Annotated in this window: 59 protein-coding genes, 2 tRNA genes and 1 pseudogene (2 of these 62 running past the window's edge); 46 read left to right on the forward strand and 16 right to left on the reverse strand. The window is 47.6% G+C overall.

Translation table 11 applies throughout. The features are described from left to right. The 3 genes in view from mnmE to rsmG are tightly spaced (at most 23 nt apart) and all read left to right on the forward strand, a layout consistent with a single transcriptional unit that may run on beyond the window. A protein-coding gene (gene mnmE, locus BW944_RS11215; protein WP_076559714.1) for a tRNA uridine-5-carboxymethylaminomethyl(34) synthesis GTPase MnmE crosses the window boundary here: on the forward strand, window positions 1-757 show its 3' portion. The gene continues 620 nt to the left of window position 1, outside the view; only the last 757 of its 1,377 coding nucleotides appear in the window; its start codon lies beyond the left edge, outside the window; the stop codon is at window positions 755-757. A gap of 23 nt (window positions 758-780) precedes the next feature. Continuing rightward, complete coding sequence (mnmG, locus tag BW944_RS11220) at window positions 781-2,667, forward strand: tRNA uridine-5-carboxymethylaminomethyl(34) synthesis enzyme MnmG (protein ID WP_076559715.1); 1,887 nt, start codon at window positions 781-783, stop codon at window positions 2,665-2,667. Window positions 2,668-2,684: 17 nt separating this feature from the next. Beyond that, the gene (gene rsmG, locus BW944_RS11225) at window positions 2,685-3,401 is read left to right on the forward strand and encodes a 16S rRNA (guanine(527)-N(7))-methyltransferase RsmG (protein WP_076559718.1); all 717 of its coding nucleotides are present in this window, start codon (window positions 2,685-2,687) and stop codon (window positions 3,399-3,401) included. Window positions 3,402-3,460: 59 nt separating this feature from the next. Here rsmG and BW944_RS11230 read toward each other — a convergent pair whose 3' ends face one another. The 3 genes from BW944_RS11230 to BW944_RS11240 form a co-directional block, all read right to left on the reverse strand. Beyond that, window positions 3,461-4,594 (reverse strand): zinc-dependent alcohol dehydrogenase, encoded by a 1,134-nt coding sequence (locus BW944_RS11230; RefSeq protein WP_076559719.1) that lies wholly within the window; start codon window positions 4,592-4,594, stop codon window positions 3,461-3,463. Between the two features lie 96 nt (window positions 4,595-4,690). Then, window positions 4,691-5,512: an endonuclease VIII gene (gene nei / locus BW944_RS11235; protein ID WP_076559721.1), complete on the reverse strand. Its 822-nt coding sequence runs from the start codon at window positions 5,510-5,512 to the stop codon at window positions 4,691-4,693. 255 nt (window positions 5,513-5,767) lie between these two features. Beyond that, on the reverse strand, window positions 5,768-6,637 hold the full coding sequence (locus BW944_RS11240) for an SDR family oxidoreductase (RefSeq protein WP_076559724.1): 870 nt from the start codon (window positions 6,635-6,637) through the stop codon (window positions 5,768-5,770). 161 nt (window positions 6,638-6,798) lie between these two features. Here BW944_RS11240 and BW944_RS11245 point away from each other — a divergent pair, with 161 nt between their 5' ends. After that, complete coding sequence (locus BW944_RS11245) at window positions 6,799-7,323, forward strand: GNAT family N-acetyltransferase (RefSeq protein WP_076559727.1); 525 nt, start codon at window positions 6,799-6,801, stop codon at window positions 7,321-7,323. Window positions 7,324-7,383: 60 nt separating this feature from the next. Here BW944_RS11245 and BW944_RS11250 read toward each other — a convergent pair whose 3' ends face one another. Continuing rightward, entirely contained in the window at window positions 7,384-7,893 is a 510-nt protein-coding gene (locus BW944_RS11250) for a shikimate kinase (protein WP_076559729.1), read from the reverse strand. Between the two features lie 16 nt (window positions 7,894-7,909). Next, complete coding sequence (gene aroD / locus BW944_RS11255) at window positions 7,910-8,644, reverse strand: type I 3-dehydroquinate dehydratase (RefSeq protein WP_159438250.1); 735 nt, start codon at window positions 8,642-8,644, stop codon at window positions 7,910-7,912. 189 nt (window positions 8,645-8,833) lie between these two features. On the opposite strand from aroD, the gene ddlA reads away from it, so the two are divergent. Continuing rightward, window positions 8,834-9,934 carry a D-alanine--D-alanine ligase gene (gene ddlA, locus BW944_RS11260; RefSeq protein WP_076559734.1) on the forward strand — a complete coding sequence of 367 codons (1,101 nt, stop codon included), beginning with the start codon at window positions 8,834-8,836 and terminating at the stop codon, window positions 9,932-9,934. 370 nt (window positions 9,935-10,304) lie between these two features. Here ddlA and BW944_RS11270 read toward each other — a convergent pair whose 3' ends face one another. Continuing rightward, entirely contained in the window at window positions 10,305-11,354 is a 1,050-nt protein-coding gene (locus BW944_RS11270) for a dipeptidase (protein ID WP_076559739.1), read from the reverse strand. A 191-nt stretch (window positions 11,355-11,545) separates the two neighbouring features. Between BW944_RS11270 and noc the strand changes: the two genes are divergently transcribed. The 4 genes from noc (at window position 11,546) to BW944_RS11290 (ending at window position 14,905) form a co-directional block, all read left to right on the forward strand. Then, window positions 11,546-12,421, forward strand: coding sequence for a nucleoid occlusion protein (gene noc, locus BW944_RS11275; RefSeq protein ID WP_076559741.1), 876 nt, complete (start codon window positions 11,546-11,548; stop codon window positions 12,419-12,421). 95 nt (window positions 12,422-12,516) lie between these two features. Continuing rightward, window positions 12,517-13,290 (forward strand): ParA family protein, encoded by a 774-nt coding sequence (locus BW944_RS11280; RefSeq protein ID WP_076559743.1) that lies wholly within the window; start codon window positions 12,517-12,519, stop codon window positions 13,288-13,290. Next, complete coding sequence (locus BW944_RS11285; protein ID WP_076559745.1) at window positions 13,271-14,107, forward strand: ParB/RepB/Spo0J family partition protein; 837 nt, start codon at window positions 13,271-13,273, stop codon at window positions 14,105-14,107. Before BW944_RS11280 ends, BW944_RS11285 begins: the two co-directional genes overlap by 20 nt. Window positions 14,108-14,197: 90 nt before the next feature. After that, a complete protein-coding gene (locus tag BW944_RS11290) occupies window positions 14,198-14,905 on the forward strand; it encodes a DUF554 domain-containing protein (protein ID WP_076559747.1) in 708 nt (235 codons plus the stop codon). Here the strand turns inward: BW944_RS11290 and yyaC are convergent, their stop codons facing one another. Further along, window positions 14,906-15,526, reverse strand: coding sequence for a spore protease YyaC (yyaC, locus tag BW944_RS11295; protein ID WP_076559749.1), 621 nt, complete (start codon window positions 15,524-15,526; stop codon window positions 14,906-14,908). Between the two features lie 383 nt (window positions 15,527-15,909). Here yyaC and BW944_RS11300 point away from each other — a divergent pair, with 383 nt between their 5' ends. The 8 genes from BW944_RS11300 (at window position 15,910) to BW944_RS11335 (ending at window position 20,777) form a co-directional block, all read left to right on the forward strand. After that, complete coding sequence (locus tag BW944_RS11300; protein WP_076559876.1) at window positions 15,910-16,764, forward strand: mechanosensitive ion channel family protein; 855 nt, start codon at window positions 15,910-15,912, stop codon at window positions 16,762-16,764. After that, on the forward strand, window positions 16,739-16,933 hold the full coding sequence (locus BW944_RS11305; RefSeq protein ID WP_076559752.1) for a DUF951 domain-containing protein: 195 nt from the start codon (window positions 16,739-16,741) through the stop codon (window positions 16,931-16,933). Before BW944_RS11300 ends, BW944_RS11305 begins: the two co-directional genes overlap by 26 nt. 161 nt (window positions 16,934-17,094) lie before the next feature. Then, window positions 17,095-18,192 (forward strand): redox-regulated ATPase YchF, encoded by a 1,098-nt coding sequence (ychF, locus tag BW944_RS11310; RefSeq protein ID WP_076559753.1) that lies wholly within the window; start codon window positions 17,095-17,097, stop codon window positions 18,190-18,192. Window positions 18,193-18,313: 121 nt separating this feature from the next. Next, window positions 18,314-18,604 carry a 30S ribosomal protein S6 gene (rpsF, locus tag BW944_RS11315; protein WP_076559755.1) on the forward strand — a complete coding sequence of 97 codons (291 nt, stop codon included), beginning with the start codon at window positions 18,314-18,316 and terminating at the stop codon, window positions 18,602-18,604. An 11-nt stretch (window positions 18,605-18,615) separates the two neighbouring features. Then, a complete protein-coding gene (ssb, locus tag BW944_RS11320) occupies window positions 18,616-19,098 on the forward strand; it encodes a single-stranded DNA-binding protein (protein WP_076559757.1) in 483 nt (160 codons plus the stop codon). A 48-nt stretch (window positions 19,099-19,146) separates the two neighbouring features. Further along, on the forward strand, window positions 19,147-19,371 hold the full coding sequence (gene rpsR / locus BW944_RS11325) for a 30S ribosomal protein S18 (RefSeq protein WP_076559758.1): 225 nt from the start codon (window positions 19,147-19,149) through the stop codon (window positions 19,369-19,371). Between the two features lie 89 nt (window positions 19,372-19,460). Continuing rightward, entirely contained in the window at window positions 19,461-19,760 is a 300-nt protein-coding gene (locus BW944_RS11330; RefSeq protein ID WP_076559760.1) for a TIGR04104 family putative zinc finger protein, read from the forward strand. Window positions 19,761-20,249: 489 nt separating this feature from the next. Next, window positions 20,250-20,777, forward strand: coding sequence for a YceI family protein (locus BW944_RS11335; protein WP_076559763.1), 528 nt, complete (start codon window positions 20,250-20,252; stop codon window positions 20,775-20,777). A gap of 70 nt (window positions 20,778-20,847) precedes the next feature. Here BW944_RS11335 and BW944_RS11340 read toward each other — a convergent pair whose 3' ends face one another. Then, window positions 20,848-21,468 (reverse strand): YczE/YyaS/YitT family protein, encoded by a 621-nt coding sequence (locus tag BW944_RS11340; protein WP_076559766.1) that lies wholly within the window; start codon window positions 21,466-21,468, stop codon window positions 20,848-20,850. 100 nt (window positions 21,469-21,568) lie between these two features. On the opposite strand from BW944_RS11340, the gene BW944_RS11345 reads away from it, so the two are divergent. The 4 genes from BW944_RS11345 (at window position 21,569) to BW944_RS11360 (ending at window position 25,977) form a co-directional block, all read left to right on the forward strand. Beyond that, window positions 21,569-22,267: a response regulator transcription factor gene (locus BW944_RS11345; protein WP_076559768.1), complete on the forward strand. Its 699-nt coding sequence runs from the start codon at window positions 21,569-21,571 to the stop codon at window positions 22,265-22,267. Then, complete coding sequence (locus tag BW944_RS11350; protein ID WP_076559770.1) at window positions 22,264-23,259, forward strand: sensor histidine kinase; 996 nt, start codon at window positions 22,264-22,266, stop codon at window positions 23,257-23,259. Before BW944_RS11345 ends, BW944_RS11350 begins: the two co-directional genes overlap by 4 nt. A gap of 101 nt (window positions 23,260-23,360) precedes the next feature. Further along, a complete protein-coding gene (locus BW944_RS11355) occupies window positions 23,361-24,128 on the forward strand; it encodes an ABC transporter ATP-binding protein (RefSeq protein ID WP_076559773.1) in 768 nt (255 codons plus the stop codon). Beyond that, on the forward strand, window positions 24,100-25,977 hold the full coding sequence (locus BW944_RS11360) for an ABC transporter permease (protein ID WP_076559776.1): 1,878 nt from the start codon (window positions 24,100-24,102) through the stop codon (window positions 25,975-25,977). The genes BW944_RS11355 and BW944_RS11360 overlap by 29 nt, the downstream gene beginning before the upstream one ends. Before the next feature lie 182 nt (window positions 25,978-26,159). On the opposite strand, the pseudogene BW944_RS11365 reads toward BW944_RS11360, so the two are convergent. The 3 genes and pseudogenes from BW944_RS11365 to BW944_RS11380 form a co-directional block, all read right to left on the reverse strand. Then, a pseudogene (locus tag BW944_RS11365) lies at window positions 26,160-26,824 on the reverse strand (sugar-binding transcriptional regulator). Further along, window positions 26,745-27,023 (reverse strand): sigma factor-like helix-turn-helix DNA-binding protein, encoded by a 279-nt coding sequence (locus tag BW944_RS15465; protein WP_076559784.1) that lies wholly within the window; start codon window positions 27,021-27,023, stop codon window positions 26,745-26,747. Before BW944_RS15465 ends, BW944_RS11365 begins: the two are co-directional and overlap by 80 nt. A gap of 41 nt (window positions 27,024-27,064) precedes the next feature. Next, window positions 27,065-27,979, reverse strand: coding sequence for a dihydrolipoyl dehydrogenase family protein (locus BW944_RS11380; RefSeq protein WP_076559786.1), 915 nt, complete (start codon window positions 27,977-27,979; stop codon window positions 27,065-27,067). An 11-nt stretch (window positions 27,980-27,990) separates the two neighbouring features. Between BW944_RS11380 and BW944_RS11385 the strand changes: the two genes are divergently transcribed. Continuing rightward, entirely contained in the window at window positions 27,991-28,467 is a 477-nt protein-coding gene (locus tag BW944_RS11385) for an SAF domain-containing protein (RefSeq protein WP_327291182.1), read from the forward strand. Between the two features lie 100 nt (window positions 28,468-28,567). On the opposite strand, the gene BW944_RS11390 is transcribed toward BW944_RS11385, so the two are convergent. Further along, the gene (locus BW944_RS11390) at window positions 28,568-30,250 is read right to left on the reverse strand and encodes a peptide ABC transporter substrate-binding protein (protein ID WP_084193729.1); all 1,683 of its coding nucleotides are present in this window, start codon (window positions 30,248-30,250) and stop codon (window positions 28,568-28,570) included. Window positions 30,251-30,477: 227 nt separating this feature from the next. Between BW944_RS11390 and serA the strand changes: the two genes are divergently transcribed. Further along, window positions 30,478-32,061, forward strand: a complete 1,584-nt coding sequence (gene serA, locus BW944_RS11395; RefSeq protein WP_076559791.1) for a phosphoglycerate dehydrogenase — start codon at window positions 30,478-30,480, stop codon at window positions 32,059-32,061. A gap of 706 nt (window positions 32,062-32,767) precedes the next feature. Here the strand turns inward: serA and BW944_RS11400 are convergent. Continuing rightward, the gene (locus BW944_RS11400) at window positions 32,768-33,583 is read right to left on the reverse strand and encodes a histidinol-phosphatase HisJ family protein (RefSeq protein ID WP_076559793.1); all 816 of its coding nucleotides are present in this window, start codon (window positions 33,581-33,583) and stop codon (window positions 32,768-32,770) included. Between the two features lie 128 nt (window positions 33,584-33,711). On the opposite strand from BW944_RS11400, the gene BW944_RS11405 reads away from it, so the two are divergent. The 17 genes from BW944_RS11405 (at window position 33,712) to BW944_RS11485 (ending at window position 52,226) form a co-directional block, all read left to right on the forward strand. Continuing rightward, window positions 33,712-34,683, forward strand: a complete 972-nt coding sequence (locus tag BW944_RS11405; RefSeq protein WP_234983175.1) for a YybS family protein — start codon at window positions 33,712-33,714, stop codon at window positions 34,681-34,683. A gap of 30 nt (window positions 34,684-34,713) precedes the next feature. Beyond that, window positions 34,714-36,687, forward strand: coding sequence for a DHH family phosphoesterase (locus BW944_RS11410; protein ID WP_076559795.1), 1,974 nt, complete (start codon window positions 34,714-34,716; stop codon window positions 36,685-36,687). Next, complete coding sequence (gene rplI, locus BW944_RS11415; RefSeq protein WP_076559797.1) at window positions 36,684-37,130, forward strand: 50S ribosomal protein L9; 447 nt, start codon at window positions 36,684-36,686, stop codon at window positions 37,128-37,130. Before BW944_RS11410 ends, rplI begins: the two co-directional genes overlap by 4 nt. 27 nt (window positions 37,131-37,157) lie before the next feature. Next, complete coding sequence (gene dnaB, locus BW944_RS11420; RefSeq protein WP_076559799.1) at window positions 37,158-38,519, forward strand: replicative DNA helicase; 1,362 nt, start codon at window positions 37,158-37,160, stop codon at window positions 38,517-38,519. 145 nt (window positions 38,520-38,664) lie between these two features. Further along, window positions 38,665-39,957 (forward strand): adenylosuccinate synthase, encoded by a 1,293-nt coding sequence (locus BW944_RS11425; RefSeq protein ID WP_076559801.1) that lies wholly within the window; start codon window positions 38,665-38,667, stop codon window positions 39,955-39,957. 330 nt (window positions 39,958-40,287) lie between these two features. After that, window positions 40,288-40,833 (forward strand): LOG family protein, encoded by a 546-nt coding sequence (locus tag BW944_RS11430; RefSeq protein ID WP_076559802.1) that lies wholly within the window; start codon window positions 40,288-40,290, stop codon window positions 40,831-40,833. A gap of 69 nt (window positions 40,834-40,902) precedes the next feature. After that, a tRNA-Asp gene (locus BW944_RS11435) sits at window positions 40,903-40,979 on the forward strand. Between the two features lie 8 nt (window positions 40,980-40,987). Further along, a tRNA-Phe gene (locus BW944_RS11440) sits at window positions 40,988-41,060 on the forward strand. Window positions 41,061-41,458: 398 nt separating this feature from the next. After that, on the forward strand, window positions 41,459-42,844 hold the full coding sequence (locus tag BW944_RS11445) for a peptidoglycan DD-metalloendopeptidase family protein (RefSeq protein WP_159438252.1): 1,386 nt from the start codon (window positions 41,459-41,461) through the stop codon (window positions 42,842-42,844). Between the two features lie 166 nt (window positions 42,845-43,010). Further along, window positions 43,011-43,715, forward strand: coding sequence for a response regulator YycF (gene yycF, locus BW944_RS11450; RefSeq protein WP_076559806.1), 705 nt, complete (start codon window positions 43,011-43,013; stop codon window positions 43,713-43,715). A 6-nt stretch (window positions 43,716-43,721) separates the two neighbouring features. Continuing rightward, window positions 43,722-45,575 carry a cell wall metabolism sensor histidine kinase WalK gene (gene walK / locus BW944_RS11455; protein ID WP_076559808.1) on the forward strand — a complete coding sequence of 618 codons (1,854 nt, stop codon included), beginning with the start codon at window positions 43,722-43,724 and terminating at the stop codon, window positions 45,573-45,575. Further along, a complete protein-coding gene (locus BW944_RS11460; RefSeq protein ID WP_076559810.1) occupies window positions 45,572-46,909 on the forward strand; it encodes a YycH family regulatory protein in 1,338 nt (445 codons plus the stop codon). The genes walK and BW944_RS11460 overlap by 4 nt, the downstream gene beginning before the upstream one ends. Continuing rightward, entirely contained in the window at window positions 46,909-47,790 is an 882-nt protein-coding gene (locus BW944_RS11465; protein WP_076559813.1) for a two-component system regulatory protein YycI, read from the forward strand. The genes BW944_RS11460 and BW944_RS11465 overlap by 1 nt, the downstream gene beginning before the upstream one ends. Then, window positions 47,791-48,585 (forward strand): MBL fold metallo-hydrolase, encoded by a 795-nt coding sequence (locus BW944_RS11470; protein WP_076559815.1) that lies wholly within the window; start codon window positions 47,791-47,793, stop codon window positions 48,583-48,585. A gap of 57 nt (window positions 48,586-48,642) precedes the next feature. Beyond that, window positions 48,643-49,857 (forward strand): S1C family serine protease, encoded by a 1,215-nt coding sequence (locus BW944_RS11475; RefSeq protein WP_076559817.1) that lies wholly within the window; start codon window positions 48,643-48,645, stop codon window positions 49,855-49,857. A 431-nt stretch (window positions 49,858-50,288) separates the two neighbouring features. Then, a complete protein-coding gene (locus BW944_RS11480) occupies window positions 50,289-51,530 on the forward strand; it encodes a M48 family metallopeptidase (RefSeq protein ID WP_076559819.1) in 1,242 nt (413 codons plus the stop codon). A 72-nt stretch (window positions 51,531-51,602) separates the two neighbouring features. Further along, entirely contained in the window at window positions 51,603-52,226 is a 624-nt protein-coding gene (locus BW944_RS11485; protein WP_076559821.1) for a flavodoxin family protein, read from the forward strand. An 84-nt stretch (window positions 52,227-52,310) separates the two neighbouring features. Here the strand turns inward: BW944_RS11485 and BW944_RS11490 are convergent, their stop codons facing one another. Beyond that, complete coding sequence (locus tag BW944_RS11490; protein ID WP_076559882.1) at window positions 52,311-52,733, reverse strand: organic hydroperoxide resistance protein; 423 nt, start codon at window positions 52,731-52,733, stop codon at window positions 52,311-52,313. Between the two features lie 131 nt (window positions 52,734-52,864). Here BW944_RS11490 and BW944_RS11495 point away from each other — a divergent pair, with 131 nt between their 5' ends. The 3 genes from BW944_RS11495 (at window position 52,865) to BW944_RS11505 (ending at window position 54,640) form a co-directional block, all read left to right on the forward strand. Continuing rightward, window positions 52,865-53,311 (forward strand): MarR family winged helix-turn-helix transcriptional regulator, encoded by a 447-nt coding sequence (locus tag BW944_RS11495; protein ID WP_076559823.1) that lies wholly within the window; start codon window positions 52,865-52,867, stop codon window positions 53,309-53,311. After that, complete coding sequence (rlmH, locus tag BW944_RS11500) at window positions 53,308-53,787, forward strand: 23S rRNA (pseudouridine(1915)-N(3))-methyltransferase RlmH (protein ID WP_076559825.1); 480 nt, start codon at window positions 53,308-53,310, stop codon at window positions 53,785-53,787. The genes BW944_RS11495 and rlmH overlap by 4 nt, the downstream gene beginning before the upstream one ends. Window positions 53,788-53,947: 160 nt before the next feature. After that, the gene (locus BW944_RS11505) at window positions 53,948-54,640 is read left to right on the forward strand and encodes a hypothetical protein (protein WP_076559827.1); all 693 of its coding nucleotides are present in this window, start codon (window positions 53,948-53,950) and stop codon (window positions 54,638-54,640) included. A 227-nt stretch (window positions 54,641-54,867) separates the two neighbouring features. Here the strand turns inward: BW944_RS11505 and BW944_RS11510 are convergent, their stop codons facing one another. Together BW944_RS11510 and BW944_RS11515 are read right to left on the reverse strand one after the other, a co-directional pair. Beyond that, window positions 54,868-55,611: an ABC transporter permease gene (locus tag BW944_RS11510; RefSeq protein ID WP_076559829.1), complete on the reverse strand. Its 744-nt coding sequence runs from the start codon at window positions 55,609-55,611 to the stop codon at window positions 54,868-54,870. 16 nt (window positions 55,612-55,627) lie between these two features. Then, the gene (locus BW944_RS11515) at window positions 55,628-56,539 is read right to left on the reverse strand and encodes an ABC transporter ATP-binding protein (protein ID WP_076559831.1); all 912 of its coding nucleotides are present in this window, start codon (window positions 56,537-56,539) and stop codon (window positions 55,628-55,630) included. Between the two features lie 183 nt (window positions 56,540-56,722). Between BW944_RS11515 and BW944_RS11520 the strand changes: the two genes are divergently transcribed. The 3 genes from BW944_RS11520 to BW944_RS11530 all read left to right on the forward strand — a co-directional run. Then, the gene (locus BW944_RS11520) at window positions 56,723-57,214 is read left to right on the forward strand and encodes a DUF2975 domain-containing protein (RefSeq protein ID WP_076559833.1); all 492 of its coding nucleotides are present in this window, start codon (window positions 56,723-56,725) and stop codon (window positions 57,212-57,214) included. 10 nt (window positions 57,215-57,224) lie between these two features. Beyond that, window positions 57,225-57,449, forward strand: coding sequence for a helix-turn-helix domain-containing protein (locus BW944_RS11525; RefSeq protein ID WP_076559835.1), 225 nt, complete (start codon window positions 57,225-57,227; stop codon window positions 57,447-57,449). A gap of 114 nt (window positions 57,450-57,563) precedes the next feature. Continuing rightward, window positions 57,564-57,671, forward strand: partial view of an isoprenyl transferase gene (locus BW944_RS11530; RefSeq protein ID WP_076559838.1) — the beginning only. It continues 648 nt past the right edge of the window; the window shows 108 of its 756 coding nt (coding positions 1-108); its start codon is at window positions 57,564-57,566; its stop codon lies beyond the right edge, outside the window.

The following is a 57,671-nucleotide window of genomic DNA, read 5'->3' on the forward strand; positions in this document are numbered from 1 at the left end:
CCTCCAGACTGCGAAACAGGGCAAAATACTGAGGGAAGGACTCGGAACGGCGATTATCGGACGCCCGAACGTCGGGAAGTCTTCCCTTATGAATACGCTCGTCCATGAAAACAAAGCGATTGTCACCGAAGTACCGGGGACGACCCGTGACGTCATTGAAGAGTACGTGAATGTAAGAGGTGTTCCTCTTCGTCTTATCGATACAGCAGGAATCCGGGAAACGGAAGATATCGTAGAACGGATCGGTGTAGAGCGCTCGAGACAGGTGCTGACAGAAGCGGATCTCATTCTTCTTGTGTTAAACTATGGAGATGAGCTGACCGAAGAGGATGAAAAGCTTTTTGAAGCGGCTCGGGACATGAATATGATTATACTGTTGAACAAAACCGATCTGGAGCAGAAAATAGATATAGAACGTGTCAAAGAAGTTGCAGGAGACAATCCGGTCATCTCCACCTCCCTCATTCATGAGGAGGGAATAGATCAGCTCGAAGATGCGATTTCTTCTACATTCTTCGAAGGCGAACTGGACAGCGGCGATATGACTTATGTATCGAATGTAAGGCATGTGCAGCTTTTGAAGCAGGCGAAACAGGCGCTTGAAGATGCCCGTGAAGGAATGGAAATGGGTGTACCGATCGATGTCGTCCAGATTGATGTGACGAGAACGTGGGAGCTGCTGGGTGAGATCACCGGTGATACCGTAGGAGAAAGTCTTATTGATGAGTTATTCTCGCAGTTTTGCTTAGGGAAATAAATTAGAAAAAGGGGAGATCCCAGGTGACTTATGATGCAGGTCATTACGACGTTATTGTTATAGGTGCCGGCCATGCAGGTGTTGAAGCAGCTGCTGCTTCGGCGAGGCGTGGTGCGAAGACACTGATGCTCAGTCTGAATCTGGATATGATCGCTTTTATGCCGTGTAACCCTTCCATCGGTGGACCGGCGAAAGGTATTGTAGTACGCGAAGTGGACGCTCTTGGCGGTCTGATGGGGCGTGTCATTGATAAGACCCATATCCAGATGCGTCTGTTGAATACAAGAAAGGGTCCTGCGGTACGTGCGTTACGTGCTCAGGCCGATAAACCTCTGTATCTGAAAGAGATGAAACATCTCCTTGAAAGCCAGGAGAATCTGACACTTCGTCAGGGCATGGTCGAAAAAATCCTTGTAGAGGATGACCAGGTGAAAGGGGTCGTGACAGAAACGAAAGCGGCTTACTACGCGCCGAGTGTCATCGTGACTACGGGTACGTTTATGCGCGGACGCGTGATTATCGGTGATCTGAGCTATGAAAGCGGACCTAACAATCAGCGTCCGAGTGTCTCTTTATCGGAGCACCTGGAAGAGCTCGGTATCGATATGGTCCGTTTCAAAACGGGTACACCGATGCGTGTGAACAGTAATACGATCGATTATTCGAAAACGGAAGAACAACCGGGAGAGATGGAACCACGTTCGTTTTCCTATGAGACGACGGAGTTCATCACCGATCAGATTCCGTGCTGGCTGACGTATACGAACGAAACGACTCATAAATATATCAGTGACAATCTTGAACTATCACCGATGTATTCCGGTATGATCAAAGGGAGCGGCCCTCGATATTGCCCATCCATCGAGGATAAAGTCGTACGTTTCAACGATAAACCGCGTCATCAGATTTTCCTTGAGCCGGAAGGTCGGGATACGGAGGAAGTATATGTCCAGGGTCTTTCGACTTCGCTGCCGGAATACGTCCAGAAACAGATGATGGAGACGGTACCGGGGCTTGAAAACGCGGAAATCATGCGCGCCGGCTATGCGATTGAATATGATTCCGTCGTGCCGACCCAGCTCTGGCCTACCTTAGAGACGAAGCAGCTCAGCGGTCTTTTCACAGCAGGTCAGATCAATGGTACTTCAGGATATGAAGAAGCGGCCGGACAGGGACTTATGGCCGGTATCAACGCCGCTGCCAAAACGCTTGATCTAGAACCGCTTATCCTCGACCGTTCCGAAGGATATATCGGCGTAATGATCGATGATCTGGTGACGAAGGGGACGAAAGAGCCGTATCGACTGCTTACGTCCCGCGCCGAGTTCCGCCTCATGTTGCGCCACGACAACGCCGATCTTCGCCTGACGGAGAAAGGGTACGAGCTTGGTCTCATTTCCAAAGAGCGCTATGACCGCTTCGTGGAGAAACGTCGTAAAATCGAAGAAGAAAAGACCCGTCTTGATAACAAAATCATCAAGGCTACGGAAGATGTCCAGGAAGTCATCGAAGAATCGGGCAGTGCCCGGCTGAAAGACGCGGTACGGGCGAGCGACCTCCTGCGTCGACCGGAAATCGGCTATAGTTATATATATCGTCTGACGCCGTCTGACGTTGCATTGACAGCTGATGAAAAAGAGCAGGTTGAGATTCAGATCAAATATTCCGGCTATATCAAGAAATCGCTGGAGCAAATTGAAAAAATGCAAAACATGGAATCTAAAAAAATTCCGGAAAATATCGATTACGACGCCATTCAGGGGCTGGCCTCGGAAGCAGCAGAGCGCCTGAAAGCCGTTCAGCCTTTGTCTGTAGGACAGGCTTCCCGAGTTTCCGGAGTGAACCCGGCAGATATTTCGATTCTTCTTGTGTATATCGAGCAGGGTAATGTTGCCCGTGTCTCCGGGTAAAGGAAGGGCGTAAGCATATGGATATCGCGATTTTTCAAAGCAAATTGAAAGAACAGGGAATCGAGCTTTCCGATGAACAGCTCGATCAGTTCGAAAAATATTGGGAAATTCTCGTCGAATGGAATGAGAAGATGAATTTGACGGCGATCACAGAGAAAGAAGAAGTGTACGAGAAACATTTCTACGATTCTCTGACGGCCGCTTTCTATCATGACTTCAGCGAGCCGCTTCGTATCTGTGATGTTGGAGCTGGGGCAGGGTTCCCCAGCCTCCCCTTGAAAATCGTCTTCCCTCATTTGAAAGTGACGATTGTGGATTCGCTGAAGAAAAGAATCTCCTTTTTGAACCATCTCGCCAGCGAACTGGGGATGACGGACGTCGCATTTTATCATGACCGTGCCGAGAATTTCGGGAAGAACGGCAAGTTCCGGGAAAAGTACGACCTTGTCCTCGGGCGAGCGGTAGCACGGATGTCGGTGTTGAGTGAACTTTGTCTCCCGCTCGTGAAAAAAGGGGGAACCCTGATGGCGATGAAAGGCCCGAATGTCCAGGAAGAGATGACGACAGCGGAGTCCGCAATTTCCATTCTCGGCGGGGAAACGAAAGATATTCATACGTTCACCCTGCCGGAAGATTCAGCAGAGCGCAATATCGTATTGATTGAGAAAAGGCGTAAGACGCCGAGTAAGTATCCGAGAAAAGCAGGCACTCCGAATAAATCTCCCCTTTCCTGATGGAGAGAGGAAAACAAAAAGCGGTACCCTTATTCATAAGGGCGCCGCTTTTTTTACGTTTACGGTTTCAGAATGACTTTGATGTTGCCATCTTCTTTTTTATCGAAAATGTCATACCCTTTTGCCGCATCCTCTATAGGAAGGCTGTGGGTGATGATATCAGTAGGGTCGAATTCTTTCCGCTCCACCATATCATACAGTTTCGGCATCATGTGAATGACAGGCGCCTGTCCCATGGTGAGGGAGACATTTCGGCTGAAGAAATCGCCGAGAGGGAAAGCATTGGCGTCCGTACCGTAAACTCCGGTGAGCTGGACGACCCCGAATTTCCGTACAGCTTTGGAAGCGGTAAGGATCGGATGGATCGTACCGAACTGATTATCATGATCGGAACCGAATGATTCGCCTTTCGGCACCGTACCGTCCATGCCGACACAGTCGATCACCACGTCTGCTCCGCCTTTGGTGTCTTCATGGAGAAGTGAGCCGATATCCGGGTTGTTCGAGAAATTGTACGTTTCCACGCTATTCGTCTTCTTCGCGTGCTGGAGCCGGTGGTCGACCTGATCGACGGCAATGACGCGTTCCGCTCCTTTAAGACGAGCGAATTTTTGTGCCATCAGGCCGATAGGTCCGCTTCCGAGAATGATGACGGTATCGCCTTTTTTCACACCGCTGTTCTCCACACTCCAATAGGCGGTCGGAATAACATCAGAAAGGAAAAGTACACTTTCATCATCTAGTTCGCTGTTCTCAGGGACTTTGAAGGACGTAAAATCAGCGTAAGGAACGCGCAGATATTCTGCCTGTCCGCCCGGGAAGTTACCGAACATCTCCGTGAAGCCGAAAAGGCCACCCGGTTCGCCGTGAGGGTTGGAGTCATCGCATTGACTTTCCATCTGATTTTTACAGAAAAAGCATTCGCCACAACCGATGTTAAACGGGATGACGACCCTATCCCCTTTTTTCAAGTTCTTGACTTCCGGCCCGACTTCTTCCACGATCCCCATCGGTTCATGCCCGACGACGTAGTCCTTCTCGGGCTTCATTCCTCCTTTGTACAGATGGAGGTCGGATCCGCATATGCCACTCGCTGTTATTTTCACTATCATATCATCCGGTTGTTCGATCGAAGGAGCTGTCACGTCTTTAACCTGCATGGTCTCTTTGCCTTGGAATGTAACTGCTTTCATAGTGATTGGTCACTTCCTTTCAAGGTTTTGATATACAGTTTCCACAAACTGGTATACATAAACGTTACATTGAGAAAATGTGTCTTTGTTGATGAATCAAATGGCCTGACAATGAGGGCAATAATAAAGCCGACGATTGCCAGCGTCTATTTTTTCGATTTTCGTTGTGCACACATGACAGGGCTGGAACGAGCGACGGAACACCCAGTGACGGTACTGATTTCTTTTCTTTCCTTGTGCTTTCATCCGCTCAGCTATTTCGAGGTCTACTGTTATCCCTTTTTTATAGTAGGATTGTTTCATCAGTCCAATCGTTGCCCGCGCCGCTTTATTGATCTGTTCTTCCGTCGAGTCCCGGGGTCTGAGAGAAGGATGGATACCTGCGACGAAGAGGATTTCACTTCTGAGATAATTCCCGAGTCCGGCTACACAGGATTGATCAAGGAGGAGAGACGTCCATTTTCTTCTAAAAAATCGTTCACTTGCAAATCGCTCTGCCAATTCTTCTTCCGTTACTGTTTCTGATAATATATCGGGACCGATTTTACGGATGAAGGGGTGATCCGGTACTTCTTCATCTCTCAGCACCTCGATGTCCGATGCGCTGTACAAGAGGGCGGATTTATTTTCATTGTGTATAGCCAGGCGGAGTTGGCGTTTGGTATCCGGATAATTATATGCATTTCTCACCATCCATTTGCCGTAAAGCTGGTTATGGGAGTAGATCGTATATCCATTATCAAATCTTGTGAGCATCGCTTTTCCTTTCGTGTCCACCCCGGTGACACTAGCCCCTGTAAGAATATCTTCATAGCCCTGCAGGGAATCGAACGCGAAGGAAATATCAATGACTTTTCTTTCTTTCAAAGCTTTCTCCACAGCATCGGCTGCCTTTCGAATTTCTGGTCCTTCCGGCATCGCGTTCTCCTTTCTGAACAATCACCCGGCAGCTATAATATAAGCGGCCCCTCTTTTTCGGAATAAATCATCCGAAGCTCGAGCGGGCCGCTTATATCAGAACTTCAAACCGGGTGGTCCCACTTTTCTTTGTCCAGGTCCACCATCCAGAAGCTCATGTCACAAGTAGAAATCTCATTTTCGGAAAAACCGCCGAAAAGCGAGCTTCCTGCTTGTGCCAAAAGCTTCTAAGCGGGATGGTTCCACTTTTCTTTGTTAACTGGACATGTAGAGGCCGCCGTTGATGTGAATGAACTGGCCGGTGATATAAGTCGAATCGTCGGAGGCGAGCAGTACATAGCTGCCCACGTGCTCCACCGGTTGTCCCGGTCGTCCCATCGGTGTATTAGTACCGAACTGTTCCACTTTTTCTTCCCCGAACGTGGAAGGGATGAGTGGCGTCCAGATCGGTCCCGGAGCGACTCCGTTCACCCGGATGCCTTTGTCTGCCAGCTGCTGGGCCATAGAACGGGTGAAAGCGACGACTGCGCCTTTAGAAGACGTATAGTCGACGAGCTCAGGATTGCCGGTGTAAGGGTTGATCGAGGCTGTATTGATAATGGAACTTCCCTCTTTCATATGAGGAATGGCAGCCTTGGTCAGGTAAAACATGGAAAAGACATTCGTACGGAACGTCTGCTCCAGCTGCTCGGATGAAATATTCAAAAGATCATCGGTCGGGTGCTGTTCCCCGGCATTATTGACGAGAATATCCAGTTTTCCGAACTCGCTCATCGTTTTATCGACGAGATCCTGGCAAAGCCTCTCATCACCGACATCTCCCGGGAGGAGCAGCGCTTTTTGGCCTTCCGCTTTTACAAGTCTCTCCGTTTCCTTGGCATCTTCCTCTTCTTCAAGATAGGAAATGGCGACGTCCGCTCCTTCTTTTGCATAACCGATAGCGACGGAACGGCCGATTCCGCTGTCTCCTCCGGTGATAAGGGCGACTTTTCCTTCGAGTTTATTACCACTCTGGTAATCCTGATCAGCATGAAGAGGTTTCGGATCCATCTGTCCTTCGACTCCGGGCTGATGGGACTGTTGTTGTTTAGGCTGTCCCTGGGTCTGACGGTCATTACGGTTCATATGTGCATCCTCCTAAATAGTATGAGTCTTCATTTCATGACTTCCTTCAAAACGATTCTTTGATACGTATTCCACCTGTAAAAAAAAATCAAACTACCCTTCCAAAATACTTCCAATTGTTTTATGATGGATAGTAATTTTAATGAACAGGGGGAAGAGATATGCATTTGGAGACGAAAAGATTGTTGCTGCGTCCTTATAACATGGAGGATGCGACAGATGTATCAGCTCTTGCTGATGACGAGGAAATAGCAAGAAGGACGTTTGTGCCTCATCCGTATACGGTAGAAGATGCAGAATCTTGGATTTCGACTCACGCAGAATTTCTGGAAGAAGGGTCGGCCTATCCGCTGGCGATGATAGAAAAGGAAAGTGGGAGACTGACGGGAACGATGACGCTCCGTGTGAATACGAAACATAGAAATGGAGAGCTCGCGTATTGGGTAGGGCAGCCGTTCTGGGGGAGAGGATACGCCTCTGAAGCGGCGCAATGCGTTACAGATTTCGGATTCGATTCACTTGAATTGGAGCGTATTTGGGGAAGGGCGCTCTCTGATAATGAAGCGTCTCAGAAAGTGATGACGAAAACAGGGCTTCTGTATGAAGGGGTGCTGCGCCATGAAGTTTTTCATGACGGAGAATTCAAGGATACATATATGTACGGAATGATACGTGCTGATCGCTGAAAACAGAAGACATTCATAAACAAAATCCCGGATGGAGAAAAACTCAGTCCGGGTTTTTGTTTATTTCAGATTTAATTGGTGAATAATCGTCTCTGTAACTTCTTCCTCTGTATAGTCATCCGTAAGAATACGCTCGTGATGAGCTGCGTATACCGACTTTCTTTCTTCGAACAGATCTTTGATTTCTTCTTCGGTTTTATTACGTAGCACAGGCCGGTCTTCCATCAGTTCATCGAGACGTTCTCTCCAGGTTTCCCAGGAAATATCGAGGAACAATACGAGGCATTCCTCCATACAAATATTTTTGATTTCCTGCTGGAGAAAGGCTCCTCCTCCAAGTGAAAGGATCACTCCGGGTTGTTTCGCGTAATAGGTGATGAATTTTTTCTCTTCTTCCCGGAACATGCTTTCTCCGTATGTAGCGAACATGTCGCGAATTTTCATATTATGGTGACGTTCGATTTCTTTGTCGACGTCGATGAATTTCCGGTTCAGCTTTTCACTCAGGAAAGACCCGACCGTTGTTTTTCCGACGCCCATGAATCCGATAAGCGCAATACTTTTCTCCATAGTCTGTGCACCTCACTTACTGATACTTACGCAGATGAGTAATCGTTTTCTCGAGATCTTCGATAGGGATCTGACCCGGTGCGGAAGGGTAGCCGCCGACAGCATATGTGATAAGGGAACCGAAATACCAGCCGAACATCCGGGTGACTGTACCTAGGCCGCCCATCGCTATCGTAATGACCGGAATACCGAGGGTCCGTTCCGCTTCTTCCGTAACACTGAGAAGACGCAGGACATCCTGTTTCGATTCCGGGGTTACGGATAGCTTCGCGTAATCGGCTCCTTTGTCTTTCGCTTCCTGGAGAATAGCCTTCATTTCTTCGGAAGGAGGAGTGGAGTCGAAATCATGGTAAGACAGAATAAGTCCTTTGTTATTCGTTGTTGCAGCTTCTCTGACAAGACGGAGATGTTCTTCCGGTTGTCTGATTTCAAAGTCGATAAGAGCGACGTGGGAATTCGCTGCCACCCGCTCGATCAGCTCGGTTTTGTGGGCATCATCAATATCGAGAGGTTCCCCGCCTTCGCTTTGATCACGGATGGTGAAAAGCAGAGGGATATCCTTTTTTACGTCTCCGATCGTTTCAAGCAGAGCAAGGACCTGGGTGGTATCCGCAAGATTACGGTAGTAATCGGCTCTCCATTCCAGCAGATCCGGTTCTTTTGGTACAATGGCCCGCAACTCTTCTTTCACTTCTTCGATCGACTGACCAATGATAGGGGTGCAAATATTTACGTCATTATTTTTGAGCATCGTGGATCCTCCTTTTGAGAATATGTGTATCATTGTACTCGAAACAGAAATGGAAGGACAAGAAAAAAAGACGAAAAATTACGAATCTTATCAGCGGATGGAAAGAATTACCGAGAATTTTTTGGTCACATAGCGGGAAGAACGTGTATAATTGGAAAAGAATGAACGAACAGATGGAGTGATTAATACATGAGTGAAAAACAGAGAGTAGGAATCGTCTTCGGCGGCAAATCCGCCGAACATGAAGTATCCTTGCAGTCAGCGAAAAATGTTGTCGATGCGATTGATAAAGAAAAATATGAGGTGACCCTGATCGGAATCGACAAGCAGGGGAACTGGCATATAAATGATGTGAGCAATTATCTGGAAAATGAAAATGACCCATCTCACATCCGTCTGCACCATTCGGAAGAAACGGTGGCGCTTGTTCCGGGACGCGAAGAGAAACAGTTTCTGCAGGTATCACAGTCAGAAGCCCTGGAGCAGCTGGACGTGATTTTTCCGATCTTACACGGGACACTCGGAGAGGACGGGAGTATCCAGGGGATGATGAGAATCGCGAATATCCCGTACGTCGGTCCGGATATCCTCGGGTCAGCCGTTTGCATGGATAAAGACGTGGCAAAACGTCTTTTGCGCGAATCAGGGATTGAAGTGGCGAAGTCGCTCACACTCAGAGAACGGAATAAGGGCGACGTCACTTTCGCAAAGGCCGCCCGTACACTGGGTACGCCGTTTTTCATCAAACCTGCAAGTCAGGGGTCTTCTGTCGGTGTCAGTAAAGTGAAGACGGAAGAGGAATTCGATCAGGCGCTTTCGGAAGCTTTTCTTTATGATAAGAAAGTACTTATTGAAGAAAATGTGGACGGTCGTGAGCTTGAATGCGCGGTTCTCGGGAATGAATACCCGAAAGCTTCCCAGGTCGGTGAAATCCTTCCGGCCGGAGACTTCTACTCCTACGAATCGAAGTATATCGATGAAAGTGGAGCCGGGCTGCAGCTACCGGCGGAACTGAAAGAGGAGGAAGAGGAACGGATACGCACCTCTGCGGTTCGTGCTTTCGAAGTCCTGGAATGTGAAGGAATGGCCCGGATCGATTTCTTTCTGACGAAGAAAGGAAAGCTTGTGATTAATGAGGTGAATACTATTCCTGGGTTCACTAAAATCAGTATGTATCCAAAACTTTGGGATATCAGCGGGATCCCTTATCCGAAACTGATCGATGAACTTATCCAGCTCGGCATTCAAAGGCACGAGCGTGATCGTCAGCTGAAGAATACGGTGGAATAATAAAAGATTTCTGGAAAAGATTAAATAGAGCCTGGGACAAAAACTGCTTTTACGTATAAAAATCCGAACAACATTGTTCGGATTTTTATATACCTTCGTTTATGGAATGATTCATAAGAAAAACACGGAGACTCCTATGGGAACAGCACGAGCTGAAGATACAATGGATCAAGCGAATAGATTGATCCATTCAGCTGAAGCCGTGCCCATGGAAAGCGACGTGTTTTTCTTTGAATACTCGTTTTTAGCATTTCTACCATACATTCTGTCCCAGACTCACTGTATCGTAAAGGATTCTCTCGTGTTGTTCTTCAAAATGTTCGGTTATTGATATCCTGATATCCGTTTCTCCCGGACTCTTTTTAGAATTTCAGTCTTTCCACGTGTTTTCCAACACCCGTACCCAGTTTTTCCAGGCGATTTTTTCGAGCTCTTCTTCGGAGAATCCGTCCTGTTCGAGCGCTTCCATCACTTTTTTCGTTCCACTCACATCATGAAGCACATCAGGGATTTTAGCCCCGTCAAAATCCGAACCGAAAGCTACGTGTTCGACACCCACAAAGTCAGTGATATAACGGAAGTGGGCGATGATTTCTTCCATCGAGACGTCTGTTTCCCTTTTCCCATCCGCCCTCAGCATACTCACGGCGAAATTGATGCCGATCACACCACCGGTATCAGCGATTTTCTGGATCTGCTCATCCGTCAGGTTTCTCGACATCGGACAAATGGCATGGACGTTGGAATGAGTGGCTACGATTGGTGCATTAGTGGCATGCGCGACGTTCCAGAATCCTTTTTCGTTCAGGTGGGTCGTATCAATCATGATCCCGAGACTGTTACAGTGCTGGACCAGCTCGAACCCTTTGTCTGTAAGGCCGCCTCCGGTGTCGGGGGTGGAAGGGTAACAAAAGGGCACCCCTTCCCCGAAGTCGTTCGTTCGGCTCCAGACTGGACCGATGGAGCGGAGCCCCGCTTCGTAGAGCACGTAAAGAGCGTCGAATGATAAATCAATCGTTTCAGCGCCTTCGATATGAAAAATTCCCGCCATTTTTCGTTGATCCAAGGAATCCTTCAATTCTTTCACATTGCGGATAACCCTGAATTTATCCGGATTTTCCGTTTCTATACGGAACAGTTGAGCTGCAAGTTTATGAGTGAACACCAAAGCTTCTGCCTGAGTGATGCGATCGGGGAGTGGAAATTTATATCCGTTTTCATTGATGAATTCCCCTTTGTTCGAATCTTTCTCAGGACTTGGGGTATAGGCTGCAAAAAAACCTCCCGCAAATCCGGCTGCTTTCGCCCGGTCGTAATCGATATGGGTATGTTCTAATGAATCATAAAAGGACGTGACTCCGTCCTGTAAATGCAATAATGTATCATTATGGCCGTCAAAAACCGGTATATCTTTTTTCATGATGATCTCCCCCTCCTATATTCTCTTCCCGTCAAAGAATACATTTAACTCATACTTTTCCTTTTAAAATTATGATAAAATAGATGAAGACTCTAAAACATACGCTATTTCATCATACGTCAAAAAGTATGAGGATAAAACGTTTCACGTGAAACAATGTATGTTGGATCGCAAAAAGGTGGTGTCTGATTTTGTTACATCCATTCAGCCGCTTGTTCGGTTTAGGCGATAAACCCGAATCGGAGGACCAGGAAACAGAAGAAACTTATAATCCTGATGAGGTCGTCCACGTTCCGGTTTCTCGTATATACGCGAACCGGTATCAGCCTCGAACGATTTTCAGTGCGGAAAAAATAGGAGAACTGGCCCAGACGATACATACGCATGGGATGATCCAGCCGATCGTTGTACGTCAGTCAGAAGACGGTAACTATGAACTGATCGCCGGTGAACGAAGGTGGCGGGCCGCCCAGTCACTGGAGTGGGAAGTGATCCCGGCGATAGTCAGAAATATGACCGATACACAGACAGCTTCTGTGGCTCTGATCGAGAACCTGCAGAGGGAAGAATTGTCTGTCATCGAAGAGGCAACAGCCTATCAGAAATTGATCGAGATGCATGAGTTGACCCAGGAGGCCCTGGCTCAGCGTCTTGGTAAAAGCCAGTCGACCATTGCCAATAAATTGCGTCTGCTTAAACTGCCGGAATCCGTCCGGCAGGCAGTTCTTGATAAAAAAATCACAGAACGTCATGCCCGGGCTCTGATCATACTGAAAGAGCCGGAAGCGATTGAGTCACTGCTTCAGGAAATTCTTGATGAAGAGTTGAACGTCAAGCAGACGGAAGAGCGGATCGCTCAGATGAAAGAACCGAAAGACACGAAAGAACCAGCCGCGAAGAAGAAGAAACCGAAAATGAAGGGTGTCAGCAAAGACATGAGGATTGCGATGAACACGATCCGTCAGTCTCTGGATATGGTGAAAGACACCGGTTTCGATGTAGAAACGGACGAAGAAGATCACGAGGATTATTACCAGGTGACGATTAAAATCCCTAAGAAAAAGTGATAGCTCTCCGGCTTCCAAGCCCATCTTTCCAAACAGTGAAGATGGGTTTTCGTGAATGGGAGAGGATTCTTTAGAAAACGGCAGGTGGTGAAGAAATGGGAAAGGTCATTTCTATGGCGAATCAAAAAGGCGGCGTCGGCAAAACGACGACTTCGGTGAATCTTAGTGCTGCTCTCGCGCATACGGGATATAAAGTGCTGCTTGTCGATATCGATCCCCAGGGAAACGCCACGAGTGGTGTCGGGGTGGAAAAAGGCGATGTGGATCAATGTATTTATGATGTGCTGATCGAAGATGTGGAGATGCAGGACGTTTGCAGAACGACCAGCACCGAGGGGCTGGATGTCATTCCTGCAACGATTCAGTTGGCCGGGGCAGAAATCGAGCTTGTGCCGACGATCTCCCGGGAAGTCCGTTTAAAAAATGCGCTTGATGAAATTAAGAATAACTATGATTATGTGATTATCGACTGTCCGCCGTCTCTCGGGTTACTTACGATCAATTCCCTGACGGCTTCCGACGCGGTGATGATCCCTGTACAGTGTGAATATTATGCGCTTGAAGGGCTGAGTCAACTTCTGAATACAGTGAGACTCGTACAGAAACATTTGAATAAACAGCTGGTTATTGAAGGGGTATTGCTCACGATGCTCGACGCCCGGACTAATCTAGGGCTACAGGTGACCGAAGAAGTGAAAAAATATTTTCAGGACCGGGTGTATAAATCGATCGTACCGCGTAATGTCCGTCTCGGAGAAGCTCCGAGCCATGGGCAACCGATCGTGACGTATGATCCCCGTTCCCGTGGAGCGGAAGTTTATGTAGAACTCGCAAAGGAAGTGGTGGCCAATGGCGAAAGGGTTAGGTAAAGGGCTGAATGCTTTCTTTTCGGAGGAGAAAGCGACGGAAGAAGAGAACATACAGGAAATAGCGGTGGAACAGTGCCGCCCCAATCCCTATCAGCCGAGAAAAGAGTTTCCGGCAGAGGCGATCGATGAACTGAAAACTTCCATCGAGGAATACGGGATACTGCAACCACTCATCGTAAGAAAAAGTATCAAAGGGTATGAAATTGTTGTGGGAGAACGGCGCTTCCGAGCGGCGAAGAAAGCAGGGCTTGAAACAGTGCCTGCCGTCGTCAGGGAAATGACCGATCAGCAGATGATGGAGCTCGCTCTTTTAGAAAATCTGCAGCGGGAGGACCTGACTCCTCTCGAAGAAGGAGCGGCGTATCGCAACCTCATCAAAGAGCTTGGTATCACGCAGCAGGCACTCGCTGAACGTTTAGGGAAAAGCAGGTCCCACATCGCTAATCTGGTCCGTCTCCTTTCTCTCCCTGCCGAAATTACGCAGAAGGTGAATGACGGAGTGTTATCGATGGGGCATGCCCGGGCTCTTTTAAGCTTGGAAGATGAGAGCAAGCTGCTGCCGGCAGCCACCCGTATCGAAAACGAAGCACTCAACGTCAGACAGACGGAACAGCTGGTGAACCGATTGAATCATCCGGTTAAAGAAGATAAAACGAAAGAGAGCAAAGATATCTTCCTCGAGGAACGGGAAGATGTACTGAAGCAAAGGCTTGGAACGGGAGTAAGGATCAAAAAAGGGAAGAAAAAAGGAAAAATCGAAATCGAATTCACGAATGACGACGATTTAGAAAGGCTTCTTCACTGGTTTGATAAATAAGGAACAGCTGTTGTCGTGCTCTCTTCCGGTAATGCGGGAGAGGGTACGGCATTACTTTTACCGTTCTACATAGAAAAAGGGGAGTACGTTATGGCATTGTTAGGTACGTTAGTCAACGGGGCATGTATTATAGCAGGAACGCTGCTCGGGCTTTTCTTCACAAAAATCCCGGAACGGTTCAAGGAAACAGTGATGAGTGGGGTAGGTCTTGCGGTTATGCTGATCGGATTACAGATGGGCCTTGAAGTGAACAGTATTGTCATTGTTCTGCTGAGTCTCTTATCCGGAGCGCTGATTGGGGAGGCCCTTCATCTCGAGGAGCGGCTCGAGGCTTTCGGAAAATGGATCGAACGCAAGTTTGCGAAGCCGGGAGCGAATTCGGGAATCTCGGAAGGATTCATCACCGCCTCTCTCATATTCGTCATCGGGGCTCTATCGGTTATCGGCGCTCTGGACGGAGGACTCAGAAACGATCATGAAGTTCTGATCACCAAAGGTATCATTGACGGGTTTGTGGCTATCGTCCTTACATCCACCCTAGGTGTCGGTGTGATTTTCTCCGTGATTCCGGTCGTGGTTTATCAAGGGAGCATTGCTCTTTTGGCCACACAAATCAACAGCTGGGTGCCGGAAGATATGTTGGACCTGTTTATCACTGATATGACGGCGACGGGAGGGCTGATGATCGTGGCCATCGGGCTGAACATTCTGAACATCACAAAAATACGTGTCGCGAATCTGTTGCCGGCGCTTTTGATGGTCGGTGTTTTCCTTTATTTTCAACAGCAATTTTTTTGATCAGTCCCTGACGTGTTTCTTCCCACGATTCAAGAGTGAGTTATAGGGGGTGGTGCGTATCCGTTCACTTTTCAGTTTTGCGTCTAACGTGAGCAGAGCGGAAGCTGTGGCGGAAGCGAGAGAAAGGACGGTATGCAGCCTTGTATTCTGGAGTACAGCGAACTCCATGAACCCCTGCACGTTCACGATGCCGTTGATATGCGCCTCTCCGAATTTCGGAAGTTCTTTCTTCAAAGCGGCACCGGGGGAAAGAGGCCCCTTGGCAACGTTCAGAGAGCCGATATGGGAGACCCGGCCCAGGCAGGCATCCACGGCAATGACGAACGGGTGCTCGAATGTGTCGTGTATTTCACTTAGTCGTTCTTCCAGATTTCCGGCATGGAGAGGTTCTTCGATTGTTCCGAGCACATGGAAAGAATGGAGCTCCTGTTCTTCAAGCATCGAGCCGACGAATGGCCCAAACGAGTCACCGGTGGAGCGATCGGTGCCGACACAGGCGATTACCAGCTCGCGATGTTCAGGAATCCACTGGTATAACGCTTCTGAGAAATCATGATAGAATGACGAGTCCCGTATATTGAAATTTTCTTCTTCGACCGGAAAAACTTCGGGAATATTCATGGATCCTCCTCCTTTGATTAAAGCAGGTGCAGGTATAATGGCACACCCAGGGCCAATGGTTCAGGATACTAGGAAAATGAAAGAGAGGGGCGAACTTATTTGCGAAGCTCTCCTTTAGCAGTCGCTGAAGTATGATACTTCCGTTCCTTTGGTCGAGGTCTTCTTCCTTATTGAACATCTACGTGTGTTGTATGGTATATTGAAGCTGCACGTGCACAATTATTTATGTCTATACCCGATTTTCTTATGGTTTAAATAGATTTTTCAGCGTCTTTAGAAGGAGTGTTGTCAGATTGTTACTGAGTGGGAACGGGAACGAAGAGGTTGTGGAGGAAACATGGGGGTTATGGGAAGAGACATGGAATGTATGGAAGGAAGCCTTAATGGGACCGGATCTTTGGATAAGGATCGGGCAAACGGCCCTGCAGATCCTTTTCATAGTCATTTTGGCATTTGTAGTCGTCAAAATAGGAAATAAACTCATCGATCAGTTTTATTCAAGAAGAACGAAAGGCCCATTCCGTATTACCGCACGGCGGGAAACGACCCTGACGAAACTGACGAAGAACACCCTTACGTATGTCGTGTATTTCATGGCGTTCGTCATGATTCTCGAAACATTCTCCATAAATATAGGTGCTCTTCTCGCCGGGGCAGGGATTGCCGGGCTTGCTATCGGTTTCGGTGCACAGAACCTGGTGCGGGATATCATCAGCGGCTTTTTCATTATTTTCGAAGACCAGTTCTCTGTCGGTGATTATATCGGAACGGCCGGAGTAGAAGGGTTTGTGACCGAAATAGGACTCCGGACAAGCAAGGTGAAAAGTTGGGGAGGGGAAATCCATATCATCCCTAACGGAAACATCACCCAGGTGACGAACTACTCCGTCGATAACAGTGCCGCGATCGTTGACGTAAGTGTAGCCTATGAGAGTGATATCGAAGAAGCGGAGCGGGTCATCCTCGAGCTGCTCGGAGAACTTCATGAACGCTATGATACAATCGTGGCTGAGCCGGAACTATTAGGTATAGTGGACCTTGGCGCTTCTGAGGTATCCATGCGTATTTTCGCCGAAACACTCCCGATGGAACATTGGGGTATTGGAAGAATTATAAGGAAAGAAGTGAAATTGCGTCTTGATAAGGAAGGAATCGAAATTCCATTCCCGCGTATCGTCATGTACTCCCGGGAAGAAGCAGGAGGTGTGGAAAATGGAGAAGGACTACAATCTAAATGATGTGGTGGAAATGAAAAAGGCCCATCCATGTGGGGAAAATCGCTGGAAGATTATCAGGATGGGAGCCGATATCCGCGTCAAATGTGAAGGGTGTGGCCATAGCGTGATGATTCCGAGGCGCGAATTCAATAAAAAAATGAAGAAAATTTTAGTGAAAGCGGAAAATTAATTGTTTCAGGTGAACGAAACGTGATTTTCCGTTCACCTGAAACGAACATTTCAACCGGTGGAACAGGAAGAGTTTTTCCTTTTCTATCGGTTGTTATTTTGAAGTGTACTATCTATAATTGGTATGACATATGCGCAAAGTCTCTAAGGAGGAAAACCTAAATGGCACTAACAGCAGGAATCGTAGGTTTGCCGAACGTCGGAAAATCTACGTTATTTAACGCAATTACACAGGCGGGAGCCGTGTCCGCGAACTACCCATTCGCAACCATCGACCCGAACGTGGGGATCGTTGAAGTTCCGGACTATCGGCTGCAGAAATTGACAGAACAGGTGAAGCCGAAAAAAACGACCCCGACCGCTTTTGAATTCACGGATATCGCAGGAATCGTGGAAGGAGCGAGTAAAGGGGAAGGCCTCGGCAACCAGTTCCTTTCCCATATCCGACAAGTAGATGCAATCTGCCACGTCGTTCGTGCGTTTGATGACGATGAAGTCACACACGTATCCGGGCAGGTTGATCCGATTTCAGATATCGAAACGATCAATCTGGAGTTGATATTGGCGGATCTGGAAACGATCACGAAACGACTCGATCGTGTGGAGAAGATGGCGAGACAAAAAGACAAAGATGCACTCGCTGAAAAAGATGTCCTCACCCGTTTGAAGGAAGCGCTCGAAGCCGAACAGGCAGCACGTACCGTAGAGCTCTCCAAAGAAGAGGAGAAGTACAGAAAAGGTCTGCACCTGCTAACTGCGAAACCGATCCTTTACGTAGCGAACGTCGGAGAAGATGAAATCGGAGAACCTGATAACGACAATGTGAAACGGATCCGTGAGTTCGCAGAAAAAGAAGGTGCGGAAGTGATCGTCATCTGCGCTAAAATCGAGTCTGAGGTCGCTGAGCTTGAAGGGGAAGAAAGAGCCGAATTCCTCGAGGATCTTGGTATCGAAGAGGCTGGACTTGATCAGCTCATCAAAGCGACGTACAATCTTCTCGGTCTGGCTACGTACTTCACAGCCGGAGAAGAGGAAGTACGCGCCTGGACGTTCCGCAAAGGTATGACTGCTCCACAGGCTGCAGGTATCATTCATACCGATTTCGAAAAAGGGTTCATCAAAGCGGAAACCGTGTCATACGAAGATCTCATAGAAGGCGGTTCTATGGCAAAAGCCAAAGAGAACGGCAAAGTTCGTTTAGAAGGCAAAGAGTATATCGTCAAAGATGGAGACGTCATTCATTTCCGATTCAATGTGTGATAAGATGGTTGTGAAAAATCAGGATTTATGGTATTATAATTAGCTGTGAGTAATAATATACGATTACTCCTTGCCTTTTGACTGACAAAAGGCCGCTAAGTCCACAAGGAGGTGAACACGGATGAGAAGTTACGAAATCATGTACATCATCCGCCCGGATATCGAGGAGGACGCCAAGACTTCTGTTAAAGAACGTTTTGACGGGATCCTGACAAACAACGGTGCGGAAATTGATGAAACAAAAGAAATCGGAAAACGTCGTCTTTCATATGAAATCAACGACTATCGCGATGGTATCTATGTAACAATCAACTTCAAAGGAACTTCTGAAGCTATCGATGAATTCGATCGCCAGGCTAAGTTCACTGATGACATTATTCGTCATATCGCTGTACGCGAAGACGATAAATAAGGGGTGGTCTGATGTTAAATCGTGTCGTTTTGGTCGGCAGGTTAACGAAGGATCCTGATTTGCGCTATACGCCGAACGGAGTAGCTGTCGCCAACTTTACATTGGCTGTCAATCGTCCGTTCTCCAACAAACAGGGAAGCAATGATGCGGATTTCATTAACTGTGTAGTATGGAGAAGAGCAGCAGAAAATCTGGCGAACTTTATGAGTAAGGGTAGTCAGGTCGGTGTTGACGGACGTCTGCAGACACGGAGCTTCGAAAACAAAGAAGGTAACCGTGTGTTTGTTACAGAAGTTGTGGCAGATAGTGTTCAGTTCCTAGAATCCAAAGGTGGCTCGGGTGGCGGACAAGGTCCGCGCAACGATCAGTCTTCAGGATACCAGGGAAATCAGAACCAACCATCACAAGAGAGTTATGGACAATCGAAAAATGATGACCCGTTCGCAGATGACGGGGAACCCATTGATATATCGGATGACGATTTACCATTCTAAGAGTTCGGTAACTCTTTGAATATTCTAAACGAAAAGGAGTGAACGCATATGGCACGTCGTGGACGTAAACGTAAGAAGGTTTGTTATTTCACAGCAAATGGAATAACTCATATCGATTATAAAGACACTGAATTGCTTAAACGTTTCATCTCTGAGCGTGGGAAGATTCTTCCTCGCCGAGTAACTGGAACGTCTGCGAAGTATCAGCGTAAGTTGACAAAAGCTATCAAACGCTCTCGTCAAATGGCTCTACTTCCTTATTCTACTGAATAGTAGACAGATGAATCCCCGACCTTTTACAAAAGGCCGGGGATTTTTGTATGTAAAACTGGTATTCTTGGAAAAGACAGGGGAGGGATAATATGCCGATTTGTGATCAATGTGGTCATCCGTGGAGCCGGAAAGATGTGTGGAAGAAGCTTTCCATCCAGGCCCGCGGCACGTGTCCGGCGTGCGGAAAAATGCAGTATGTGACAGCCAGTTCAAGAAAACGGGGGAGTAAGTATATGATGATCGTATTTCTTATTCTCATCGCTCAGGCTGTATTCGATATTCCGCTCTGGGGCTCGATTGCCATGCTTTTTGCTTTATTTTTTATACTGATGATTTTTGTCATTCCGAACGTGTATAAACTGACGAGTGAACAGGAACCACTTTATTGAAACGGGGATATAGCATCCTCGTTTTTAATTTAAAAATTGGCTCAGTTTTATCGTTCCTAATTGATTTTTATCTCTACGGGTGGAAGCTTGCCGCGGGCATGACGTCAACTTCCGGAATCTCCCCACGTTCGACTCCGGTTATTTTCCTTCCATGCTTCTCCCGCGGGCGTCTCCACCGTTCGTTCTAAAATCAATAATAGACTTTAACAGAGACGTTCATGCAAAGATATTTGCACCATGATACATGAAAATTTTCGGGTTCTGTTATGATTCGAGTTTGATAGCGTGGATAAAGAGTAAGGCGGCGACTCCGACGGGAACTCGGGTAGCTGAAGACCCCGCAGAGAAACGAGGAGGCTGAAGCGTTGCCCGTGGAAAGCGTCCGCCTGAATATTTATTTTTAGGGTAGACTAAAAATAAAATTATCTTGCATTCGAGATAAAAATGTTTTATAATTATCTCAGATTCGAAATACAGGAGGAATAATAAATGACTACATTGGCACTCGATAAAGTACACAGTTCACTGGATTTTCAGATTAAACACATGATGGTTTCGAAAGCGAAAGGATCTTTCACGAATTTTGATGTCGATTTCAACGGCAGTCTCGAGGACCTTCAGAATGCTTCAATCACTGTTACTATCCCGGTTACATCTATTGATACGGGGAATGAAGACCGTGACAATCACTTGAGAACCGGAGACTTCTTTGAAGCGGAGACGTATCCGAACCTGGTATTCGAGAGCAAGAAGATCGAAAAAGTCTCCGACGATGAATATAAAGTTACTGGCGATTTCACGATCAAAGGTGTTACGAACGAAGAGACGTTCACCGTCGAATACAATGGCACTTCGAAGAGCCCTATGGATGGAAGTATCGTAGCAGGATTTGATGTAGAAGGGAAAGTCGACCGTGAAGCTTACGGCGTAAGTTTCAATGCTCCCCTTGAAACCGGCGGAGTGTTGCTCGGACGTGACGTGAAGTTCACCGGCAACTTTGAATTTACGGTAGAATAAGTAACAGTAAAAATGAAAAAAACAGACTGCCAGGAGCATTTCCGGCAGTCTGTTTTTTGTATAGGATTTTTTAATATTCGGAAGGAAGAAGGGTGCGGTCGAATCGCTGGATACCCGCCATGAAATACTGGATGAAGACACCACTCGTCACCATGATGATGAGTGTACCAACCCCGATCGCCCCATCGAAAAAGACGGCGAGAAGGACGAGTACGACACTAATGGCAGCGCGGGAGATGGTGACGTTCCATCCGGTGAGATCACGGATGACCAGCATCATCCGATCGAAAGGAATCGGAGCGAAATCCGCCTGCAGGTTGATGGAGATACCGAGCGCCGAAATCACCATCCCCAGGAAGAAAACGATGCTCTGGGTCCACACTTCTTCAGGGGCGACGAAGCCGTCGAGCGTGAATACCCAGAAATCGATACCGAGTCCGGTGATCAGAGAAGTGACAATCGCCAGCATTTCAGGCCGTCGCTTTTCGGCGATGGCGTTGAAGATGATCATCGAAATGCCGACGACGATTTCCCAACTGCCGATGGTAAGTCCAAAGGTCCGGTACAACCCTACGAGCAGAGCATCGAACGGGGACGTGCCGAGTCCGCCGAGAACCGTAAGAGCGATGCCGAGCGTAAGGATAAGCAAGCCGGAAAAATAATACCCGGCTCGTTGATAGATTCTTTTCACTCCGCACCCCTCCTTTTTCAATCATCCTGTTACTATACAAAAAATAGGGATTTTTTTCAATGAAAAGGCGTGGTGCTATAATGAAGACAGAGGTGAGAGGATGCAGAAAATAATGATTGTGGAAGATGATCCGAAAATAGCTGAACATTTACATATCTATTTGGAGAAGTACGGATATGAGGTGGCAGAAGCCACGGATTGGGGAGATATCACCGCCGATTTCCAGAGATACCGCCCGGATCTCGTGCTTCTCGATATCAATCTTCCGAAGTACGACGGGTTTTACTGGTGTCGTCAGCTCAGAAACCTGTCGCTCTGTCCGGTGATTTTTCTGTCGGCGCGGACTTCCGGGATGGACCAGGTGATGGCGATTGAAAACGGAGGGGATGATTATATAACGAAACCCTTCGCTCCAGAGGTCGTCGTTGCGAAAGTGAGAGGGCAATTGCGCCGGGCTTACGGGGAATATGCTGTTTCAAAAGAAAGAGTATTCGAGAAAAAAGGAGTCATGCTTTTCCCGGAGCGGATGGAGCTTCATTACGCAGGAGATCACGTTTCTCTTACGAAAAAAGAAGCGGATGTGCTCGAACTTTTATTTGATAGACACCCCCGTGTGGCCGGCCGTGAAGATCTGCTGGAGCGATTATGGGAAGATCAGGCTTTTGTCGATGAGAATACATTGAACGTCAACGTTACGAGAGCGCGTAAGAAGCTGCAGCAGCTTGGAATCGAAAACGCTATTGAAACAGTGAGAGGTGCGGGGTACCGTCTTGTCGTCACATGGGGAGAGGAAGAATGAAACTATTTATCCAAGAACACATGCTTCTCTTTCTCGTGCAGGTGATCCAGTTTTCGGGTATCGCTTTTCTGCTGTATATGGATGGCTATACGAATGTATCCATGCTCCTTTACATCTTCGGACTAGGATTCTTTTTTCTCTTCGTGTACCTCATCTATCAGTATGTGACGAGGAGACGGGTGTATGAACGGTTAGAGAAGCCTCTGAACCATCTCGATGAAGCGATGGAGGATAGTGGTCAGGCACCACTTGCAGAAGCGCTGGATCTGTTTATGAAGCGGCAATACCGGGTGTACCAGCAGTCGCTGATGGAAGCCGAGCGACAAAAGGAAGAGCACCTGATGTTCATGGAGCGCTGGGTCCATCAGATGAAAACGCCGCTCTCGGTCATTGAACTGACCTCCAAAGAAGTGGACGAGCCCGCTTCTTCGAATATCCGGGAAGAAACGGACCGTATGAAGAACGGACTACAGAATGTATTGTATATGGCCCGCATGCGTTCCGTCGAAGATGATTTCAAGGTGGAGCCTGTTGCTCTCGGGGAAGCCGTGCAGGCGGTCGTCGATGAGAACAAGCGTTTTTTCATACGGAATCGTGTCTATCCGAAACTTGAAACGACGAACACCTTCGTCGAAACGGATAAGAAATGGCTCGAATTCATCTTACATCAGCTTATGCAGAACGCGGTGAAATATTCCGCCGGAAAAGCGCAGCAGATCGTCATCAGCAACTACCAGGTAGAGGACCGTTATGTTCTGGAGGTGAAAGATTTCGGCATCGGCATTCCTCCGGAGGATCAGCGGAGAGTGTACGACCCTTTTTTCACAGGAGAACATGGACGAACGTACCGGGAATCCACGGGAATGGGTCTCTACCTCGTTAAGGAGATATCGGACCATTTGAATCATGGGATCGAGATGGAAAGTGTGGTGGGAGAAGGCACTACATTCCGGATCACTTTCTCCGGTGCCCAGTCGTTATTCTCTTCCTGACTTCCTTACATGAATGTAAGGTAGATGAAAGGAAATTCGATCGTTCTCCTATCATGTTCTGACGTATACTTTGGATAGATTTAAAGGAAAGGAAGAGATATATGCTTGAAATTGATAAAGTCAGCAAAGTATACGGAGGCAAAATGGCGCACCGGGCGCTTACGGATGTGTCACTCAAGGTGGAGGACGGGGAATTCGTAGGAATCATGGGGCCCTCCGGCAGCGGGAAAACGACGCTTTTGAACATGATCTCCACTATCGATGAGCCGACGAGCGGGGAAGTAGTGATTAACGGAGAAAACCCTCATAACCTGAAAAAGCAGAAACTCGCTGAATTCCGTCGTCAGGTACTCGGCTTTGTATTTCAGGATTTCAACCTGCTTCCTACTCTCTCGATTGAAGAAAATATCGTGCTTCCTTTGACGCTCGAAGGGGAGAAAGTAAAAGAAATGGAGAAGAAATCTCTCCAGATTGCGAGAAAACTTGGCATTGAAGAGATATTGAATAAACGCATTACAGAAGTATCCGGCGGGCAGGCACAAAGGGCTGCGATTGCCCGGGCGATGATACATGAGCCGAGGCTGCTGCTCGCAGATGAACCGACGGGAAATCTTGATTCGAAGTCCTCCAAAGATGTTATGGAACTGTTGGAGACGATGAATAAAGAAGAAAAAACGACGACGCTTCTCGTCACCCATGACCCTCAGGCAGCCAGTTACTGCGACCGCGTGGTTTTCATCCGGGACGGAAAGTTCTATTCGGAAATACATCGGGGCGAAAAGCGGCAGCCGTTTTTCCAACAGATTATGGACACCCTGGCTTTCTTAGGAGGAGAACACGATGACCTTTCGTCAGTTCGTCATTCGTAATGTCTTCCGCAACAGCCGTCTGTATGCCGCATATTTTCTGAGCAGTATGTTTACAGTAATGGTGTTCTTCACTTTCGCGAACTTCGCTTTCCATCCCGTTTTTTACGAGGGGTCCTTCAACAATAACGCTCTTCTCGGTATGGGTGTGGCAGGGGGGATCATTTATGTATTTTCTTTCTTCTTTGTCATGTACTCGATGAGTGCTTTCCTGCAGTCCCGGAAGAAAGAATTCGGCATCCTTATGATTCACGGCATGTCGAGTCGGCAGATCCGCACCATGGTATTTCTTGAGAATCTTCTGATCGGCGTTCTGGCGACAGTGATGGGGATCTCACTTGGGCTGTTGTTTTCAAAAGCGGTCCTTCTCATAGCGGAAAATGTGCTGATCATCAGTGAGTCTTTATCCTTTTATATGCCCTGGAATGCGATGGGAGTAACGTTCTTTTCCTTCGTAGTGCTGTTCCTCCTCATTTCCCTGTTTGTCGCCTTTTTGCTCCGGACGAAAAAACTGACGGAGCTGATCAAAAGTGATCGGACATCGAAGGGGGAACCGAAAGCTTCCGGACTCCTCGTCTTCCTCTCGGTCTTTCTTTTGGGAGCCGGTTATATCATAGCTCTGTCTGTGGAGGGTCTTCAGGTTACTGCCGTTTTTATACCGGTAGCTATTCTTGTAATGATTGGAACGTACTTTCTGTTTACTCAGTTGAGTGTCTTCCTCATTCATCGGTTGAAAAAGAAGAAATCGTTATACTGGAAAAAAACGAATATGATCCTTCTTTCCGACCTGGCCTTCCGCATGAAAGATAATGCCCGTACCTTCTTTATGGTAGCGATCATTTCAACGGTAGCCTTCAGCGCTATAGGAACGTTGTTTGGCCTGCAGTCCTATTTAACGAAGGGGCTCGTCCAGGCGAACCCATATGATTTGACGTATCATCCTTATGAAGAAGAGGAAAACAAGGAGGCAAAAGCAGAAATCGTTAGCCGGACGTTGGAAGAAGAGGGCGTGAATTATGAGGTGCGCAAGGTCGAGGTTTCTTATTTCAGTGGGATCTCCGGGGAGAGTAATATCCCGGTAGTTTCTTCTTCCCTATATAATAGCCTGGCTCCTCTCGTGGATCGTTCAGAAGTCCATCCGACTGAAGGAGAGGCTGTTATGGTAAATGGTGAGCTTCCTCAGACGGACACAGTGAATCCAAGCCGGAACCTTATGGACAAAGATATTCCGTTGGCCACCGGAGAGACGATTTCCCCGGATGAAAGCGTGGTTTCGAGCGCTTTGCCTGGTATCGTCGATTACTATGTAGTCAGTGATGACACTTATGAAAACCTTCCGGAAGCCGCCGATTCGGATGTACAGTACGTATGGCAGACGGAAGGGTCGGAAGAGCTTGTGGAGATCGGTACTCAGCTGTCCGAAGAATTCCCTCCCGGCAGTTTGACAGCGATTGATTCCATCATTTATCAGATAAACAAAACGTACGGACCGATCCTGTTCATAGGTCTGTTTATCGGTATAGTGTTCTTCCTTTCCGCCGGCAGTTTCCTTTATTTCCGACTGTACACGGATTTGGAGGAGGACCGGAAAAAGTTCGGAGCGATACGCAAACTCGGCCTCACCGATCAGGAGATGACACGCGTGGTGACGAAGCAGACAGGCCTGCTGTTTTTCACACCGATCCTTGTTGCTCTTTTCCACGGAGTCGTCGCCCTTACCGCTCTCGCTCATTTATTCGATTATAATCTCGTGAAGGAATCCTTCTACGTACTCAGCAGTTTCGCGCTGATTCAGATTCTTTATTTCCTAGTGGCACGGATGATTTATACACGACAACTGAAAAATGTCTGATTGAAATGAATATAAAAAAAGAGGGCGATTACAGATCGTCCTCTTCTTTATGATGGGTTTTGTTTTTATAACGATGGATGTCCTGGACGTCTTTTCGGAATTCTTTGGCAAAGCGATATGGTTTACTTGCAATACGCACCGGCAGGCCGAAGAGGAAACTAGATAAATGCTGGCGGTACTCTTCATTGGACTTTATTCAAACCCTCAGCGATAGCGACTGTTTCCGGAATGTTTCGCAAGTCTTCCATATTAAGGCCGATTACCCTTTCATTCAGTGGGTGATTGAGAGCATTGCCGTTAATATCATAGAACTGGGAATTCAAGTCACCGATGGCACTTGATTTCTTAAGAGATGAAACATCCTCGGAAGATAGATAACCGATTTCTTCCATGGTTGAATTCTTCACGGGGTTACCCATACCTACGACAGCGATATCCACACTTCTCCCTTCTTCCAATACACCGAAGATATCCAGGGAGGACAGTAATCGTTCCTTCAGTTCAGAATTATCCATCATGGCAGGAGCGTAAAGATAGCTGCAGGAAGAATTGATTTTTTGAGCTAAGCGTAGAGAAAGGATATTCGAATGCAAGTCAAGATGACTCTGTCCCATTCCACCGATCAAAGGCACGATATGAAGGTGGTCTTCCCGGCGGTAAGGATATTCTTCCACGAAAGCATAAACGGATTTCCCCAACTGATTCCGATTTTCGAAATATGAGGAACCTTTTTGGAAATGTGGGAGGCAGCTGCTTTTCCCAACATCTTACGGACCATTTCCGGCTGATAGTCCGACTTTGGCAGAACAACGACTTCCCGGAGTCCATAATGACGCTCGATTTGCATTTCCAGATCTACAGTGTGAGCGCTCTCGTCTTTGATATATTTCCACCACATTTTCTTCCCGGGCCTGGGTAAGCAGTTTTGAAATAATGGGACGGGAGACACCTATTATTTTTGCAATCTGAGCCTGGGTATGTCCCTCGAAATAATAGAGCTTGGCTACTTTCACCATGATGCGCCGGTCTTCCCCGGATTTATACATAACATCTCCACCTCTTTTTTTTCAGAACGAACTTAAGAATATCAGTGGTGAATCCCCTTATTCAACCATTCATTAGCGGCTTCGAACATAGCTTCCGATAAGGTAGGGTGAGGATGAATGGTCTCTGCAAGTTCTTCTACGGTACCTTCGAGATTCATGAAAGCGACACTTTCGCCGATCATCTCTGTCACATGACTGCCGACCATCGTTACACCGAGTATTTCTCCAAATTGTTCTTCTGCTATTGTTTTAACAAATCCTTCTGTATTCCCGGAGGAAAGTGCCTTACCATTGGAAGAATAAAGGACTTTTTGAACTTTGATATTTGAATAGGTATTACGGGCTTCTTCCTCTGTGAGTCCTACACTTGAGATTTCCGGAAGAGTATAGACACATTTTGGCACCATCCGGTAGTCGATCGTCTTTAATGGTTCTCCGCTGGCATTATTTGCTGCAATAAGTCCTTCGGCACTGGCTGTGTGAGCCAGTTGTATTTTTCCGTTTACGTCTCCGATCGCATAGACGTTTGGAAGAGATGTCTCTAATTTGTTATTCGTTTTGATGAATCCATTCTCTTTCTCAATGGATACGTCCTCTACAACTCTGGTATCCGGTGTTCTGCCCGTAGCGAGTAATAGTGATCCTGTCGAAAACTCGGTGTGATCAGACAGAGTGAACTGGATGTCATCTTTATCTGAGTGATGGGACACAGAGGAGACAGAAACATTCGTGAAGATCTTCACTCCTGAGTTTTTGAGTTTTTCTTCAACAATTTGAGCCGCTTCTGCATCTTCTGTCGGAATGAGCCGATCTCCGAGTTCAACGATGGTAACTGGAATATCGAGGGATGAAAAAATGGTAGCGAATTCCACACCGATGATTCCTCCTCCGACTATGGTGAGAGAGGAAGGGAGTTCTTCTATCGAAAAGATCGTATCAGAAGTATACGTTTTCACTTTATCCAGTCGTGGTAGACTATATTAATGGAGTCGCTCCTGGTGTGTTTGCAATCATAACTTCCGAGAAAGAAGAAGTAAGAGAAGAGATGAAATATCTGAGTATGGGGGAGGGGCCGCATTATGTGCTTTACCGCCCGTATCACCTGACTAGTCTCGAGACACCTTTGTCTGTTGCGAGGGCCTATTTTGAAAACAAACCGACGATCGCCCCTTATCACGGTATGATTGCCGAAACAGTAGCAGTAGCTAAAAAAGACCTGAAGGCCGGAGGCTATCTGGATGCTATCGGTGGGTTCACGGTATATGGGAAAGTGGATGAGTACGAGAGTGCCAAAAATGAAAAAGCCTTACCGATCGGGTTAGTGGGTGCAAACGTAAAATTGAAGAATGATATAAAGAAAGATCATGTGCTCACCTACGATGATGTAGAACTTGAAGGGGAGTCTTTCCTTTGGGAATTGAGAAAGAAACAGGATAATATGTAATCGTGGAAGAACGAGGAAAGTGGAAGGACCATACATTTGAATTATTATACAAAAAGAGCATCCCCGTTTGTGACGGAGATGCTCTTTTTCATGAATTTGATTATTGGACACTTGCCCATTTGAATTCAAAGGTCGGGCCTGTAGCTGTCGGGAAGAGCCCTTCAATGTTGGAGCGAAGCAGTTGGGACTTCGCATCCTGGTAAATCGGAGCCACGGCTGCATCTTCTTCAAGAAGAAGGCGTTCCGCTTCCAAGAACGTTTCGTAACGTTTTTCAGGTTGGCGTGCAAACTCAGTGTTCGCTTTGTTGATCAGGTTGTCGTACTCTTCGCTGGAGTAGTTCATGTTGTTGTTCTGACCGTCTGTGAGATACATATTCAAGTACGTATTCGCATCAGCGTAGTCAGGACCCCAGGTGGCTGCTTCGATTTCGAACTCGCCTTCCTGGTCACGGCGTACACGTTCTTTGAATGGTACTTCCACTACGTTGATACTAAGGCCTTCAAGATTCGATTCAAGCTGCTCTTTGTAGTAAGCCAACGCGTTTTGGGAAGAGTCTGTGTCATCTCCCATGAGTTCAAGCGTTACAGAGTCTGTACCAAGCTCATCAAGAGCTGCCTGCCAGTGCTCCTGTGCTTTTTCCGGGTTATGTTCAACGAGCGGCCCTTGTACTTCACGGAAGTCTTTTCCGTCCGTACCCGGGACTGTTACAAAGTTGGATGGCACATAGCCTGTAGCAGGAACAGAACCATCATTCAGGATGACATCTGTCAGTGATTGACGATCGATAGCCATCGAAATGGCTTTACGCGCATCCACGTTTCCGAGTGCTTCGTGTGCTTCCTGGTTGAACTTGAAGAAATACAGGTAAGGGTCCTCTACGACCTGGAAGTGCTCGGAGGAGCGGTATTCATCTACGAACTCCGCATTCAGTTCCGCCTGGTCCAGTTCACCTGTCTGGAAAAGGTTTACGGCTGTAGAGGTTTCCTTGATGACTTTGACGTCGATCTCTTCCAGTTGAACCGTGTCGGCATCCCAGTAATCTTCGTTCTTTTCAATCTTCCAGCCTTCGCCGTGACTCCATTCCGTCATTTTGAAAGGGCCGTTTGCGAGCGTGTTGTCCGCTTCCGTGGAGAATTCGTCTCCCTGTTCTTCTACGTAATCCTGGTTAAGTGGCATGAAGGTAATGAACACCGTCATGTTATCGAAATATGGTACCGGCTGTTCCAGGTTCACTTCAAACGTATAGTCATCAACGGCTTTTACACCCAGCTCTTCAGGTGCCATTTCACCTTCAGCGATAGCAGAAGCGTTCTGTACGACTCCGCCGAGGAAGTATGGGCCGTATTCAGAGCCGGTTTCCGGTGTGACGGCGCGTTGCCATGCATAGACGAAGTCATGGGCTGTGACCGGATCTCCGTTCTCCCATTTTGCGTCTTCCCGGAGGTTGAATGTCCATGTTGTTCCGTCTTCCGAGACTTCGTGGTCCTTGGCGATCCCTTCAGCGAGTTCGCCGTTTTCATCGAGACGATAAAGTCCTTCATATGTTTCTCCTGCCCACTGGAAAGCGACAGAATCGGTGATCAGACCAGGGTCCATACTCGGTAATTCACTTTTTGCAGTGAAAGATATGGACTGCTCACTGCTGGATTCTTCTCCGGAAGAACCTTCTCCGGACCCCTCTCCGGAAGATCCTTCTTCAGATGAGTCGTTGCCGCCACAAGCAGCAAGCAAAAACATCAGCATAATTGATAAAATAAGGCCAAAAAATAATTTTTTATTCAACCTCTTTTCCCCCTCTTTGATTATGTAGTGATTATTCAGAAAACATTTACTTTTTTGAGTATACAGTTTTCCTTTAATAATTTCAAGTACCGAAATATTTTAATCAATTGACATTATCCCCGTGTCTGATAGGATAATGAATTATATATTTGAAAGGAAAAGAGGTCTTTATCCTATTTACATACTCCCGCTTTCGGGGGAATCAACTTTAGAGGAGGAATCGAATCATGAACCGAGTACTGATCAGTGATCCATTGAGTGAAGACGGAATAAAGCCTCTCCTTGAAGCGGCAGACACAGAGGTGATTCAGAAACCCTCCATGTCAGAAAAAGAGCTCCTGGAAGAAGTGGCGAAGGCGGATGCGCTCATCGTCAGGAGTCAGACACAGGTAACCAGGGAGTTGCTGGAACACGGCGAGAATTTGAAAATCGTCGGCCGTGCCGGTGTCGGCGTCGATAACATAGACCTTGATGCTGCTACGGATAACGGGGTAGTCGTCGTGAACGCTCCGGATGGTAATACAATATCTACAGCCGAGCACACGATGGCGATGCTCATGTCGATGGCCCGTAATATTCCCCAGGCGTACCACTCCCTTCAACAGGGCAATTGGGATCGTAAGAAGTATGTCGGAGTGGAACTTAAAAATAAAACCCTCGGCGTTGTCGGCTTCGGTCGAATCGGCCGTGTCGTCACGCGTCGCGCTAAAGGTCACCGTATGAATGTCATCGCCTATGATCCATTTCTGACGAAAGAGAAAGCGGAGAAAGCGGGCGTGGATCACGGGTCTCTCGATGAAGTGCTTGCTCAGGCAGACTTTCTCACCGTGCATACCCCTCTCATCGATGCGACGCACCACCTCATCAATAAAGAAGCGCTGGCGAAAATGAAGGATGGAGCCCGCATCCTTAACTGTGCCCGCGGTGGGATCATCGAGGAAGAAGCATTGTATGAGGCGCTTCAGTCCGGGAAAATCGCCGGGGCAGCTCTCGATGTGTTTGAAGAAGAGCCGGCGGTCGGCAACAAACTCCTTGAGCTTCCGCAGGTCGTCGGGGTGCCGCACCTCGGAGCGAGTACGATTGAAGCCCAGGAAAACGTAGCTACCGATGTAAGTTATGACGTGATGGAAGTGCTTCGCGGCGGGAATGCCAAACAGCCCGTGAATATTCCGTCTATTCCTGAAGAGATGCAGGATAAGCTCACTCCTTATATTACGCTTTCCGAGAAGCTCGGAGCCTTCCTTGGAAGTGTTGTACGCGGAGGTCTGAACAATATCAACGTTTATTATTCCGGGGAGCTTGCTGATGTCGATCCGACACCGCTCACGAGAAAAGTTGTGAAAAGCGTACTGCAGCTGTTCGTCGGAACTCGTGTGAACGACGTCAATTCCTATAAAATCGCCAAAGATAAAGGGATCGAAATCAATGAACAGAAATCGACGTCCACGAAAGGCTTTACGAATCTGTTGACCGTGGAACTTGAGACGGATGAGGAAACGAGAAGTATCGCCGGGACGTTGCTGAACGGCCTTGGTGCGCGGGTCGTCCGTCTTGATGGTTACTCCGTCGACGTGATCCCTGAAGGTCACCTGATCAGTATCCATCACAAAGACCAGCCGGGTGCTATCGGCCGTGTCGGAAGTCTGCTCGCTGAACATGACGTCAACATCGCCACGATGCAGGTGGGACGTACGGATATCGGCGGAGCGGCGATTATGATTCTTACGGTGGATAAAGAAGTGGAACCTGCCTGTCAGGAACACCTCGCCCACGTCGAGGATATCAATCGTGTGCAATACCTGAAGCTATAAAGAAAAGCGGAAGCGTCCGCTAAGAAGTGTTGGCGTAAGCCGGCACCCCCGGCCTTCGGGTGTACTTTCCCGGAAGAGAGGGTGCGGCTTAGGACATGAACTTCTGGACGCTACAGCTAGCCATAAAGAAAAGCGGAAGCGTCCGCTAAGAAGCTTTTTACCCTCCAGACTATGTACGATGGGTCTGGAGGTTTTTTTGTATTCTGGTTTTGCGGTGTTCACGGAAACCATTCGCTCCTGAGCACGTCATAAAATAAACTTATGAGGTGCTCAGAAGCCGTTTCATAGACCTGAACACCACAAAAATTGAAGTAATGAGGTGCTCAAGACCCTGGACCAGCACCTGAACTCAGCAAAAACAAAATTTAAGGCTACCCTGAAAATAAATATTCAGGCGGACGCTTATCCAGAGGCAATGCTTCAGCTACCCGAGTTCCCGTCGGAGTCGCCGCCTTTATCTATATCCACCTTATTAAGCTTGAATCATAACAGAGCCCGAAAATTTTCATGTATCCTGGTGCAAATATCTTTGCATGAACGTCTCTGTTATCTATCATTCTTGGTTTATTTTCATCTCTACGGGTGGGAGCTTGCCGGGGGTGTCTCCACCCTTCGTTCTAAAATCAACAACAAGCTTTAACAGACCCGAATCCAAAGATCAAAAAACCGCTCCTGCTTAGGCAGAGAGCGGTTTTCTATCATAATATTACGTAAGCGGATGCGCTTCTTTTTTACGTTTGGTGAAGGTGTGCACTTCATCATAGCCGATCGACTTCGCGAACTCGACGGCTTCATCGTACCGATAGCCGAGATGCTCCGGTTTGTGGGCGTCCGAGCAGAGAGTGATTCCGACACCGTATTCTTTGCACGTTTTCAGGAAATCGGGTTCCGGATAGATTTTGCCCGTCGGTTTACGCAGGCCGGCTGTACTGATCTCGATCAGGGTGCCGGTCTTCGCCAGAGCTTTGGCTGCCCGTTCATACTGACGCTGTAAAAACTCCTTATCCTCCGGCTCGTAGCCGAAGACTTTGATGACATCGATATGGCCGACGAAATCGAAAAGTCCGGACTCGGCAAGCGTAACCACACGGTCGAAATACTGCTCATATACTTCATAGATGTCGCGCTTTTCATACTCTTCCCGGTAAATGGCCAGATCGATGCCCCACTCGTCGATCCAGTGGATGGAGCCGATGACGTAATCGAAAGGCTGCTCTTTGATGAACGTTTCCATTTCTTTTTCTTTCCCTGGCATGTAGTCCATTTCGATCCCCATTTTCACGTTCAGGTTTTCTTTTTCCGCCTCATCGAACAGGGCCTGATATTCGCTGAAATCAAGCGTTCTTCTGTTTTCCACCCATGGGTTGGAAAGAATCGGCCGTGTTTCCTGAAAAAAATAGGCGTGCTCGGAAATGCCGAGGTCTCCGATCCCTTCCTGTTTCGCTTTTTGAACGTATTCCTTCAGGTACTCCGTCGATAGCTGCCCGGTCTCTGCCATATGTACGTGGTAATCGGTACGCATACGTTTCCTCCTTTATGGTTGCTCATGATTAAAAATTATCATAACAGTATTGAAGAGGAGAGGCAAAACGATAATTTTTCATTCGAGCCTCGTACCGTTGTTCTGTGTTAGAATAGGAAGGGTTATTCATGGAGAAAAAGTGGGGTTACGAAATGAAAAATACGAAACAAATTACTGAAGGGGCATTACTGACGGGAATATACTTAGTGATGCTTCTTGTTATTCTGTTTTTACCGATCCCGATTCTCGGGACGTTCTTAATGTTCGCATTACCGATTCCGTTCGTCATCTATAGCTATCATTTCGGATTTCAATCCGGGTTCATCATGTTGTTCGGAGCGACGGTGCTCGCTTCGATTATAGCGACGGTCTTTTCGTTTCCGGTTACGCTGCTTACGGGTATCGGAGGCGTGTGTCTCGGTGGGGCTATGCACAAAAAACGGGACGCTTACGAAACGTGGGTCATCGGCTCTCTCGGCTTCATAGGCGGACTTGTAGCCGTATACGTTTTGACACAGGCGCTGTTCGGCATGAACTGGATGGAACAGATCCAGGTAGCTATTGACGAATCGATCAATATGACGGAAAACATGCTGGGCTCCGTCGGCGGCGAGGACACAGAAGCGACGATCCAGATGCTCCGGGAACAGATGGAGAGTCTTCCGGATTATTTACCGAGCATTCTCGCAGCCACCGGGATTGTGATGGCTCTCATCAGTCAGTGGCTCAGCTATAAGCTGTTGAACCGTCTCGAAAAAGCCGGGCTCTTTTTCCCGCCGGTCCGTGAAATGAGATTGCCGACATCGATTTTGTGGTATTATTTCATTGCTCTGGTAATGAATCTCATATTTATGGACCAGGAAGGAATATGGTATATTGCGACCATCAACGTTTTTACACTGACAGGGATGCTGCTTATTCTGCAGGGTTTCTCCTTCATCTTTTTTTACAGTCAGAGAAAACAGTGGTCGAAAGCGGTGCCGGTTCTGGCAATCATTTTGTCGGTGCTTCTGCCGCAGATCTTCCTTTATCTTGTACGAATCTTAGGTATAATTGATATAGGTTTCCCGCTCAGGGACAAAGTGAAAGAAAAGAAATAGCTCGGAGATTCTGATTAGGAGCTGAAGCGAATGGCAAATGTAAAGAAAACATCAGCGATGAGCGGGCATTTGTGGGTCATCTATATGCTGTCCGTGATTCTGCTGGGTTTCATCTGGTATTACCAGTGGATGTTCGGTCTTGTGATGACCTTGCTACTTATCGGTTCGATTTTTTATAGTATCCGTACGGAAAAACAGGTAATCAATGATACGGAAGAATATATATCCACGCTTTCTTATCGGGTGAAAAAAGTCGGGGAGGAAGCTCTTCTTGAAATGCCGATCGGTATCATCCTCTACAGTGAGGATTATAAGATCGAATGGGCGAACCCTTATATGAACAGGTTCGTGGATGAGAATTCGGTAGTAGGTTCTTCCCTCAACGAATTATCGGAGAAGCTGATCCCGAACATCAAAGAGAATAAAGAGGAAGCCTGGGTCGAACTCGACGGAAGACGTATGCAGACGATCATGAAGCAGGAGGACCGTCTCCTATACATGTTCGACCGGACGAAACAGACGGAAATCGAGTCGCGTTATCAAAATGAACAGAGCGTGCTTGCTGTGATTTTTCTCGACAACTATGAGGAGATCACTCAGGGGATGGACGATACGTCGAAAAGTCATATCAACTCCCAGGTGACTTCGATTTTGAATAAATGGGCGGAACAGCACGGCGTTTACCTGAAGCGCATATCCCAGGAGCGTTTTATCGCTGTCATGACGAAAGAAATTTTGTCAGGGCTTGAGAAAACGAAATTTGAAATCCTTGATGAAGTCCGCGAACTTATCACCGATCAGAATATGCCGCTTACGTTAAGTATCGGTGTCGGTGTCGGGCCGATCACGCTTCCGGAAATGGGAGCGATAGCCCAGTCGAGCCTCGACCTCGCGCTCGGCCGCGGGGGAGATCAGGTTGCCATCAAGGATGAAACCGGCAAGGTCCGCTTCTACGGCGGTAAGACGAATCCGATGGAAAAACGGACCCGGGTGCGGGCCCGCGTTATTTCCCATGCGATGAAGGATCTCGTTCAGGGCAGCGAAAAAGTCCTCGTTATGGGACACAAAGCACCGGACATGGATTCGGTCGGAGCGGCGATCGGAATTTTGAAAATCGCTCAAGCCAATCAGAAACAGGGGGCGATTGTACTCGACCCCAATGACGTCGACACAGGCGTGCAGCGGATGGTGGAAGAAATCAAAAAAGATGAAGATCTTTGGGATTATTTCGTCTCTCCGGAGGACGCGATGGAAATGGTGACGAACGATACCCTCCTCGTCGTCGTGGATACGCATAAACCGAAGCTCGTCGCAGAGGAGAAACTTCTCAACAAGACGGAACACGTCGTCGTCATCGACCACCACAGACGCGCTGAGGACTTCATTGCATCTCCGACACTTGTGTATATGGAGCCTTACGCGTCCTCGACAGCAGAGCTCGTGACGGAGCTTCTGGAGTACCAGCCGAAGAAATTGAAACTGTCGATGCTCGAAGCGACCTCCCTGCTTGCAGGAATCATCGTGGATACGAAAAGTTTCACCCTTCGTACAGGCTCGCGGACATTTGATGCCGCTTCTTACCTGAGAGGGAAAGGGGCCGATACGGTGCTCGTGCAGAAGTTCCTGAAAGAGGATCTCGATATTTACCTGCGCCGGAGCCGTCTGATTGAACGTTCGGATATCTATCGTGACGGGGTCGCTATTTCGACCGCGGACAAAGGGGATATCTTCGGCCCCGTCGTCATCGCTCAGGCAGCGGATACGCTACTTACGATGAGCGGCATCGAAGCATCTTTCGTCATTTCAGACCGTAAAGATGGTCGTGTCGGTATCAGTGCCCGTTCCCTCGGAGATATCAACGTCCAGGTCATTATGGAACAGATGAACGGCGGCGGACACCTTACGAACGCTGCAACTCAGCTTGAAGACACAACGATTGAAGATGCGAAAGCTTTATTGCAAGATATAATCGACGAGTATTTTGAAGGGGGAGAAGAAGAATGAAAGTAATATTCAACCAGGACGTTAAAGGTAAAGGGAAAAAAGGGGAAATCAAAAATGTTTCCGATGGATACGCTCGTAACTATCTTCTGAAGCATAACCTGGCAGTCGAGGCTACCAAGGCGAACCTGGACGCTCAGAAAGCCAAGGATAAAAAAGAGGAGAACCTGGCTCAACAGGAAATCGATGATGCGAAGAAACTGAAGGAAGACCTGAAGGATATCGAAGTGAAACTTTCGGCGAAATCCGGAGGCAGCGGCCGTCTCTTCGGTTCCATTACGAATAAGCAGATTTCCGAACAGCTGAAAAAGGATCATGACATCTCCATCGATAAACGTAAAATCGACATGGATGATCCGATCCGCACCCTCGGCTACTCGGAAGTACCTGTGAAGCTCCATCCGGACGTGACCGGTACGATCCGCGTACACGTAGCGGAGAAGTAGGATCAATGACCAGAGGAGGCAAAGCTTGTGAATGAATTTTTTCAGGACCGTACGCCGCCTCACAATATAGAAGCGGAACAGGCGGTGCTTGGTGCCGTTTTCCTGGAGCCTTCAGCCATGACGACTGCAGCTGAACATCTGCTTCCTGAAGATTTTTATCGCGCCAGTCACCAGCGGATTTTCGAGGTGATGCTCGGGCTTTCCGATCGCGGGGAACCGATCGATCTCGTCACAGTGACGACCGCCCTCTCCAATCATCGAACCCTGGAGGAAGTAGGCGGCGTCACTTATTTGAGTGACATTGCGAACTCCGTCCCTACCGCTGCGAATATCAGTTACTATACGGATATCGTAAGTGAGAAATCGACGCTTCGCCAGCTGATCCGCACAGCGACAGAAATCGTAACGAACGGTTATGCGGAAGAAGACGATATCGAAGACGTACTGAACCAGGCCGAAAAGGAGATTCTCGACGTATCCCAGCGTAAGAACTCCCAGGCCTTCAAAAACATCAAAGATGTCCTTATCGACGTCTATGACAATATCGAAGAGCTGCACCAGAGTGACGGCAACATCACCGGTATCCCGACCGGATACAGAGATCTCGACACGATCACATCCGGCTTCCAGCGGAACGATCTCATCATCATCGCTGCCCGTCCCTCGATGGGGAAAACGGCGTTCGCTTTGAACATTGCACAGAACGTCGCCGGTCAGACAGGCGAGAATGTGGCTATCTTCAGTCTGGAGATGGGAGCAGACCAGCTTGTCTCCCGTATGCTTTGCGCGGAAGGAAACATCGATGCACAGCGTTTGCGTACCGGTAAAATGGAGGCGGACGACTGGAATAAGCTGACGATGGCAATGGGAAGTCTTTCGAACGCAGGCATTTATATCGACGATACTCCTGGCGTACGCGTTAACGAAATCCGCTCGAAGTGCCGTCGCCTCAAACAGGAACAAGGGATCGGCATGATTCTCATCGACTATCTGCAGCTGATCCAGGGGAGTGGGAACTCCAGGGAGAACCGTCAGCAGGAAGTATCGGAAATCTCCCGTTCCCTGAAAGGACTTGCGCGTGAGCTGAACGTGCCGCTTATCGCCTTGTCCCAGCTTTCCCGTGGGGTCGAATCCCGTCAGGACAAGCGTCCGATGATGTCCGACCTGAGGGAGTCCGGTTCGATTGAGCAGGATGCCGATATCGTCGGCTTTTTATACCGGGACGATTATTACGATCAGGAATCAGAGAATCAGAACATCATTGAAATCATCATAGCGAAACAGCGTAACGGGCCGGTAGGAAATGTCGAGCTTGCATTCGTCAAAGAATACAACAAGTTCGTCGACCTCGATCACCGTTATAGCGATTCGGATATCCCCCCTGCCTAGTGTGGCAGGGGTTTTTTGTATGGGAAGCAGTCGATATGAGTTTTAACGAATATTAAACATGTTTTATTTAATAATGTTCGGTTTTTGTTGACGATGGCAGAAATAATTGATAAACTGAAAAGGAATTAACGTAGGAGGTGCCTTTATGTCATCAGTAGTTGTAGTCGGAACCCAGTGGGGGGACGAAGGAAAAGGCAAAATAACGGATTATTTATCACAGCACGCAGAAGTGGTTGCCCGCTATCAGGGCGGAAATAATGCAGGTCACACGATCAAATTTGATAATGCTACATATAAATTGCACCTGATTCCTTCGGGGATTTTCTTTGAGGATAAAATCTGTGTACTCGGAAACGGGATGGTCATCGACCCGAAAGCACTGAAGGAAGAACTGGCCTATCTGCATGAGCGCGGTGTTTCCACCGATAACCTGCGCATCAGCAACCGGGCGCACGTCATTTTACCTTACCATCTGAAACTCGATGAGCTTCAGGAAGAAGATAAAGGCATGAACAAAATCGGCACGACGAAAAAAGGGATCGGGCCCGCCTATATGGATAAAGCTGCGCGTATGGGGATCCGGATCGCTGATCTTCTGGATAAAGAAAGCTTCCGGGAGAAACTGGAGCAGAACCTTGCGGAGAAGAACCGTCTGTTCGAAAAAGTGTATGGTGAGAAACCTTTCCGTATTGAAGATATCCTGGAAGAATACTACCAGTACGGCCAGGAAGTGGAGAAGTACGTATGTGACACGTCGGTCGTACTCGACAATAACCTTGATGAAGGTCGCCGGGTGTTATTTGAAGGGGCGCAGGGCGTCATGCTTGATATCGATCAGGGGACGTACCCGTTCGTCACTTCCTCCAACCCGATTGCCGGCGGGGTAACGATCGGCGCGGGTGTCGGTCCTTCCAAAATCAAGAATGTCGTAGGAGTATCCAAAGCCTATACGACAAGAGTCGGAGACGGACCTTTCCCGACAGAACTTACAGATGAGATCGGGGATCAGATCCGTGAGACCGGGAATGAATACGGTACTACGACCGGACGTCCGCGTCGTGTGGGCTGGTTTGACAGTGTCGTCGTACGTCATGCCCGTCGTGTGAGCGGCATCACCGATTTATCCCTGAATTCACTCGACGTGCTTACAGGCATCGAAAGCTTGAAGATCTGCACAGCTTACAGATACAAAGGAGAAATCATCGAAGAATTTCCGGCCAGCTTGAAGAAACTGGCTGAATGCGAACCTGTTTACGAAGAGCTTCCCGGGTGGACAGAAGACATCACGGGTGCGAAAAGCCTTGATGATCTTCCGGTGAACGCCCGTCATTACCTCGAGCGTATAGCGCAACTGACCGGTATTCCGCTGTCGATTTTCTCTGTCGGCCCGGACCGTATCCAGACGAATGTCGTCCGGGGTGTGTACCGTGAGTCATAAAATGCGCGTCTCGGCAGTTCTATAACTATACGAAGAGACCTTTTGTTGCTGCAGAAGGTCTCTTCCTTTATCTTTAAGATCTGTTATCTTTCCTAAATGATTTTTATCTCTACGGGTGGAAGCTTGTCGCGGGTATGAGGGCGGGATTCCGGAATCTTTCTACGTTCGATTCCGGTGCTTTCCCCGATCATGTTTCCCTTGCAGACGTCTCCACCCTTCGTGCTGAAATCAACACCAAGCTTTAACAGAGTCTTATCTTTTAGGAAAAATCAGTATTTCAGTTGGATTCCTGAAGGTTTTCTGCATATAATTCATAAAGAAGGGGTGGAAATGATGAGAGTATGTATTTTTGCCGGATCACGGAAAGGGACGGATCCTGTTTACGAAGAAAAGGCCAAAGAACTCGGTCAAATACTGGCCGAACAAGGGATATCGATTGTTTACGGAGGATCGAACGGAGGTCTTATGGGAGCGATTGCGGACGGCGCACTTGAAAAAGACGGGGAAGTGATCGGAGTCATGCCGCGTCAGCTTGAAGGTATTGAAATTTCCCATTCAAGATTGAGCCGGCTCATTCAGGTGGAAACGATGCACGAACGGAAAGCGAAAATGGCTGAACTCGCCGATGGCTATATAGCGCTGCCCGGAGGGTTTGGAACGATCGAGGAGCTGACAGAAACCATCACCTGGGCTCAGATAGGCATCCACCGCAAGCCGATCGGTCTGTTGAATGCCGCCGGTTACTATTCTCCGTTTATGACGATGGTCGATCACGCTATTGAAGCAGGTTTCGTAGATCCTGTGCAACGGACGCTTCTGAAGCTTGAGGAGGAGCCGCGACATCTGGTGGAAGCTTTGTGGAAGGCGAAACAATAATGATTTCTTTTAGTGAACATATTGCTTGCAGCGGTAGGCTATGGTAAGATAGGTTTCGTTGCAGCAAATGGTCCGGTAGTTCAGTTGGTTAGAATGCCTGCCTGTCACGCAGGAGGTCGCGGGTTCGAGTCCCGTCCGGACCGCCATTACATATGGCTCGGTAGCTCAGTCGGTAGAGCAACGGACTGAAAATCCGTGTGTCGGCGGTTCGATTCCGTCCCGAGCCACTCACACTAAACACTCTGATGATCATCAGGGTGTTTTTTTTAATTTTGGCTCTGGTATCATTTGTTGTTGATATTCGTCTCTTCAGGTGGAAGCTTGCCGCGGGCATGGCGGAAACTTCCCGCATCTCCCTCTGGTCGTTCCGGGTGATTTTCCTTCCATGCTCATTCCGCAGGCGTTTCCACCTTCCGTTCCTATCATCAACAATAGGCTTTAACAGAGCTTTAATTTTATAGTACTGAAGTAACTACAGCTGTTTCCCCTTTTTTACATCAGTTAAACAAAAGATTATAAGTTCATTACAATTTTCCTATCCTGTTTCTTTTCGCTATTTCGAATGATAAATTGAGTGAGGCTAAAAATTATGAAATCAAGATAGATGATACAGGGGGAAACGAGTGTGTATAGAAAGAGTTCAAAATGGATGAGGAAAGTGTCTCTCGTTGCGTTACTCGGCATAGGAGTGACAGCAGGGGCGACATATGTCGAAGGTAGTATGGCACCGGTCCATCACGTTTACGTGGATGGAGAGGAAGTCGGAACAGTCAGCAGCAGGGAAATCATTGAAGAATCAGTGGAGGACCGTCTTCAAAAAGCGGAGGACGCTTACGGAGTCGAGCCGCTGGTGGAAGAATCCATAACTTACGAATCAGAGCGTCTCATGAGTCCGGAATATGATAATAAAGGCACCAAAGAAACGGTTCAGGAAGAGATAACGGTGAGTACCGAAGCGACGGCTGTAACGTTTGATGGACATGCAGCCGGCTACGTTAGAGATGAGGCGAAGGCGGAAGAAGCCCTCACCCGTTATAAACAACAGTTTGCAGACGATGAGCTGCTCGAAGCTTTCGAAAATGGGACCGATCTCACTATAGATATCGGAGAAGGTAAGCTGACGCAGTTCGCACTGACGACGAAACCGGAGCAGGAGACTGAAATCGTTCATCCGCGGGAAGTCACAGGTGTGGATACGGTCGTTGAAAATCTGAATGAAGGTACGACAGAACTGAAAGCCCATGAGGTTACAGAGAACGACGATCTTGCTTCTCTTCTGGAAGATTACCAGATGAGTGAGGAGCGTTTCCGTGAATTGAACCCTGAAACAAGTGGCCTCGAAACCGGGCAGGCAATTCAGGTAGAAGAAGAAATCGATTATACGGACGTTTCAGTGAACAAAGAAAAAATAGTTACGGAATCTATACCGTTTGATACCCATACCAAAAAAACGGATGAATTGCTTGTCGGCGAAACGAAAGTGAAACAGGAAGGGGAAGAAGGGCAGAAAAAAGTCCGTTATTCCTATGAGAAAGAAAAGCTGGATATCGTAAGTCAGGAAAAACTCAGCGAGGAAAACCTGCAAGACCCGAAGCCGAAAGTCATTCTTGAAGGAACGAAGACACCGTCTGTCGGTAGTGGTGAATTCACGTGGCCCGCGGTCGGAGGAACATTGACGAGCGGTCAGGGGGAACGATGGGGCTCCTTCCACGCAGGAATTGACATCGCGGGAGTCTCAGACCGCACCATCAAAGCAGCGGACCATGGAGTCGTCAAATCAGCAGGCACATCCGGGGCATATGGAAACAAAGTCGTCATCGACCACAGAAATGGATACGAAACGACTTACGCTCATCTGTCTTCGATCGGTGTCAGTGTCGGGGATAAGCTTAAAAAAGGCGATAAATTAGGCGATATGGGCACAACTGGACGTTCTACAGGCGTTCATCTTCATTTTGAAGTGCATAAGAACGGGGATTTGAAAAACCCGCTATCCTACGTCAGCAATTGAGAGAGTGAGCGATAACGCTCCTCTCTTTTCTTTTGGCTCTTCTTAAGTCAGCGCTTCTAGAGGAGGTGGCTTCCGCTTTTCTTACATCAAAAAAGGACAAGTTTCTAAAAATAAGTTAGAATGGAAGAGGAGCACGAAAGTTCAGGAGAAAGGGAAGTGAACGCAAATGGCTCACAAAATACTTGTAGTAGATGATGAGAAACCGATCGCAGATATACTGAAATTCAATTTGGAAAAAGAAGGATATAATGTTGTGTGTGCCTATGATGGCGACGAGGCTATTGAAAGCGCAAAAGAAGAGGATCCCGATCTTATTCTCCTCGACATTATGCTTCCAGGGAAAGACGGGAACGAAGTATGCCGGGAGATTAGGAAGACCCACGCGATGCCGATCATTATGCTGACAGCGAAAGATGCGGAAATCGACAAAGTGCTCGGCCTTGAAATGGGTGCGGATGACTATGTCACCAAACCGTTCAGCAACCGTGAACTGGTCGCCAGGGTGAAAGCGAACCTGAGACGTCAGCAGCAGGAACCGGAGGACGGCGTGCAGCGTTCCAAAGAAATCGAAATCGGCCGTCTGTCCATCCAGCCGGATGCGTATACGGTCAAACGGGACGGAAGCTATATAGAGCTTACCCACCGTGAATTCGAACTACTCTATTATCTGGCTCGGCATATCGGACAGGTTATGACGCGGGAGCACCTGCTGGAAACAGTATGGGGGTATGATTATTACGGAGATGTCCGGACCGTCGACGTAACCGTCAGGCGCCTGCGTGAAAAAATCGAGGAGAATCCGAGTACGCCTGCCTGGATTGTCACCAGACGTGGTGTAGGTTACTACTTGAGAAATCCCGAACAGGAGTAGACAGGTATGAGCAAGGTTGGTTTCTTTCAGTCGGTCCGGCTGAAGCTGATTATCGTATACATTCTGCTTATTCTGCTTGGCCTTCAGGTGATCGGCGCTTATTTCGTCGACCGGCTGGAGGAACAGCTCGAAAACAACTTCACTCAATCTGTTGAAGGGAGATTGGATGCTCTTGCCTTTAACATTCAGCAGGCTTTTGAAGAAGAAAGGGAGGATGATGACCCCTCTCTTCAAAGTGATGTACAGAGTATCCTCAACTCTTTCAATGAAGGCTATGTCCGGAATGAAATCAGACAGCTGCAGGTGATTGAAGAAGGATCGAACGTGGTCATCGCCGCATATGCAAGTGGGGATGACACACCTCAGGCGAACGTCGGGAAAAAGACGACAAATCCAGACGTTCTTTCTGCATTTCTCCTGCAGGAACAGTCGAGCCCGGAGACGAGGATGGATGCTGAAACAGGACAGCGACTCTGGGTAGGAACGAGGACCGTAAAAAACAATGTGGATGAAACGGTAGCCGCCATTTATTTCGAAGCGGATATGAGCTCTGTTTACGAACAGCTGCAGGATATCAACCGCATCTTTGCCAACGGTACAGCGTTATCCATATTCATAACAGCGATTCTCGGGATTATTGTAGCCGGTACGATTACGAAGCCGCTCATCGAGATGAGACGCCAGGCACAGATCATGGCCACCGGCGATTTTTCCCAAAAAGTGAACGTCCACGGTAATGATGAAATCGGCCAGCTCGGTCATACGTTCAATGATTTGAACGATAAATTGAAAATTTCCCAGGCCACGACGGAAGGGGAACGGAGAAAGTTGAGCTCTGTCCTTTCCAACATGTCGGACGGGGTCATCGCTACGGATAGAATCGGGGCGGTTACACTGATGAACGTCCCCGCTTCCCATCTGATCGGGCAGCGGTTCGAAGATGTCCAGGGGAAATCCCTTATCGAAATCCTCGGTCTTGAAGATCAGGTTACGAACGTCAAAGATATGGAAGACCTCGATTCAGTCATCGTGGACATGAGCAGCAGTGATCAGCACCTGCTTCTGAAAGCGAACTTCTCGGTCGTTCAGGACGAAAATTACGAGATGAACGGCTTCATTACCGTCATCAGTGATGTTACGGAACAACAGCGAGCCGATCAGGAAAGAAGGGAATTCGTATCGAACGTTTCCCACGAACTGCGTACTCCTCTTACAACGATGCGCAGCTATCTCGAAGCTCTTAACGACGGAGCGTGGAGAGATGAAGAAATTGCGCCGCGTTTTCTGGACGTGACCCAGAATGAAACCGACCGCATGATTCGTCTTGTGAATGATTTACTGCAGCTGACGAAGATGGATCATAAGGAGTCCAGTTTCTACAAAGAAAAAGTGGAGTTCATCACTTTTCTTGAACAGATCATTGAACGGTTCGAAATGAATAAGACGGAAGGGATCACATTTACTAAACACCTTCCTGACGAAAACGTCTATGTGTGGCTGGATAAGGATAAAGTGACCCAGGTGCTTGATAACGTCATATCTAACGCAGTCAAGTATTCACCGGAAGGCGGCGCTATCCATTTCCATGTGAAACGTATGCGTCACAAGCTGCAGGTGAGTATCAAAGATGAAGGACTTGGCATGCCTTCTCATACTGTCGATAAAATCTTCGACCGCTTCTACCGGGTAGACAAAGCAAGGTCCCGCGGAGTGGGCGGAACCGGGCTCGGTCTAGCTATTGCCCGGGAAATAATCGATGCTCACCACGGGGAAATATGGGCGGAAAGCCAAGAAGGTAAAGGAACGACTGTTTTCTTTACACTTCCGCTAATGAATCAGAAGCGGAGGGGGAGCCGATGACCAAAGAAGCGATCAAAACCATCATATTAGTTATTCTGGTAGCTTTCAGTTTGTTTTTGACCATTGCGCTCTGGAATTATCAGCCGAACCTCGAGACAGTGAACCAGGGAGACGGGCTGATTGAGGAAACCAATATCGGTGGTACGGAAGAGAATATCCGAAGCTTGCTTACACCGAAGCAGATCATTTATCACAACAATGGGACACACTACGGGTATCAGGAAGAGGAACATATCGGAGAAGCTTTCAGACGGATGCAGACATGGTCTATTTTCAACCTTAGCATCTCTGAAGCGGACATCCCTGAGGGAGGAGACGTACTTGAAATCGTTTTTCCTTCCACATTGACCTCGGAAACGATACGTAATATCTTTCAGATGGAAAATCAGGATGTGACGTTGCCAGGACTCTCCTTTGACCGGGTGTTCGTCCAAATGAGCGAGGAAGAAGCGGAGGTCCGTTTCCTTTCGCCGGATGGTGAAAGGATGCTACAGGGCTCTATGCGATTCGAAAATGCGTCACAGTTGCGCTCAGAACTTGATAATACGTCTCTTTGGCGTGAGTATATGATGTTCCAGGAGGATGAAGAACGGCGGATCTTCCTGCCTTCCGAACAGATTGATGTGGCGAAGGATGTCATCGTCACCGAGTCTCTGCCTTCGAAACCTCTGAAGAACGTGTTGTTTGATGACCCGACCGTGGTGAAACAGTTTCCGCTCTCCGGCGGGGATTTACGTCATTCGGACAGTCTGAGCCGGATGGATCTGGTCGCAGGACAGAAGAAAATGAAGTACCAGAATCCAGTCACGGAAAGTTCGAACGTTTCGTCCACGACATTCAATACACAGGAAATATTGAATGAAAGTGTCTCTTTCATCAACAACCACTATGGTTTCACGGACCCGTTCCGTGTCCATGATATCCGTTCGACATACGGCGATATTATGTTCAGCATGTATTATAACGAACGTCCGATTCTCAAAGATACTGAAGATTTCACGAGTATGTCGATCCGATTTGAAGAAGGGGTGCTTCAGGAATATATACGCCCTATGGTGACCGTCGATCCTTACCAGTCCTACCCGGATGTTTCAGAAGACGAGCAGGTAAGTACCCTGGCTTCAGGAGAAACGATTGAAACCGTCATTGAAAATTCCCCCCAATACAACCAGAGCGAAGTGACGGATATCGTGATCGGCTACAAACTCGATTCCCAAGGGGGCGGGTTCAGTAACTATTACGATCTGATTCCTGCCTGGTTTGTGCAAGTGAATGGGACGTGGCAGGAAATGACGGATATCGATTCAGTCGTGCGGAGAGGGGGAGGAACGTAATGCAATGGGGACAAATTAAGACGCTCTTCATCATCAGTTTTCTTCTTCTCGACCTGTTTCTGCTGATGCAGCTATGGGCAAACCGGGAAAGTGCGGTCATCCAGGAAGTAGCCGAGACGACCCTTGAAGAAGAGCTGAGTGCTCAGAACATCGATATTTCAGAAGTGCCTTCTGAAGCTCCAGGGGTCTCGTTTTTGACCGCAGAACCGGGAGGATTTTCCGAACAGCAGCTTGGTTCTCTTGAAGAAAAGGACAATCAGCAGGTGAACGTGTACAACGATCGCCTGCTGGTAGCTACCCTCGATGATCCGGTAGAGGTCGATAAAGAAACTATCCGGGAAGATATTTCGGAAATCATTCCGTTCAGCAACCGGTATTCCTATTGGGGCTGGAATGAAGATGAGACGACGGCGTTGTTTTTCCAGAAGATGAACAATCGCACGATCTATTATAACCGGGGAGGTCTCCTGATGATCCGGACCGAAAACGGACAGATCACAGGCTATACCGCTACCCTTCTCGAGGAGCCGGAGATGGAATCGGAAAACATGCAACAGGACCTGATTTCTCCGATGGATATCGTATCTCTTCTTTACAATAACGGATATTTGCAGGAAAATGATGAAATTGAAGATATGACCGTCGGCTATTATTCTCTCGTGAATCTTGAAGCCGGAGAAGAAGATGGTTATCAGGTCTTCGCGCCTACGTGGAGAGTGAGGGTCGGAAGTGACTTCTATTTCGTCCATGCGACGAATGGACAGATCCTCACCAATAACGCAGGGGATTTCATCGAATCGGTAACTGAAGCCTATGCGAATCAACTCAGCTCAGGGTCGCCTGAGCCGGTGCAGCCATCAGAGGAGGGGACGGAAGAATAAATGAGTCTACGATTTAGTGTGCTAGCTTCAGGCAGTACAGGTAATGCATTTTATATCGAATCAGGGGAAGAAAAAATTCTTGTAGATGCCGGTCTTTCCGGGAAAAAGATCGAGAATCTGCTGGCCCAGGTCCATGTCGATCCGAAGGACCTTTCCCGGATTCTTGTGACCCATGAACACAGTGACCATATCAAAGGTCTCGGGATTATGGCCCGTCGCTACAATCTCCCTATCTATGCCAATGAGAAGACGTGGGAAGCGATGGACACCCAGATCGGCAAAGTGCCGCTGGATCAGAAATTCCATTTTCCGATGGAAAGTGTGCAGACCTTCGGAGGCATCGATGTAGAGTCGTTCGCCGTTTCCCACGATGCTGCGGATCCCATGTTCTTCACCTTCCATCAGGACGGGAAGAAAGCGGCGCTTGTCACAGACCTTGGCTACGTCTCGGAACGCATCAAAAAAACGGTGGAAAAAGCGGATGCTTACATTTTTGAAGCGAATCATGACGTACATATGCTGCGGATGGGAAAGTACCCGTGGAGTGTGAAGCGTCGGATTCTCGGAGATGCCGGACACGTATCCAATGAAGATTGTGCGTTGGCACTCACGGATATTCTGGATGACAACACGAAACGTATTTATCTCGCACATTTGAGTCTGGATAATAATATGATCGACCTTGCGAACATGTCGGTAACCAACGTATTGAAAGAACGAGGGTTTGAAGTAGGCAAACGTCTGGACGTACAGGATACGTTCCCGGAGATGGCTACCCCGATGTATGACGTTTGAGTAAAAAGGGTAAAGAATAAAAACTTACAACAGATTAAAGAAAGAAGGTGACGCGACTTGGGGTATTATGATGATCATTCACCGCAGAAACGTGAAAAGAAAAGACGCTGGGCTGTCCCAACCATTGTAGGGCTGGTCCTTGGCGCAGTACTTGTTCTTCTGGCGCTTCCGGCACTCGTCCAGACTGAGATGCTTCCTTATGATATAACGATACCGGAAGATGAGAGTGGACTTACCGAAGGAGAACAGGGACTTACCGGTAACACGACGAAGACGGTCGATGTTGATGTGAACACACAAATCACTGAAGTTGTTGAGAAAGTGAGACCATCTGTCGTCGGCGTCGTAAATATGCAGTCTCAGTCCAACTTCTGGGATCAGCCGTCCGATCCTCAACAGGCGGGCATCGGCTCCGGTGTCATTTACAAACAGGAAGAAGGCACGGCTTATGTCGTGACGAACCATCATGTGATTGAGGGAGCTTCGGAGCTTGAGGTTGTGCTTTCGGACGAAACGAGAGTGTCCGCGCAACTTGTCGGCAGTGATGTGTTTACGGACCTCGCTGTTCTTACGATGCCTGCGGACGAGGTGGAACATACGATTGAACTCGGTAACTCGGACAACCTGAAAGTCGGGGAGCCGGCTATCGCTATCGGAAACCCGCTCAGTCTTAATTTCTCCGGATCGGTGACAAAAGGGATCATCAGCGGTACACAGCGTGCGATTCCACAAGATCTAAACGGAGATGGTGTAGAAGATTGGCAGGCGGAAGTCTTACAGACGGATGCGGCGATCAACCCTGGTAACAGCGGGGGAGCCCTGATTAATATCGAAGGTCAACTCGTCGGAATCAACTCGATGAAAATCGCACAGGCCGCTGTCGAGGGTATCGGCTTCGCCATCCCGATCAGCACGGCGACACCGATAATCGAAGAACTTGAAGCAGAAGGACAGGTGAACCGTGCTTTTCTCGGTGTAGAAGCTTATGGATTGAACCAGGTTCCTTCGTCTGAATGGGAGAGCAGACTGAACCTCCCTGAAAGTGTCGAAGGTGGTCTGTATCTACGCAGTATCAGTCAGACTTCTCCGGCAGCCAAAGCAGGACTTGAACCAGGGGATGTAATCACAGAACTTGATGGCACCCCGGTGACGGATATCATCGAACTGAGAAAATATCTGTACAGGGAAAAAGATCCCGGTGAAGAAATGGAAATTACGTATTACAGAGACGGAGAAGAAGATACAACGACTGTTACGTTAGCGTCTCAGTAGTAAACTATCGAAAATGGAAAAAAACGCGTGTGTGTGGATAACATATACGCGTTTTTTTACGTAAATCACTATCCACAGGATGTGTATAAAGTTATGGATAACTTCAATATCTAGTAGGGAACAAGGGGTCTACTACCATATACATCTATATATAACATTCGTTTTGTGGATAAACTGTTGATAGTTCTGTATAACCTGTGAACAATGTGAAGTTCACAGGGGGTGTGGATAACCCTGTGGAGAAATGTTAGTAACTTGTTCCGTTATGCAATTTTTTGTAAATTGCGAATGAAAAGGAAAGTGAGTTTTTCTTTCATAATTGGGACTTTTCAGAAATGATTTTAGAGAGGCTCACAAAGAAAGAGTGATGTTCTCCCATCAACAATGATTGATCTGTATAGTATGATTGTAAAAGCTTAGGAGGGAGAGCCATGAAGAAAACATTTCTGCTATGGACGGGGCTCGGTTATATCGCATATGCCTCGTTCGTGCTGCTATATCTATTCGTCTGGTCAGACTCAGGAATTCCGCCGTCCCTTCAGGGGAGCGCGGCAGACCCCGCTGTGTTCATGAGTGAAAGGGAACAGATACTTAGTCAGGAGTATTCTACGTATCAGAACCTGTTATATCTGCTGGCACTGCCGGTGGAGTGGATCATCTACACGTTCATTCTCGTTTTCGGGCTTTCCCGCACATTGAAAAAAGCAGCGCTTCACAAGCTGCCCCTTTATGTATTGTTTTTGTCCGCTGTTACATGGATAATCACTTTACCCATCAGCTATATTTCCCGAAGGCTTTCCCTCGACTACGGCGTTTCTGTGGAGCCTTTCACTAAGTGGATAAGAGATAATCTCGTCAGTTTCTCCCTCAGTACCCTCCTGATGATTTTCGCCGCTTTTGTCTTCTATTGGCTGATCCGCAGGTCCCCTGAACGCTGGTGGCTTTACGCCTGGTTGATACTCGTACCGTTCATGGCCTTTCTCATGTATGTCCAGCCGGTCGTCATCGATCCGTTATACAACGACTTCGACCGTCTTTCGAATCCGGAGCTTGAAGAAAGCATTCTGCAGTTGGCAGATGAAGCGGGGGTCCCAGCTGAGCGCGTCTATGAAGTGAATAAATCGGAGGAAACGAATGCCCTCAATGCCTACGTCAACGGCATCGGAGATAATCTGCGCATCGTTCTGTGGGATACGACGCTGAACCGGCTCGGGGAGGATGAAGTATTGTTCATTATGGCTCATGAAATCGGTCACTACGTAAAGAACCATCTGCTCAAATCACTGTTCGGGGTGCTCGGAGGCAGTCTGCTCGGGTTATACGCCCTATATCGTCTGCTCCCTGTGGTCATACGGAGATGGGGGGAGGCATGGAAAGTCGGAGGAGTATCCGATATTGCTTCCCTCCCTGTCGTTCTTTTGCTTCTATCTCTATTTACGTTCATCGCACAACCCGTGGAGATGGCAGTTTCACGCCAGGCGGAACAGGCGGCTGATGAATATGCCATCGATCTCCGCCCGGACAAGGAAGCTGCAATCGGAGCCTTTCAGCAACTGACAGTGAGCAGCAAATCGGATGTGGCCCCTCCGACACTCATCAAGTATTTACGATATGGTCATCCTACGATGCTCGAGAGACTCTCAATGCTGATTGAAGAACGGGAGGGGTCCTGACATTCCTCTTTAAAAAGTTTTACCTCGGTCCGTAAAAGGGAATGAACAACTACAATAAGGAGGCGATGAATAATGAGTGACGTAAAGGCATTATTTCTGAATGCATCACTGAAAAGTTCAGAAGAAGAATCCAATACGCATGTACTGATGCAGGAAGTCGCGGATATCATGGAGAAGGAAGGGGCTTCCGTCGAAGAAGTGCGTCTTGCGGACTACAATATCAAGTTCGGCATGGCTCCCGACATGGGAGATGGTGATGAATGGCCGCAAGTGTTTGAGAAAGTGAAAGCGGCGGACATCGTCATCGTCGGTACTCCGATATGGATCGGTGAAAAAAGCAGTGTCGCTACCCTGGCGATGGAGCGTCTGTATGCTTCAAGCAGTGAAACCAAGGAGAACGGTCAGTCCATCTATTACAACAAAATCGGGGGTACCGTCATAACCGGGAACGAAGATGGCGCGAAACATTCCGCCGCCTCGATTCTCTATGGTCTCTCCCATATAGGGTTTGTCGTTCCTCCGAACGTGGATGCCTATTGGGTCGGTGAAGCCGGGCCGGGTCCGTCTTACATGGAAACGGAAAAAGATAACGAATTTACGAAATCGCATGTGAAGATGCTTGCTTATAACACCCTTCATCTGGCCCGTATTTTTAGGGAGAACCCGATTCCACCGGAAGGAAACGTGATGGGATAGGGATAAAACTTACGTTAAAGTAAAAGACCGGCTGTTAACCGGTCTTTTTTTGTACAATTATTTATCGTGAAAATAATGAACCTACTATTTCGTTGTCGTTTCCAAATCTACTTCCATATTGCCGCGTGTCGCTTTAGAGTACGGACAGAGGTTGTGGGCTTTCTCGACAAGCTCTTCCGCTTCTTCCTGGGTGACTCCTTCAATATCCACGTGAAGCTTCGCAGAAAGGCCAAGTCCGTCTGTCTGCTTTCCGATACTGATTTCCGAGGAAACCCGTGAAGTGATTTCCTTTTTCGCCTGAGAAGCTGCTAATTGCAGAGCACTGTCGAAACATGCTGCATATCCTGCAGCGAAGAGCTCTTCCGGGTTGGTCGCTCCTGTCTTATCCTCTCCGCCGAGAGAAGATGGCATCGCAAGATCAAGGTCAAGCGTCTCACTGTCTGTTTTTACGGAACCTTCCCGTCCGCCTTCTGCTGTCGCTTTTGCTGTGTAAAGAATTTTACTCATCATCGATCCACTCCCATTCATGTATTTTAATTGTGCACAATTAAATAGTAAACAATTAATTAAAGGAATACAAATTATATGCATGAGGAATGAGGTTAGCTTTGCTATAATAGCATCAGGAGGAATGACCAATGGCTGAAGACAAGATGAAACTCGAAAATCAGATATGCTTTTCCTTATATGCGACGACGAGAGAGATGACGAAACTGTACCGCCCTCTTCTCGCCGATTTGAATATTACCTATCCTCAGTACCTGGTACTGCTCGCTCTGTGGGAGACGAACCCGCTCACGGTGAAAGCTTTGGGCAGTCGCCTGTATCTCGATTCCGGTACGCTCACCCCGATGCTCAAGCGTATGGAAAAAGAGGACCTCATCGAGCGCTATCGTTCGCAGGAGGATGAACGGAGTGTTCTGGTAGGTCTGACGGAGAAAGGGAGACAGGCCGAAGATAAAGCGGCCTGCATCCCTGATCTGCTTCTTGAAAATATAGATATGAGCGAACAGGAGATCCTTCATTTGAAAAATACGCTGAACCGGATGCTTGAAGGAACAAAGGAGAAAGGGGAAAACGGATGAAAATATCGATCATCAGCGTCGGCAAGCTGAAAGAGAAATATTTGAAACAGGGAATCGAAGAGTATACGAAGCGGCTCGGACCGTATGCGAAAACGGAGATTATCGAAGTGTCGGACGAAAAAGCTCCGGAGAACTTGAGTGAGGCGCAGATGGAAGAAGTGAAGCAGAAGGAAGGGGAACGCATTCTTGCGAAGATTTCCCAGGACGCCTATGTCATCACGCTTGAGATTGAAGGCAGACAGCTCACTTCCGAAAAGCTAGCTTCCCATATCGATAACCTGATGACATATGGTTCAAGCAAAATCGTGTTCGTCATCGGTGGTTCACTCGGGATCAGTAAAGAGGTGCAGGAGCGGAGCGACTACGCACTTTCCTTTTCCAAAATGACGTTCCCGCACCAGATGATGCGACTTATGCTACTTGAACAAGTGTATCGAGCGTTCAGGATCATCAAGAATGAACCGTATCATAAGTGATTAAAGGCTGCTTTTCTATCGTAATTTCTTCCTAATAGAATATTTCGAACCGTGTTTATATCGCCAGGCGATACAAAAGATACGAATTTCTTGTATCGCCTGACGATATACCCTTGAAAAAACGCTTCAAAGAGTGCATATTGAAAGGAGGAGGTACGATATGCGAAACGATATACAATCGAACGAACGAGCTTATTCGACGAAAGAAGTCGCCGAAGAGCTGAACATTGCCACCCCGACCGTCAGGAAGTATGGACAGGTATTAGAAAGAAGCGGCTACGAGTTCTTTAAGAAAGGCACAAGACGGGTCTTCGTACAATCCGATATTGCAGCGCTGCAAACGATACGTGATTCGGAGAAGTCTCTGGAAATGATTTCTATAGAACTCGTGGAGCAGCAAAAGAACCGTTTGACCTCCGGATCAACCGATGTAGCGACCGCCGATACATACGATATGTCGATAGAAGATCCGAACAAAATGCGTGAGCTGCTCGTGTATATCTCCCAGGAACTTGCCGCCTCTCGTGAAATGAATACACAGCTCGCAGCCGATATGGAAGAAATGAAAGAAACGGTCGGTCGCCTGCGTCAGGACCACCACGCCATCAGCTCCGGTATCGGTAACTCGACACAGAAAATGAACAAGCTGATCGATCAGCAACAGCAGCAATACGAAGAAATGTTAGAAGAAGAGAAGCAGAAGAACGCCCAACTGCAAAAAGAGATGGAAAGCATGCGCCAGGAACAACAGAAAGTATGGGAGGCGCAAAACGATTTCAATACACGTCTTGAGGCTACGGTGAAAGAACGGAAAAGTGGTCTTGGGAAGTTTCTTTCCTTGTTCGGGAAGTAAGAGTTTTGGACAAAACTTAATAGATCGAAACAAAAACCGAACGAAAGTGTTCGGTTTTTGTTTTGGCTCAGTTATCGTTCAGCCCATTCCAAGAGGAGTCCCCACCGTTTTTGGCTGATATTTCCCGGGAAATGCCGGATATTTCTGCAAACACATATATTCAAACGATAGACAGAATCATATATGATTCTAAAAGACGAGGGAGAGGGGGAGTTCTCATTAATATATCAGCTCCGGGAATGCCCCAGAAAGCGAGGGTAGAAAAGCAGAGCGAGCCCCATACCTCCAGCTCCTGCTACAATCAGAAATAACAGATTGATCCATATATCGGTTATATCGCTTCCTGATAAGAGGATGTCTTTATATCCTTGCAACGCCCAATACTGAGGCAACGATTGACTGATAGTTTGGACGAATTCCGGCATAAATTCTACCGGCATCCAGAGTCCTCCGAGCAATGCTCCGCCCAAAGCAAGTACCTGAGTCAGTGCGATACCCATGTTTTCCGTTTTTACAATCACAGCCATTGCCATACCCCACCCAGTTACAATAAAAGCCAATGCCAGGGACAACACTAAAAGAGCAAGAGGGTCTCCAAGCGGAAGGTCATTAACGATCACTCCAAAGCTGAATAGAACAGCAATCTGGACAAGGACCAGAATCATGAATGGGACCCATTTACCGAAGAAATATTGGTAAACGGAAATAGGAGTGCTGGCGATTCTTGCGACCATCCCCCGCTCCCTATCTTTTACAAAAACAATCACCATGGATATCATAATGAAAAATGCGAACATGATCGTATACCCGGGAATAATCTGCGTAACGATTTCCTGGTAACTAGCATTCTCTTCTCCGGAAAAAATCGCGACAAACGCTACGATGAATACGATAGGTAGTATGAATGTCCAAAACCAGAGCCCTTTATCCTGGACGGTTTTCTTCAGTTCCATACGCGCAATAGCCCACATATCATTTCTCCTCTCGTTATATGTTTCGTAACTGGGTCCCGGTCAAATGGAAAAAAATATCTTCGAGCCTCGGGTGGTAAAGTTCCAGTCTATGTGGTTCCAGATTATGTTCGTGACAATGGGTGACGAGCTTTTTTAAAGTCAGCAAAGGATGGGCGCTATTCAACAGATACCCATTTCCTTTTTTCTCTACATCACCGAAGTTCCGGAGAAGATTTTCATCAATTCCTGTACCGGAAATGAATAGGGAGGGCTTCGCATATCTTTCCAATAGATCTTCCATCTTTCCGTACTCTATGAGTCTCCCCTTATCAATGAGCCCAACGCTTTCACAGAGCTGCTCTACTTCCTCAATGTAGTGACTGGAGTAGATGATGGTAGTGCCGGATTTCTTTAAATGATGGATAAGTGAAAAAATAGAATTACGTGATTGGGGATCGATTCCTACAGTAGGTTCGTCCATTATAATGATGTCCGGGCGATGGAGCAGAGTGCAGCCGATATTCAACCTGCGTTTCATTCCGCCAGAAAACGTTTCTACTTTGTCTTTAGCACGCTCCGTCAGGCCAATCTGATCGAATACTTCCTCCATTCGTTTCTGTAATTCTTTTTTCTTCACCCCGTATAAACTTCCGAAGAGAAGCAGGTTATCGCGTGCGGTCAAGGTCTCTTCCAGACAGATTTCCTGAGGAACGTAGCCGATGTGCTGCTTGATTTTTAAACGATCTTTGGATACTTTCCAATCTCTCACCCGTATATCACCTTCGAAATCGAGTAAGATGCCGGATAAGATTTTCATAAGAGTCGATTTCCCGGCACCATTGGGGCCCACCAGACCGAAGCACGTACCTTCTTCAATCTGAAAACTGATGTCCTTCAACGCTTGCAGGGACCCATACTGTTTGCTTATTTTCTCCACATTAATCACAGCGACTGCCCCTTTCTTTCTCCCAAAGTTCAATCTTCAGTTAAATGTACGTAATGAAAGGAAAAAAGTTTAAGAAAATTCCATTTTTTATATCCTGAAAAAATATGATACAACAAATATTTATTGTAAAACGATAAATAATTTGCTAAACTCAAGATGTGAATCGACAAGTGAGGTGTTTTTATGAAAAAAGGATCGACTTTATTTTTAAAGATAGCTATTATTATTATCGGTCTTCCGATTCTTGCGTTGTGTATACTCGTATTACCGAAGATAGCAGGCGAAGCCATCTCTCAAGTGCAAAATGGTTCGGAGCTTGGTTATGTAGTGTTAGGTATATTGATTATTATGTATGCGGCTGCCTTCCCGTTCTATTTCGCTTTGTACCAATCTTTCAACCTTCTGCTTTATATTGACAGGAAGCAGGCCTTCTCGGGGTTATCCGTAACTGCACTGAAAAAAATAAAAGCCTGTGCCATTATCATCAGCGGCTTGTATGTTTTGGCGCTCCCGCTCATCTACATCGTAGCGGAGTGGGATGACGCACCAGGTCTCATACTGGTTGGTATGGCGCTGATTGGGGCACCTCTGGTGGTCGGCGTTTTCGCCGCGGTTCTTCAGCGGCTCTTGAAAGAAGCGATTGATATAAAATCAGAAAACGATTTAACGGTCTGAGGTGAAGGACATGGCTATAATAATCAATATCGATGTAATGTTGGCTAAAAGGAAAATGAGCGTTACCGAACTATCCGAGAGGGTCGGAATCACGATGGCTAACCTTTCAATATTGAAAAATGGAAAGGCGAAAGCGATACGCTTCTCTACGCTGGAGGCGATCTGTAAGGCTCTGGAATGCCAACCCGGGGACATATTGGAATATCGGAACGAGGAAGAGGATCCGGATCCATAAAGCGGAACTGTCGAAAAGGATGTTCTCTGTTGAATCAAGTCACTCATTCTCAAAATACCACTTTCAAAGCACAGTTCATGTTTTTTGATAAATAACAAAAGGGGGAGGAAGTCGATGAAATTACCTTCTTTCCGTAACAAACAGGCGCAGGAATCCTTTCCATTTCCGGAAGACGATACGCCTGATCATATAGCTATAATCATGGATGGGAATGGCCGTTGG

The sequence above is a fragment of the Salimicrobium flavidum genome (assembly GCF_900156645.1).
Taxonomy (GTDB): domain Bacteria; phylum Bacillota; class Bacilli; order Bacillales; family Halobacillaceae; genus Salimicrobium; species Salimicrobium flavidum.

Coding starts and splice junctions, on each gene's coding strand:
- rpsR (WP_076559758.1), top strand. CDS start 19,147: ATGGCACGTCGTGGACGTAAACGTAAGAAGGTTTGTTATTTCACAGCA.
- BW944_RS11350 (WP_076559770.1), top strand. CDS start 22,264: ATGAAACTATTTATCCAAGAACACATGCTTCTCTTTCTCGTGCAGGTG.
- BW944_RS11345 (WP_076559768.1), top strand. CDS start 21,569: ATGCAGAAAATAATGATTGTGGAAGATGATCCGAAAATAGCTGAACAT.
- BW944_RS11240 (WP_076559724.1), bottom strand. CDS start 6,637: ATGAACCGTAATGACCGTCAGACCCAGGGACAGCCTAAACAACAACAG.
- serA (WP_076559791.1), top strand. CDS start 30,478: ATGAACCGAGTACTGATCAGTGATCCATTGAGTGAAGACGGAATAAAG.
- BW944_RS11330 (WP_076559760.1), top strand. CDS start 19,461: ATGCCGATTTGTGATCAATGTGGTCATCCGTGGAGCCGGAAAGATGTG.
- BW944_RS11490 (WP_076559882.1), bottom strand. CDS start 52,733: ATGAGTAAAATTCTTTACACAGCAAAAGCGACAGCAGAAGGCGGACGG.
- rlmH (WP_076559825.1), top strand. CDS start 53,308: ATGAAAATATCGATCATCAGCGTCGGCAAGCTGAAAGAGAAATATTTG.
- rpsF (WP_076559755.1), top strand. CDS start 18,314: ATGAGAAGTTACGAAATCATGTACATCATCCGCCCGGATATCGAGGAG.
- BW944_RS11470 (WP_076559815.1), top strand. CDS start 47,791: ATGAGTCTACGATTTAGTGTGCTAGCTTCAGGCAGTACAGGTAATGCA.
- BW944_RS11285 (WP_076559745.1), top strand. CDS start 13,271: ATGGCGAAAGGGTTAGGTAAAGGGCTGAATGCTTTCTTTTCGGAGGAG.
- BW944_RS11290 (WP_076559747.1), top strand. CDS start 14,198: ATGGCATTGTTAGGTACGTTAGTCAACGGGGCATGTATTATAGCAGGA.
- BW944_RS11400 (WP_076559793.1), bottom strand. CDS start 33,583: ATGCGTACCGATTACCACGTACATATGGCAGAGACCGGGCAGCTATCG.
- BW944_RS11250 (WP_076559729.1), bottom strand. CDS start 7,893: ATGGAGAAAAGTATTGCGCTTATCGGATTCATGGGCGTCGGAAAAACA.
- BW944_RS11505 (WP_076559827.1), top strand. CDS start 53,948: ATGCGAAACGATATACAATCGAACGAACGAGCTTATTCGACGAAAGAA.
- BW944_RS11270 (WP_076559739.1), bottom strand. CDS start 11,354: ATGAAAAAAGATATACCGGTTTTTGACGGCCATAATGATACATTATTG.
- BW944_RS11465 (WP_076559813.1), top strand. CDS start 46,909: ATGCAATGGGGACAAATTAAGACGCTCTTCATCATCAGTTTTCTTCTT.
- rsmG (WP_076559718.1), top strand. CDS start 2,685: ATGGATATCGCGATTTTTCAAAGCAAATTGAAAGAACAGGGAATCGAG.
- BW944_RS11280 (WP_076559743.1), top strand. CDS start 12,517: ATGGGAAAGGTCATTTCTATGGCGAATCAAAAAGGCGGCGTCGGCAAA.
- BW944_RS11405 (WP_234983175.1), top strand. CDS start 33,712: ATGGAGAAAAAGTGGGGTTACGAAATGAAAAATACGAAACAAATTACT.
- walK (WP_076559808.1), top strand. CDS start 43,722: ATGAGCAAGGTTGGTTTCTTTCAGTCGGTCCGGCTGAAGCTGATTATC.
- ychF (WP_076559753.1), top strand. CDS start 17,095: ATGGCACTAACAGCAGGAATCGTAGGTTTGCCGAACGTCGGAAAATCT.
- BW944_RS11510 (WP_076559829.1), bottom strand. CDS start 55,611: ATGTGGGCTATTGCGCGTATGGAACTGAAGAAAACCGTCCAGGATAAA.
- yycF (WP_076559806.1), top strand. CDS start 43,011: ATGGCTCACAAAATACTTGTAGTAGATGATGAGAAACCGATCGCAGAT.
- ddlA (WP_076559734.1), top strand. CDS start 8,834: ATGAGTGAAAAACAGAGAGTAGGAATCGTCTTCGGCGGCAAATCCGCC.
- rplI (WP_076559797.1), top strand. CDS start 36,684: ATGAAAGTAATATTCAACCAGGACGTTAAAGGTAAAGGGAAAAAAGGG.
- BW944_RS11230 (WP_076559719.1), bottom strand. CDS start 4,594: ATGAAAGCAGTTACATTCCAAGGCAAAGAGACCATGCAGGTTAAAGAC.
- BW944_RS11525 (WP_076559835.1), top strand. CDS start 57,225: ATGGCTATAATAATCAATATCGATGTAATGTTGGCTAAAAGGAAAATG.
- BW944_RS15465 (WP_076559784.1), bottom strand. CDS start 27,023: ATGTATAAATCCGGGGAAGACCGGCGCATCATGGTGAAAGTAGCCAAG.
- nei (WP_076559721.1), bottom strand. CDS start 5,512: ATGCCGGAAGGACCAGAAATTCGAAAGGCAGCCGATGCTGTGGAGAAA.
- aroD (WP_159438250.1), bottom strand. CDS start 8,644: ATGCTCAAAAATAATGACGTAAATATTTGCACCCCTATCATTGGTCAG.
- BW944_RS11300 (WP_076559876.1), top strand. CDS start 15,910: ATGGGACCGGATCTTTGGATAAGGATCGGGCAAACGGCCCTGCAGATC.
- BW944_RS11480 (WP_076559819.1), top strand. CDS start 50,289: ATGAAGAAAACATTTCTGCTATGGACGGGGCTCGGTTATATCGCATAT.
- BW944_RS11410 (WP_076559795.1), top strand. CDS start 34,714: ATGGCAAATGTAAAGAAAACATCAGCGATGAGCGGGCATTTGTGGGTC.
- BW944_RS11360 (WP_076559776.1), top strand. CDS start 24,100: ATGACCTTTCGTCAGTTCGTCATTCGTAATGTCTTCCGCAACAGCCGT.
- ssb (WP_076559757.1), top strand. CDS start 18,616: ATGTTAAATCGTGTCGTTTTGGTCGGCAGGTTAACGAAGGATCCTGAT.
- BW944_RS11430 (WP_076559802.1), top strand. CDS start 40,288: ATGATGAGAGTATGTATTTTTGCCGGATCACGGAAAGGGACGGATCCT.
- BW944_RS11520 (WP_076559833.1), top strand. CDS start 56,723: ATGAAAAAAGGATCGACTTTATTTTTAAAGATAGCTATTATTATTATC.
- BW944_RS11355 (WP_076559773.1), top strand. CDS start 23,361: ATGCTTGAAATTGATAAAGTCAGCAAAGTATACGGAGGCAAAATGGCG.
- BW944_RS11495 (WP_076559823.1), top strand. CDS start 52,865: ATGGCTGAAGACAAGATGAAACTCGAAAATCAGATATGCTTTTCCTTA.
- BW944_RS11245 (WP_076559727.1), top strand. CDS start 6,799: ATGCATTTGGAGACGAAAAGATTGTTGCTGCGTCCTTATAACATGGAG.
- BW944_RS11460 (WP_076559810.1), top strand. CDS start 45,572: ATGACCAAAGAAGCGATCAAAACCATCATATTAGTTATTCTGGTAGCT.
- BW944_RS11305 (WP_076559752.1), top strand. CDS start 16,739: ATGGAGAAGGACTACAATCTAAATGATGTGGTGGAAATGAAAAAGGCC.
- BW944_RS11485 (WP_076559821.1), top strand. CDS start 51,603: ATGAGTGACGTAAAGGCATTATTTCTGAATGCATCACTGAAAAGTTCA.
- BW944_RS11335 (WP_076559763.1), top strand. CDS start 20,250: ATGACTACATTGGCACTCGATAAAGTACACAGTTCACTGGATTTTCAG.
- yyaC (WP_076559749.1), bottom strand. CDS start 15,526: ATGAATATTCCCGAAGTTTTTCCGGTCGAAGAAGAAAATTTCAATATA.
- BW944_RS11425 (WP_076559801.1), top strand. CDS start 38,665: ATGTCATCAGTAGTTGTAGTCGGAACCCAGTGGGGGGACGAAGGAAAA.